This window comes from Bradyrhizobium sp. LB8.2, assembly GCF_040548035.1.
Lineage (GTDB): Bacteria > Pseudomonadota > Alphaproteobacteria > Rhizobiales > Xanthobacteraceae > Bradyrhizobium.
Genome location: NZ_JBEPQV010000008.1, coordinates 113,534 through 169,600 on the forward strand (window position 1 = coordinate 113,534; position 56,067 = coordinate 169,600).

Genomic DNA, 56,067 nt, shown 5'->3' on the forward strand with positions numbered 1-56,067 from the left:
AAGATGGTTCTGATTGCGCATGTCCTTCGTGAAACCAAAGCGCACCCCGTATTAATCCAATCCTCGGCTGGCTCGGTCGACGGGATTGAACTGCGAGTAATTGCGCCGAATCCGATGGCTTAGTCCTACTTGGAGTGCTGGCAGTGGATTCTTCGTTCGGTGCATTGGACGCATTCGCGTTTGTCGTATTCGCTGTTCTGATCTTTGTTGGCGTCCTAATCGTCGTCAATCTAGGCAAACTTCCAGGCCAGCTCGCTCGCAAATGGAATCACCCCCAGGCCAGCGCGATCAATGCCATGAGCTGGGTCGGGATCGCGACTGGTGGGTTGCTGTGGCCGGTAGCTTTCGTATGGGCGTTCACGAAGCCGTTCGGACTGAGGTCTGGAAAGAACACCCCTGAGCTGGGTAACGTCGAAAGTGACGCCGTGGCAGCCTCACGGCAGCACTCGGTGGAGAGGGAGACACGACCGTGATCGCAATCCTGATCATCGTCTACGTTGCACTCGTTCTCGTACTGTTCAAGGTCCTGCGCCTCAAGCCCACGGCCTATCTGATTGCAGGCTTGATCGTCGCAGGTGTGTTCATGATCGGCGGCGTCGTGGTGGTCTGGACGCAGTCGGCGCCGATTACGGACAAGATGGTGACCAGCCAGTACGTGGTGCAGCTCGTCCCTTACGTCAAAGGGCAAGTCAAGGTGATCCACGCCGAGGCAAATCAACGAGTGAAGAAAGGTGACTTGCTGCTGGAAATCGATCCGGCGCCGTACAAGTACACGGTGAACCAGGTCGAGGCGCAGTTGGCTGCATCGAAGGCCAACGTAAGGCAAGCCGAAGCTGCGCTCGCGACCGCAAAGACGGCCATACCGAATGCGCAGGCCAGTCTCTTAAAAGCGAAGGCTGCTGACGAACTTGCAAAGACCCAGGAGCAAATCGCCCTCAACATTCAGCGCGCGGACAAAGCGGCCATTAGTCAGCTTAACGTAGCCAAGGCAACGCAGGAACGTCAGGAGGCGGAAGCCGCCGTTCAACAGGCCGAAGCGGCCCTTGCGCAAGCGGAGGCTTCTGCGCAACAGGCCGAAGCCGTTGTGCAAACGGCTCAAAGCAACGTTCCGGCCGTTGAAGCGCAACTCGATGACGCGCGGTTCAACTTGGCCCAGTGCAAGATGACGGCGCCAGGCGATGGATATGTTACCAATTGGCAGGTGCAGATCGGAACCATGCTTGTGCCGATGCCGCTTGCTGCAGCCGGAACATTCGTCAACGTGTCCGATACGGCCGTAGCCGCCGTGTTTCCGCAGAATTGGCTCTCGAATGTCGAGCCCGGCGATGACGTGGAAATGGTGCTCAACCCGTATCCGGGTCGCCTGTTCCTTGGAAAAGTGGACTACGTGATTCCGGCAACTGGGGGAGGTCAATTCACAACCAGCGGCACAATACCGAACGCAGCGCGGATCGGATCTGACGGGCTTTATGCAGTGCGGATCAATTTCAGCGACGATGCCATAGCCCGCAAGCTGTCGCTTGGGTCAGGCGGATCAGCGGCGATCTATACGCAGAAGGGCAAGGCCACGCACGTCATTTCGAAGGTCACGATCCGAATGAAGAAGTGGCTGCTGTACGTCATGCCCTCTGTGGAAAAGCCGCCGTCCTGACGTGCAATACAACAACAAGAGATACACACGAGTCTGGCCGACGCGTGGGGAGAGAAAATCTTGGTGACTCAGCATCAGGCAACGTTTGGGCGGCCGCACGATGCCGGCGCTATTGCTGGCTGGTCAATTCATGGGTTGCTTGTGGCTGCGCTTCTCCTGCCAACCGTCGCATGTACGATTGGGCCGGATTTTACAGCGCCTGTCGCTCCGCTTGCCGAAAAATTTCGTGGCGCAGGCAATCGCGCGGTTAAATCCGGCCCGCTCGAGTATGAACCCTGGTGGGAAGGCTTTCGCGATCCGACGCTCAATCAGCTAATAAAAATTGCGTATAACCAAAATCTGACGCTGGAGAGCGCGGGGACCAAGGTGCTGCAAGCACGTGCCGTGCTGGGAATAGCCATCGGCATAACCTATCCGCAGGTCCAACAGGGAGTGGGGTCGGTCATTTACAATCGGACCAGTGCCGCGACGCCGCTGGCCGGTCCAAATGCGACGCCACAGTACTTCTGGACCGATGGCCTGGCCGCACAGGCGGCCTGGGAGTTGGACTTCTGGGGCAAGTTTCGCCGTGGAGTCGAATCCGCCGATGCCGTGTACCTGGCGTCGATTGCGACTTATGACGGCGTTCTGGTGTCGCTTCTAGCCGATGTTACCGCAACTTATATCGGTATACGCACAATAGAGCAGTTGATCGGGATTGCACGGGCCAATGTCCGCAGGCAGGAACAGGCGCTTAGTATCGCAAAGGCGAAGTTCTCGGGCGGCGGAACTTCGGAGCTTGATGTTTTCCAGGCGACAAATGTCCTCGAGCAGACCCGTGCGGCAATACCCCAATTGACGATACAATTGCAGCAGGGACAAAACGCGCTCTGCGTCCTGCTCGGCGTTCCGCCGCAGTCGCTCGGCATGATGCTTTCACGCTCGATCGGCCGGATACCATTGCCGCCCGCCTCCGTCGTTGTCGGTATACCCGCGGATCTGTTGCGCCGGAGACCGGACGTCCGAGCAGCAGAGCTTGCCGCCTTGGCACAGAGCGCGCAGATTGGAATCGCCACGACGCAACTCTATCCGGCAATCAGTATTACGGGCACGTTCGGCGGCTCGGCGAGCACCGCCAACGGCCATAATCTAGGTCAGGTCGTCAGTTGGAAGGGCGTGGCGTATGCTGCGGGCCCATCGTTTCAATGGAATCTTCTGAACTACGGACAAATCACCAACAACATCCGTTTGCAGGATGCCAAGCTGCAGCAATTGCTGATCGACTATCAGAACACCGCGTTGAGCGCCCAGCAGGAGGTGGACAACGGTCTTGCGACATATCTACAATCGCGAAACCAGGCCGCGTATCTGCGTCGCAGCGTTGAAGCGGCAAAGGGAGCCCTCAAAATCGCACTTGAACAATACGAGCAGGGCGGGACATCATTTACCACCGTACTGACGGCGGAACAGAATCTCTTTCAGGCACAGAACAGCCTGGCCGGCGCTTCGGCCAACGTTCCGCTTGGCCTGACTGCGGTGTTTCGGGCGCTCGGTGGCGGCTGGCAGATACGGGAAGGTGGCAACTTCGTCACCGCCGCAACCCTTGAACGGATGCGTGCACGGACGGACTGGGGGAATTTGCTCCCGCCGGCAAACGAGCAACAACCGCTGGCGCCGGGTCTGCCTGGTCCTCAGGATATCGGGCCGACGATCCGGCCTCCCGAATGGTGATGGGCGTGAACCGCGCGCCGGCCGTGTCGTGGGGATTGCGTCAGCAGCCAGGGAAGATGGATGCGATTCGAAAACAAACCTGTCCCGCTCCCGCTGGCCTGCCATTTCTGTCCGATGCGTGTCACTCCAGACTTCGCCGTGTTTTTCAACCCAGAAAGGACCCAGAGCCATGACCTCTAGCAATCGAACGTTTGCCGTCGCCTTCGTGCTGCTTGCATTGCTTCTCTCATTAGGTTCGGGAACGCTCTACGCGCGCGACGCCGATCTCGCCTCTTTCACCTTCGCGGCGGCACACACCGCTAAACAGCAATGCCTAAACATCTGTCGTGCGCGATATCGCGACTGCCTGTCCTTGAAGCAAATACCATCCTTCGAGTGTCGCGGCATATACCAGGATTGCAACCGTTTCACTTGTTATGCTGTGCAGGGATGACCGACGTGCCTGTGACCCAGCGAGCCAGCAGCGGGCATCAGCGCTCAGCTCACGATTCCCCCGACCTTGCTGACCGACAATTCGGACGCCGGCCCCGTGCCCGCGGCGCCCACCTTCATGGGGCCGGCATCTGAAAGCCTTCACAAGAGCGGACGCGTCTGCCCCTTGCTCTGTGAACATGGCTTTAGGGCGGACGGCGACCGCTGTACAAAGATTGTGTGTCGCAGCGGTTATGAGGTCGGCGATGACAACACGTGCGGGAAGATTGCAAAAAAGCCAACCGCAAGCCGTGAAGACACTCAGCCCAAACGCATCCGGCCAGAAGGCTCCGCAGCGGCCCCGGAGAAGTTAACGGCTCCAACATCTGGACAAATTGTCTGCAATTCCGCCGGTTGTCGGCCGGTGCAAAAGGGCTGTCATTTAGAAGCTTCTACATCTGCCGCGATGGGATCGATGGGAGCAGCAAGTCGCAACAGAGAAGTCTGCAACTGACCGATCTTGACGGCCGGAAAATGCCGAGCATTCCAGTCAGCATTGTCTCGCTAAGGCTTCGGATGAAAACATCGGTCAATCCATGCGCAATCAGACGGCCGCCAAGCTCGCGAGAGCGCGCGCAAGATCGAGCGCCAGTTCCGGATCGAGTGATTTGAACGCGACCAAACCTTCTTCCGCCCGTAGTGGGCAGATCGACGCAATCAGCAGGGCCGTCGCAACCGACAGGCATCGAACATTCTTGGCAATCTCCGGCGTAGGTGACCAAACGCCTATTTGATCTCACCATATGTCAGATCATCGAACAGGGTCACGCTATCCGCCTTGGTCCACAGGCCGATCATGCCCGCATGCGCAATCGTGGCGTCCTCTACCTCGAACAACGGCTGTCCGTCATAGGTCACCTTGAACCGACTTCCCGCGAAGTCGCAGCGCAGCACGTGCCATTGCCCGGATGACACCGGCGCGCTGACGCCATACCCGCCTCTGCGACCCACGATCTCAAGTGACATTCGAACGCCATTGATCGTCTTGTACAGCACGACATTGTCCTCCAGCGCGTTGGCGCGAACCACATAATAATTATCGGCATCCTTCGCCCGCCAGATGACTCCCGCTGCGCGATCCTCGGACCCGGCGACGGCCTTGAATTTCACCTCAACGAAGCCGTCGCGGATGTTGGTATCGCGCTTGATGGCGAGGGGAAATGTCGCCCGTCCGGATTGCTTGAGAACGTTCGGCTTGCTTGGCGCCGTGGACTCGGCCTCGACGGTCCATTTCGGTTCTCCTTTGCCGGTCATCGTCAAGGTCCACCCGTCGGGCGAAGTTCCGGCTGCAGCATTGTCGAAATTCAGGGTCTCGGCCACCGCGTTCCCTCCCCCTAACAAAGCCAGCATAAATGCCAGTGCAAGCCTTCCCATGCCTCAGCTCTTCGTGCTCGCCGTCTTGTCGAGCGCCGCACGGAGACCTTCAGCAAGCTTGACGGCATCGTCGTTCGCCCAGAAATGCATGAAGAAGAGCCGCGGCTGCTCATCCAGCATGTGGCTGTGCAGTGCCGTCACCTCGATGCCGTGCGTCCGAAGCGCCAGGATGACCGGGTTTACCTCGTCGCTGGTCAGCACGAAGTCGCCGGTGATGGCCGCCTTGCCTTCGCCAGTCGGCTGGAAATTGATACCGATTGCGACGCCCATCGCGGCGACGGGGGTCAACAACATGCCGTCTTCCGTTATCGGGTCGCGCCGCTTCACGTTGAACTGGTAGACGCCGCCATTCGTTTTCCCGTTCACCCCGATGATCCGGTCGAGCTTCGCCGTGTCGAGGTCGACGGCGGGTGGCGGGTTCGCCGGCGCCGCGACCGTCAGCGGGGTCTTGCTTTCGGCGAGCGCATCGCGGATGGCGGAGGCCAGCTTGACGGGATCGCCATGGCCGGCGACGTGCATGTAGAACGTTGCCGGGCTCGCACGCAGCAGATGATTGTGCACGGCGGTGATTTCGAGACCGCTCGCGATCATCTTCGCCATCACGGGATTGATCTCGGTCTCAAGCAGCACTAGGTCGCCCATGACCATTGCGCCGCCATGCGCAGGCTTGAATGCGACCCAGCCGCCCAGCGCCAACGCCGGCTTGATCGTGACGCCGTCCAACGTCACGGAGAGATCGCTGCGGGGAAAGCCGTAACGGCGGACGTCGTCCGAGACGGCAGGCTTGCGGCCCAGGGTCTCGTCCACCTTCTGCCATTCGGCATCTTGGGCGTATGCCCGGATGAAGGGGCCGAAACCAAATGCAAGAAGGCAAACGCCAATGCCGACGATGGCCCAGATCATTCTTTTCATCGTGCTACTCCTCGCCTTCAGTTTCGCTCTTTGATTTGGCCGCTGCTGTCGACGACGAGCGTCACAGCCTTACCGTTCCTCGCCGCCTTTGCGGTGATGCCTTCGGCCGTGGACTTGACGTCGCTCACCTGCGAGTAGCCTGCCGCCTGGATCTTGGCGATCAGTTCCTCCTGGGTCAGGGCGTGGACCGGCGACAGCCCGCCCGCGAGCGCCAACAGCAGGACCGTGTGAAAAATTGTGCACCTTCGCATATTCATTCTCCTGGTTGTGTCCCTGCCCCAGGTGAAGTCTGTTCGCGAGCTTGTCCCTATCTGGCGCCCAAGGGGCGCGGCAGGACGCCGGCATCGACGCGTATGTCGACGAGCGTCGGCGCGGCCAACGTGCCGACAGGTCGAGACAATCTGTGGGATGAAATCCGGATGTATGATGACATGCTGCGCCCTTGGTGATCAGGACGCGATTCTTGGGCATGTCGCCTCGCGAGGAGATCGCACTTCCCCGTCCCGCAAATAGAAAGCCTCGAGCGCGAAGCTGTCAACCGTCATGTGTTCGGGCGTCACGAAGAGTTCACTGTCCGAGCGGAACCGCGCCGACACCGTCTTGAAACTTGCGGATGGCCTCATTAGTGTCGCTCACGTGGGGACGAAGCAGACTCCCCGTGAGGCCTCGGTCCAAGCTCTGCGCAGCACGCCATTCGTGGAGCTTGCGCATGGATACCGAACGACACCCTTCTCACCAACACACCGTCGCCATCCTCTCACGCGGAGACGCTGTCGCGCGGCGGGATGCGACGGCGCAAAACAGCCGCTTCGTCCGGGTCTTCGAAGCACTTGCCGCCGTCGGCATCGAAGCCCGGCCGGTGATCTACGACGAAAGCTTTGCCGAGGAGGTGCGCGATCAATTGCTCGCGACCAGCGGCGTTCTCGTCTGGGTCGATCCGATCCACCAGGGCAAGACGCGTGCTGAACTTGATCCCCTGCTTCGTGATGTTGCGGCGCGGGGATCATGGGTGAGCGCGCATCCGGACGTCATCCTGAAGATGGGCGTCAAGGACGTGCTCTTCCGCACGCGTCACCTCGGCTGGGGCGCCGACACGCATCGCTATGACACCGCGGCATCCTTCCGCGCCGAATTCCCGTCGCGCCTCCTTGCGCACGGCCCGCGCGTGCTGAAGCAAAATCGCGGCAACGGCGGCCAGGGCATCTGGAAGGTCGAGGCTCTCTCGAACGCGGACGCCATGGTTCGGGTGCTCCATGCGCAGCGCGGGAGCCAGCCCGAGGACGTGCCGCTCGACGCCTTCCTGGCCCGGTGCGAGCCGTATTTCGGCTGGGGCGGCTGTATCATCGACCAGGCGTTTCAACCTCGCCTGCCCGATGGAATGATCCGCTGCTACATGAGCGGGTCGAAGGTCGCGGGCTTCGGGCACCAACTGATCAAGGCCTTGATCGCGCCGCCGCCGGAAGGTGCGGATTCGCCCGAGGCCCAGCCGGGACCGCGAGTCATGCACGGACCCGATGCTCCGCAATTCCAGGTGCTGCGAAGGATGATGGAGGACGACTGGACCCCGGGAATGATGAAGACGCTGGACATCGACGATGGCTCGCTCCCGGTCATCTGGGACGCGGACTTCCTGTACGGTCCGAAAGATGCGGCCGGTGCCGACACCTACGGCCTGTGCGAGATCAACGCGAGCTCATGCTTTGCGATCCCCGAGGAGGCCCCGGCGGCGATCGCGCGGACGGCAAAACATCGGCTCTCGCGGACACAAAGGGCTGGTTCGGCCAAATAGAAACGCCGGGGCGAGCAGCGTCATCTCGCGCTGCGGCTCGGGGACGGTCGCGCCCGCGCCCAGAGCAGCGCCAGTGGACCCACCGCAATCCCGGCCGAGAGGACAATGAACGCCAGCAGCCAGCCGTTGGCGCTCTGCGGTCCGCCGGCCATGTCGAGCGCGGCGCCGGTTCCCCAGGCGCCGACAGCCGAGAGGCCGAAGCCAACGGTGGAGTGCAAGGCCAGGGTCGCGCCGCGATGTTCGGACACTGCAGCAGCCGACATGCCGGCGGTCAATGCGCCGGAATCGGCCGGCACCGTCAGGCCATAGATCATCAGCAGCAGCGCGAGCAGCCATGCCGGGGCGGTCGCGTTCAGCCCGATGACCAGCGCAACACAAGCCGATGCAATCATCACAATCGTGATTGCCCGATGACGCCCGAACTTCAGCGCAGCCTCGTTGCCGAGGATGCTTGCGGGCATCGAGATCACCGCGAAGCAGAAGCTCAGCACAACGGGGCTCAACCAGGAAGGCGCGCCTTGATGTGAGATGACGAAGGTCCAGAACCCGACCAGCCAGGTGCGAATGCCGTAGAGCTCGAAGCAATGGGCGCCGTAACCGAATATGTATCCGAGCGCCTCGCGATTGGCGAAGACGGGCGCGAAGTTCAAAAGACGTCCCGTCTTCGGCGCGGGGCGCTGCTCCTGCATCAGAAGGCACGCGACAACCATCGCAATGGGACCAAAGCCAGTCACGAGGAAGGCGGTCCGCCACCCCCATTCGTCAGCGATGATCTGCGCCACCAGGAACGAGAGGCCGACACCAACTGAAAAGCTCGACGTGTACAGAGTGACGGCCCGTGAAGTGTCGCCGGCGGGAAGCCGGTCCGTCAGCGCCTTCAGGCCGGGCATGTAGGCGCCCGCAAATCCAAGTCCTGCAAGGGACCAGATCGCGGTCGCGGACCAAAACCCTTGCGCGAAGATTCCGAACGCCAAGGTCGCCAGCCCGCTGAGGATCGAGCCGCAGAGCAGGACGAGTCGCGCATCGATCCGGTCGGTCAACGTCGTCAGCACCGGTACCGCGAGCATGTAGCCGAACGCATAACCGCTTGCCATCAGCCCGCCTTCGGCGGCGGAAAGCCCCCAAGCCGGCATCAAATGCTGCGCAAGGTTCGCGGATAGCGTCACATGCGGCAGCAGATTGCCGACCTGGCCGATGCACATCACCGCGATCAGCGACCGACCGCTCAAGTTACGAATGCTGTCCTCCCGCCCCCAAGCCGAAACGGCGCACGAACCACGGTGGGAGAATCTCCGGCTTCACCTGCAAGAACCAAATTCATGAACAACCGCACCCCGAAGCGCCGGCCTTCTTCGCCGATTCATCGGCCGCGCAACAGGCCGTTGGTTCCTGCTTCGCCGGCCCACCGCAGCATCCTGATGCCGCTTCAGTGGACTCGACGCCACCGCGCGTGCAGACGCCGGTCTCCGGCAGCACGAGCTCCACCCTTGCGGCGGCTTCCTTGTCGCCGGCGAGATCGGCCGCAATCGAGCGGACCTGCTCATACCCTGTCATCATGAGAAAGGTCGGCGCGCGGCCATACGACTTCATGCCCGCCATGTAGAAGCCCGGCTCATCGTGCGAGAGCTCGCGCGCGCCGTGCGGGCGCACCGTGCCGCAGCTGTGCTCGTTGGGATCGATGAGCGGCGCCAGGGCGACCGGCGCCTCGATGGCGGGATCGAGCCGCAGGCGCAATTCGGACAGGAACGAAAAATCGGGACGAAAGCCCGTCGAGACGATCAGCTCGTCCACGATTACACTTCGCGCGCCGGCGCCGGCCGCGATCTCGAGGCGACTTTCGGATTCCGAGAGATGCGTGACGCCGAATTCGGATTCGACCTTGATCTTCCCGGAGGCAACAAGCGCAGCGAAGGCGCTGCCGAGTTCTCCGCGTGCAGCAAGCTTGTCATTCCGGCCGCCGCCAAAAGCCTTCGCGGGATCGGCGCCGCGCAACAGCCAGATAGCTTGCGTCCCCGGCACCTCGTCGGCGAGTTGCGCGAGATCGATCAGCGTGCCTACCGCGGAATGGCCGGCGCCGAGCACGGCGACGGTCTTCCCGGCATATCTGGCGCGATCGGCGCCCCGCACATCCGGCATGCCGTAGGCGATGTGGCCGGCGCATTCGCGCTCGCCGATCGCCGGCAAGCCGTTGCGGCCCGCTGGATTGGGCGAGAACCATGTGCCTGATGTATCGATCACGGCATCCGCGCGCAGCACTTCCGGACCTTTGCCGTTCTGATAGCGGATTTCGAACGGCTCCTGCTCTCTTCCCCTGGTCTTCGCCTTGTCGAAACCGACGCGGCTGATGGCCGAGACGCGACTGGATGTCCGGATCACCTCGCGCAGTGGCGTTCGCGTCGCAAGCGGCATCAAATATCGATCAAGCAGTTCGCCACCGGTCGGATAGGCGCTTGGGTCCGGCGAATTCCATCCGGTCGGCGTCAGCAGGCGCGCCGCGGCCTTGTCGACATTGTACTCCCACGGCGAGAAGAGCTGGACATGCTGCCATTGACGCACCGCGTGCGCGGCTTCGGGCCCGGCCTCCAATACGACGGGCGACATGCCGCGTTCGAGCACGTGCGCGGCCGCAGCCAGGCCGACGGGCCCTGCCCCGATGACAGCAACCGTTTTTCCACCGCTCATTCCATTTCTCCCATCATTCTAGAAGCATCGAATAACTGAGACCAAAAAATCACGCCGCCGTTTTGGCATTCTTGCATTCGGTTTCGTCGGCACAGCATTCGGACACCAGGAAGTCCACCAAGCCACGCATGCCGTCGTAGTTTGCGTGACAGACCAGGGTCGTGGATTCCCGAACCTGACTGATGAGCCCAACTGCGACCAGAGACTTGATGTGATGGGACAGCGTCGATGCGGGGATCTTCAGCTTGTCCTGCAAGCGACCGACGGGCATGCCCGATCGTCCAGCCCGGACCAGGGCCCGGTAAATCTGAAGCCGTGTCCGGTTGCCCAAGGCTTCCAGGCGTGCTGCTGCGTCGTCAATCTTCATGAGCGCCATCATGCGCCGATCGCCAGTTGCTGTCAACTGTATTTCTAGAATGTTCGAAATACCACTTTCAATACAATCTGTATGGAGCGGCACGGATTTCCGGATTGACTTCCCCCGATATTTCCATAAATCTGGATATATGGAAACCGAAGAAGCCGTTCTTGCGCTCGCAGCCCTCTCGCAATCGACCCGTCTGGAGGCCTTCCGGACGCTCGTCAGGCACGAGCCCGACGGCCTTCCGGCCGGCGATCTCGCCCGCCTGCTGGAAGTCCCGCCGAACACGCTGTCGGCCCATCTGTCGATCCTGACACGCGCGCGCCTTGTCACCTCCGAGCGACACAGCCGCTCGATCGTCTACCGCGCCAACCTTGCCGAATTCCGGGACATTGCGGTCTTCCTGCTGCGGGATTGCTGCGGCGGGCGCCCGGAAGTTTGCGAGCCGGTCGTCGATAGCCTTCAAGCCTGCTGCTCGCCGAAACGAAAGGAGCGAAGCCGTGCCTGACCAGGTGTTCAATGTGCTGTTCCTGTGCACCGCCAATTCGGCGCGCTCGATCCTCGCCGAGTCGATCCTCCGCAAGGACGGTGCCGGCCGGTTTCGGGCGTTCTCCGCCGGCAGCAGGCCGAAAGCCGCGGTGCATCCGCTGGCGCTGCGCGATGTGGCGTAGCCCATGGGACTCTTCGAACGATACCTTACTCTCTGGGTTGCGCTTTGCATCGTGGCCGGCGTAGCGCTGGGACATGTCTTGCCAGGCTTCTTTGCTGCGGTCGCGACCGCTGAGGTTGCCAAGGTCAACCTGCCGGTTGCGGCGCTCATCTGGCTCATGATCGTGCCGATGCTGCTGAAGATTGATTTCGGCTCATTGGGCCAAGTCCGTGAGCATTGGCGCGGCGTGGGCGTTACCCTTTTCATCAACTGGGCCGTAAAGCCATTCTCGATGGCGCTGCTGGGCTCGTTGTTCATCGGCCATGTGTTCGCACCGATGCTGCCGGCGGGCCAGATCTCGTCCTACATCGCGGGCCTGATCCTGCTGGCCGCCGCGCCTTGCACCGCCATGGTGTTCGTATGGTCCAACCTGTGCGAAGGCGAGCCTCACTACACTTTGAGCCAAGTCGCGCTCAACGACGTGATCATGGTTTTCATGTTCGCACCGCTCGTGGGACTGCTGCTCGGGGTGGCCTCCATCAGCGTCCCCTGGGGCACGTTGCTCCTGTCGGTCTTGCTATACATCGTGGTCCCCGTGATCGTCGCGCAAGTGTGGCGAAGGGTGCTGCTGCAAAACGGTGGAGCTGCATTCGCCCGCAGCCTGCGGACGCTGCAGCCTCTTTCGCTCGTTGCGCTTCTGGCGACGCTGGTTCTCCTATTCGGCTTTCAGGGAGAGCAGATCGTCAGGCAGCCGGGCGTGATCGCGATCCTCGCAGTGCCGATCCTCGTCCAGGTTTATTTCAATGCGGGCCTGGCGTATTGGCTCAGCCGGCGGTTTGGCGTGGCCTGGTGCGTCGCCGCTCCAGCAGCGCTGATCGGCGCGAGCAACTTCTTCGAGTTGGCAGTCGCTGCAGCGATCAGCTTGTTCGGTCTGGACTCCGGCGCAGCGCTTGCAACTGTGGTCGGCGTTCTTGTCGAAGTACCGGTGATGCTATCCGTCGTCCGCATCGTGAAGGCGACCAGAGGCTGGTACGAGGCAGGCGCTGGCAAGGCGGCCACTGCGGTTGAGGTTCGGCAATGACGACACTATCTATTCGCTGTGCCGACGTGCGCGAGCCCGCAACTGTCGTGGAGGCCCGATCATGAGCGTCACGATCTACCACAACCCCGCCTGCGGCACCTCGCGCAACACGCTGGCGATGATCCGGCAGAGCGGCGCCGAGCCCGTCGTCATCGAATATCTGAAGACGCCGCCATCCCGCGCAAAGCTGGTCGAGCTGGTCAAGGCCCTGAGCATCTCCGCTCGCGCGCTGCTGCGGGAGAAAGGCACGCACTATCGCGATCTCGGCCTCGACGACCCGAAATGGACGGACGACGAGCTGATCGACCAGATGCTCGCGCACCCCATCCTGATCAACCGCCCGATCGTGGTGACGCCCAGGGGCACACGCTTGTGCCGGCCCTCGGAAGCCGTCATCGATCTCCTGGACAATCCCGTCGGCCGGTTCGTGAAAGAGGATGGCGAGGTGGTCGAGGCCAAGTAGGTTCGCGAGAAATTCTAGCCCTTGGAGACGACCGCGCGGCCGTAGGGCGGCTGGGCCGCGACCGGCGGGTTGGCGGTCTGGGCGGCGAGTTCGCCGATCAGCCGATCGGCATCGGCGGCCATGCCGTCGGGCGCCTGGATCACCAGCCGCTCCAGACCCCAGCGATACGACGAGACGCGCTGCTCGAGGCATTGCTGCACCCACTGGATGATCAGCGAATTCTCCTGCATGCGCTCGACCGCGTCCTCCTTCTCCTTCGGCGAGAGGCTGGAGACGCGCGCCATGCTGGCGTTGCGCTTCTTGTCGAGGTCGATGACGCGGATCGCAGAGCCGAAGAACGGCTCGAAGCGGGTGATGTCGTTGCGCACGTCCTCGATCAGCTGCGCATAGCGCGAGGAATGCGAACGGTGCGGCTCGTCGATCAGCGTGCGTCCGTACATGGTGCGGTCGAACACGATCTTTTGCCGCCAGGGCGAGGGCAGCGCTTTGTAGTCGCCGAACACGCTCTTCCAGGCGGGCCGCGACAGTGGCGGCTCGATCAGGGGATAGGCGAGGTCGCGAAGCTGGCGCTCTTCGTCGGTGAGCTGGAATTGCGACGGCTTCAGGCCGACGCTGGAGGTGACTTCAGCGCCCAGCCAGCGATGCATGTCGTCGCTGCGCATGTCGGCGCGGGTCCGGCCGAAATCACCGCCACTACAGGCGGCGAGCGCAGCGCCCAGCGATACGAGCAGGATGGCCGTTACGACAGGCCGGATCTGGCGGAGGTTTTCCGGCATTGCAAAAGGCCGGATGTTAGCGGCGACGACGACGGCGCCCCGGCGCGGTGCCCTGCTCCGGCCCGTGATCGCCGCTGGGCTCGTCGCTCTCGCGCTCGATGCGGATCACGGGGAGAATCAGAATCGTTCCCATGTCCACGTGCGGAGCCACGTCATCCGACGCGCCCACCCGGCGACCGGCCGGAAATTCGATAATGGTCCCCATAATCCGCTCTCTATCAATTGCCGCGCGACCCGGCGCGCTTATGCAACATGCATTCATTAAGATCAGTTCATGGTTAACGGTGTGTAAACGCGCCGGCCGGACCGTAACCGCACGGGCCGGACCTTCCGTCCCCTTGCGGCACGGGAACGCTTGAAAACGCGCGTTGGGCTTCACGCCTCGTTTTCCTTAACGAGCCTTTAAAGGAGCCCGCGATAGGCTGGCCGCCAGTATCTTTTCCAGGTCGCGTATCTCTCCATGACCAAGTCGCTGTTTCCAGGATTCGACGGGCTGATGTCCCTCTCCCGTCGCGAAGGCGTCGATGTTCGTCCGACGCTGCTGCGCGTGCTGACCGACCTCTATGTTCAGTCGAGCACCCACAGCGACGACGAGCAGCGCCAGTTCGTCGAGCTTGCCATGCGGTTGATCGACCAGGTCGACGACGCGACGCGCGCGGCCATCAAGGCGCGGCTTGCGATCTATCCCTCGACGCCCGCCCCGATCATGCAGAAGCTCGGACTGTCGGCCGCACAGGAGGGCCGCAGGGTTCCGCTTGCGCGCGAAATCCCGGCACCCCCGCCTGCCCCCTCGCCGGTTCGCACGCCAACCGAGGCCGAACAGCGCATGGCCTCGAACATGGCGATGCAGCCAAAGGACGCGGCCGAGATCCACGACATGTTCTTCCGCGCCGGCGCCTCCGAGCGCGCGCTGATCCTGCACAATCTGGCGCAGACCCCGCTGAAGGCCGCGCCGCGGATTCCGACCGTGCGTGCCAAGCGCGCGATCCAGATCCTGGAGATGGCGGCGATCGCGGGCGATGTCGAGAATTTCACCTTCGAGCTCGGCGACAGCCTGATCCTGCCCTCGCGCGTCGCCGCCCAGATCGTCGACGATGCAAGCGGCGAAGCGCTCGCTGTCGCGGCGCGCGCGCTCGACATGCCGAGCCCGGTCTTCCAGCGCATCTTGCTGTTCTTCAAGCCGGAGATCGGCAACTCCGTGACCGACGTGTACCGGCTGTCGCGGCTCTACGATCGCCTCAGCGATCGCTCGGCGCTGGTGTTGCTGGCCGCCTGGCGCGGCTCGACACTCGCCGTCACCCGCGCAAAATACCAGCCGTCGCTGCACGACAGCGATCGTCAGCGCGCGCGTGCGGGCGCAAGCCAGACGCGCCCGGGCGTGCAGCCCGGCTCCGCGCCTGCGGTGCGGACGGGCACCGACGGGTCGTCGGATCGTTAGGCCTTCGCGAGCTCGAGAAAATGCCGGCCGGCGCGGTCTTCGGTCTCGACGATCCAGACGTCCTGATCGAAGCGTATCTCCTTGGTCAGCCGTTCCTCGATGGTGTGCTCAGGCAAGGGCTGCGGCGCAACCGGCACGAAGAAGCGATCGACCGGCCGGCCATCGTCATAGACGGTCTGCGGCGCCGGTGCGTAGAGCATCGCATTGCCGTCGAGCAGCGACACCTTCACGAACACCGCGCCCGCCTCCTCGGCCCCGCGACGGCGCACCGCGCCGAACACGCCCTCGGTCTGGCACCGGCGCAGATAGGCTGAGACCCAGATGTTTGATTTTAATCGCATGGGCGCACGATAGGCCAGGGCTGCAATGAGCACCAGCCTTCGGGCTTCGGACCCTGCGAAGCCTGATGCTTATTCGACGGGGTGGCCGATCGCGGCGCCGAGCTCGCGCAGCAGGCGGTCGGACACCTGACCGGTGACCTGCATCTTGTGCTCGCGCTCGAATTTCTGGATCGCGGACTGGGTCTCGCCGCTCATCGCGCCCGTGACCTTCAAATTCCCGTAGCCGTATTCGGACAGCGCGCGCTGCACACCGGCGATACGCCGCCCAGCCGGGCTCTGCTGCACCGGAATCGGCGCCGGCGGACGCGCGATGGCGACGGACGGCGGCACCGACGCCGTTTGCTTGACCAGATTGGTCATGGGATCGCCCGAGCGCGGCGTCGATGCGGTCGCCTCAACCGGCTTCTCCGGCGCCTTCTCCGCAGGTCTGGGCTCGGCACGAAACTCCGTCGCTCTCGGCTCGAGCGGCGAGGTATCGGCGCCGACGGGACGCGGACGCGGCAAGGGGTTCGACAACGGCAGGGATGACGGCGCAGGAAGATTGATCACGGTGCCGAACATCGGCGCCGGATGCCGGCCGGTCTGCAGGAACAGCGCATTGGCAACAATCGCGCTGATGGCGGCAACAGCGACGAGACCGGCCAGCGTATCCTTCGGGCTGTGCAGCAGCACGCGCACCACGAGATTGCGCTCGGTTTCGACGTCGATCACCGCGGCCTTGGCGCCACGGCGGTGCGGAGCGGCTTCGTCCTTGGCAGACTTCTTAGGCACTTTTCTTCACCAGAGCGGGTTGGTCCTGAACTTGGTCGTGAGATTCCTGACGCGGCACCGGCGTTAGCGTCGCGATCTTGCTCTCGCTCGCCTCAGACGTCTTTTGATCGGAAGACGTCTTTTGATCAGAAGTCTTGGCCTGGGGCGGCGTGTAGACGAGCGGCAGCTTGACGGTGACGGCGGTGCCCTCGCCAAGCCTGCTTTGTACCGTCAATTCGCCGAGATGCAACGCCACGAGGCTCTTCACGATCGAAAGTCCGAGGCCGGTTCCTTCGTGACGGCGCTGATAAGTCTTGCCGGCCTGGAAGAACGGCGCGCCGACGCGCTTGAGATCGTCAGGCGCGATGCCGATTCCGGTGTCGCTGATGCCGAGCGCAAGCTGCGAGCCCGACACCGCGGCTGTTACGGTGACCTGACCGCCGCGCTCGGTGAATTTGATGGCGTTGGCGACGAGGTTGAGCACGATCTGCTTGAAGGCGCGCGGATCGCCGGTCATGAAAGGCAGGTCCTGCGGCGCATCGGTGACAAGATCGACGCCGTTCTCCCGCGCCTTCAGCGCCAGCAGATTGCAGCAATGCATCAGCGATGCACGCGGCGCGAACGGCTCGGAGGCAATCTCGAAATTGCCCGATTCCATCTTGGACATGTCCAGGATGCCGTTGACGACCGAGAGCAGATGCTGGCCGGAATCGTTGATGAGCTGGGCGTATTCCCTGCGCTGGGCCGCGCCCAGCATCAAGGTCTGCTCCTGCGCGATCATCTCGGAGAAGCCGATGATGGCGTTGAGCGGCGTGCGCAGTTCGTGGCTCATGGTGGCGAGGAAGCGCGTCTTGGCGGCGTCGGCCTCCTCGGCGGCGCTGCGCGCCCGATCGAGCGCCTGCTCGGAAAGCTTGCGGTCGGTGACATCGCGCATCACGGCGACGACATCGGCCTCGCGCGTGGCATCACGGCCCGCATCCTGATCGAGCGGGCGACAGCGCAACTCGACCCAGATGAAATCAATTTGGCCACGCTCCGAGCCGACAGGCTCCCGCCGCAACCGGAACTCGACACTGCGCACGTCGCCGCGCGCGGCATCGGACAGCGCCGTCAGATACGCCGGACGATCGGCGACATGGACCCGGTCGAACAGGCCGTGGCCGAGCAGTTGCGCGACGGGCACGCCGAGCATGGCTTCCACCGCCGGCGAGATGAACTGCACCGCGCCGTTGCGCCGATGCCGCGAGATGACGTCGCTCATGTTCCGCGCCAGCAGGCGGTAACGCTCTTCCTCACGCGACAGCAGCGCAAAGCTGGTGCGCGCGAGCGATTCCGCCCCGAACGCGAGGCCTGCGGCATAGAGGGTCGCCGAGGCGACGCCGAACGCCATCAGCACGCCGCGCTCCGCGGCGCTGGTGTCGCCAATCGGCAGCCAGCCGAGCTGGCCGACAAGGATGAGGATGCCGGCGCAGGACAGTGCAAGCAGCGAGGCAAAGGCCGCGACACGGCGCGAGGCCGACAACGCAGCTTCGAGGGGAACCACGACCAGCCAGATCGCGGCGAATGATTCGATGCCGCCGGTCGTAACCGCAACCGCCAAGATCAGGCCCGCGAGCGCCAGCGACGACAGCACATGCGCGCCTTCATAGCGCCCGGTGCGCGACAGGAACCAGGACAACAGGATCGGCGCGATCAGCCAGGCGAAGGCGGCGACCTCGATTGCGCTCGGCGCGCCGCGCATGGCGAGATAGACCGGGAATGCGGCAAAGGCGGCCAGGCTGCCGAGCAGACGCGGCGCCATGAAGGCACGATGGCGTGCTCGCGTCAGCGCGTCGTAACGCGCGGAGGGATGCAGCAGCGCATCGAGACAATCGCGGATGATACTCAAAACTGTCACGGATCTCGCGCTTCGGCTTACTCGTCGAGAAGACGTGCCGGAACGCCTCTCCTTATCGTGAGGTCACCGTGTCAGAGCGACCTTAAACGAACACTAAGGCGATGCGGCGTGCCGCCGGACACCGTGTCATCGCGGGGCTTTTTAGACGATTTGACGACGTCATCGGCAAGGATGGTGAACGCAGGGTTTCACCGTGATCCGCATGGTTTCGAAATGGTGATTGGGCGTGCCGGCAGAATCACGGGCATAGGCGTCAATCGAAAATTTACGAGACCGTCGATTTCGAAGATTTTTGCGTAAATTTTCTGCGAATTAAGCGGAAGGCAATCACTTGCGATTTATCGAGAGTTGCTAGGTCCGACATCCGCGGAGATGCCGCGGCGGGATCTAACATACAGGTCGCAAGATGCGCTTTCTGCTTCGCATCACATTCTGGCTCGGGCTGGTGCTGGTGCTCCTGCCGCGGGACAAGACGCCCGAATCGGACAAGCTGCCGCAGATCGGCGCCGCCGACGCGGTGCAGGCTGCGACCGCGGCCGTCTCCGACATGACCCAGTTCTGCAAGCGCCAGCCCGCGGCCTGCGAGGTCGGCGGACAGGCCGCGACCATCATCGGCCAGCGCGCACAGGACGGCGCGCGCAAGATCTACCAGATCATCAACGACAAGAAAGAGCAGCTCGAGAAGCCCGACAAGAAGGCGCCCGACCACACCGGCTCGATCGCGCTGGCCGGCGAAGGCGACACTGCTACGAGCGAAGCCCCGGGCGACACCCTATCCCAGGACGACCTTACGCTGGAATGGCGCGGCCCGCCGCCTGCGCCAGCGAATTAGCCCCCAAAGCCTATCGATTTCACGGCCTTGCGTCCCTATATTGGCCTGAACGGGAACACGGGCCAGCATGACGACGATCGACGAAATCAGGGACAATTTCGAGATTCTGGACGAGTGGGACGACCGCTACCGGTACGTCATCGAGCTCGGCCGCACCCTGGAACCGATGTCCGAGGCTGAGCATTCGGCCGAGAACAAGGTGAATGGCTGTGTCAGCCAGGTCTGGCTCCAGAAGCTGATCGATCATCGCCATGGCGGCGCGCCGATCCTGAAATATCGCGGCGACAGTGACGCCCACATCGTGCGCGGGCTGGTCGCGATCGTGCTGTCGCTTTACTCCGGCCGCACGCCGCAGGAGATTCTTGCGACTGACGCCATTGCCGTGTTCGACGAGTTCGGCTTTCGCGATCATCTGACGCCACAGCGTTCCAACGGCCTGCGCTCGATGGTCGAGCGTATCAAGACCGACGCGAAAGAAGCGCTCGCGGAAGCGTCCTGAGGACCCTCATGGTGAGGAGCGCGGAACGCGCGTCTCGAACCATGACGGCCCCGCTCTCGCCCGCGGCCGTCCTTCGAGACGCCCGCTTTGCGGGCTCGTCAGGATGAGGGCCGAGTGAGCTGATGTAACAGCGGCTCTACTTCCGCTTCCGCTGCTGCTGCCCCAGTCCCATCTGCTTCGCAAGCTGCGAGCGGGCCACCGCATAGTTCGGCGCGACCATGGGATAGTCGGCAGGCAGGCCCCATTTCTCGCGGTATTGCTCCGGCGTCATGTTGTACTGGGTGCGCAGATGGCGCTTTAGCGACTTGAAGCGCTTGCCGTCTTCCAGACAGACCAGATAATCCGGCGCGATCGACTTCTTCAGCGAGACCGCCGGCTTCGCCGGCTCGAGCGGCGCTGTCTCGGTGCGGCCTGACGACACCCGCACCAGGGCACCGTGCACCTGGCTGATCAGGTTCGGAATCTCAGCCGCAGGCGTCGGATTGTTGCTGAGATAGGCCGACACGATGCTCGCCGTCAGCTCAATGAAATTCTTAGCCCCGGCATCCGACATGGGCCCGACCTTTCTCGACCTTGCGTCTCACGGGATTGACGACGCGGAAGTATTCCGTGTCAACAATACGTTCGGCTGAAATGAGATGACTGACGAGGCTGGACTGATTTACTGGCGGTGCGACAAGAATAGCCACGCTTTACTTGCCTGCAGCAGATCTCAGGACCGCTGGTCGAGATGGGCGCGCAGCTCGTCGATCGAGGCAAAGCGCATCATGCCCTCGGGCATCTGCGCTTCGATCGAGCCGTCGGAATAGAGCGAATAGCCCATGCCATCGACGATGCCGGATTTGAGCACGGTCACGGGCGCCTGCTCGACCGCTGGAGCCGGCTCGGGTGCAGGTGGAGGAGCAGCCTCCGCGAAGGTCGACGGCGAGCGCGGCGGCGGGCGCCGCGAGGCGGCCGGCGGCTCCTGAGGCCTCATACGGTCCGGCTTCGGCCAGGCGTCGTCAAAGCTCGCAGGCGGACCATCCGGTGCGTCAGGCGCCGCCGGCGGCTCCGCATGCGGCAGCGGCGGCACGCCCTCGCCGCCCTTCGCCTCCGCGCGCTCGCGCTCCTTGCGGGAGGTCGAGGCGAACATCAGGTTACGCCGGCGCGGCGGTTCCGCAGCCTCAGGCAGGACCGGAACTTCCGGTTCCGGCGACGGCTCGATGCGCGGACGCTCCCGCGCGGCCGCTTCGTTCTGCCACGGCGGCGGCCCTGAGGCAGGCAATGGCGGCGTCGGCTCGATCTTCGCTGCGCCCACCGGCTCGGGCGCGGGCGTTCCTGGCATCCCGGGGCCCGGCAGGACGGGCCTGACCCGAACATCGGACGGTGCGACTGATCCAGTCAGCCGGCGCGCGATGCCCTTCAGTTCCGCGACGACGACGTAAAGGCCGGCCAGTAACATCCCGGAGCAGACGCCGATCGAGCCGGAGATTATGAGGGTGCTGCCGAGACTGAATTCCCTGACGGTAAAGCCAAACAGGATCGCAAGGAGGCCCGCCAGAACGGCGAAAATCCCCGCGATCAACAATACCAACGCCATCGAACTCACCCCCGGTCGCGCAGCCATACGCGACACCCGTCACGCCACGATATCGTCATACCGTGTTCCACGCCAACGTCGAATTGAAGCCTCTGTTCCTGAAGGGAAGGATATCAGGCACTTATTCACATTCCCTTCAGCTACGGTTCGCTAGTTCTAAGTAGCTCCCAAGTTGGTCGGATTTGCTGCGTCGCATCAGGAATTTAGCCATAATGCCCAATTACTTGGTAATGGAACTGCGCTATAGGGATTCCGGGGAGCAGGCCCGCGCGCACCAGCAGGGCCAAGCGGGGATTCCGGGTCACCAATAGCCATGACATCCATCACGACTTCGGCGATCGATACGCCTCTGCGGCGCTCGGTTGAACGGACTTGCGACGATCTCGCCATGCTGGTGCTGGCTGCGGTCGCCGTCATTGCAGGCTTGACCTTCCGCGACTACGGGCTCGGCTGGGACGACTACACCCACGCTGAATATGCCGACCTGTTGCTCCGCATGTTCGGTTCCGGTTTCAAGGACACCGCGGCACTCTCCTTCGCCAACCTCTATATGTATGGCGGCGGCTTCGACATGGTCGCGGCCCTCCTGCACAAGGTGATTCCGCTCGAGCTGTTCGAGACGCGCCGTTTGGTCGGCGCCGTCGTCGGCGTGATCGGGCTTGCGGTGACGTGGCGGCTCGGCCGCCGCATCGGCGGCCCCCTTGCGGGACTTGCCTCGCTCCTGCTGCTCGCACTCTGCCCGATCTTCTACGGCCACATGTTCATGAATCCGAAGGATGCGCCCTTCGCGGTGGCCATGATCATCCTGATGCTGGGTCTGGTCCGCCTCGCCGAAGAATATCCGCAGCCTTCGCCGCGCACGATCCTGATCGTCGGCCTTGGCGCCGGCCTCTCGCTCGGCACCCGCATCCTTGGCGGCCTTGCGCTGGTCTATGCCGTGATCGGCTTCATGCCGCTGTTCTTGGAGGAACTGCGTAGCGAGGGTCTGCGCGAATCGGTCCGCCGCTTCGCTCATGTCGTCTATTTGTTGCTGCCCGGCCTCGTGCTCGGCTACCTCGTGATGGGGCTGATCTGGCCGTGGTCGATCATGGAGCCCGGCAATCCCTTCGAGGCGCTGACCTACTTCTCGCACTTCTTCGAGAAGCCCTGGAAGGAGATGTTCGACGGCGCGATCGTGTCCGTGCCCGACATGCCCTGGTCCTATCTGCCGACGCTGTTCGCGCTTCAACTGCCCGAAGTGATGCTGGTGCTGATGTTCGGCGCCGTGATCGGCACCTTCGCGATGCTGCCGCGCCGCGAGATTCCAGCACGCCGCAAGACCATCCTCTTGATGCTGACGCTCGCCGCGACCCTGCCACTCGCGATCGCGATGGTGAAGCGACCGGCGCTGTACAACGGCATCCGCCATTTCGTCTTCGTGATCCCGCCGATGGCGGTGCTCGGCGGCGTCGCCTTTGGCTGGGCCATCGAGCGCCTGCGCGCCAATCACCGCACCTGGCAGCCGGTCGTGCTCGCCACGTTCTGCTTTGGCCTTGCGCTCTCGCTCGCCGAGATGATCCGGCTGCATCCGTATCAATACACCCACTTCAACCACATCGCCGGGACCGTGCGCGGCGCCGACGATCGCTTCATGCTGGATTATTGGGGCCTCGCGCTGAAGCAGGCCTCCGACGAATTGCGTGAGCAGCTCGTCGAACGCCAGGAAGTGCCGCCGCGCAACCGCAAATGGAAGGTCGCCGTGTGCGGCCCGCAGCGCCCCGCCCAGGTCGCGCTCGGCCCCGACTTCACCATCGGCTGGGATTCCCATGCCGCCGATTTCGCCATGACGCTCGGTGAGTTCTACTGCAAGGGCCTCACCGCGCCTGTGCTGGTCGAGATCAAACGCGACGACGTGGTGTTCGCCCGCGTCTACGACATCCGCGGCAGCAGCATTTCCAGCCTGCTCTCGATCCCGGCGCCGTAATAATTTTTCTCTATGCGGGCCACGCCTAACTGCCGCGCTTTCAGCGCCTTGCCGCCGGCCATCACCAAGGCTACGCTCCCGCTCCGCAACAACGATGTTCGGAGAGATAGGCCATGTCGCCAGCGGAAGCTCGTCTGAAGGAAGTGCCGTCGAACATGACGGAGGCCGAGTGGCAGCAACGGGTCAATCTCGCCGCCTGCTATCGGCTTGTCTCGCTCTACGGCTGGGACGATCTGGTCGACACGCACATCTCCGCGCGCGTACCCGGCCCGGAGCATCACTTCCTCATCAATCCCTACGGGCTGATGTTCGACGAGATTACGGCGTCGAGCCTCGTCAAGGTCGATCTGCACGGCAGCCAGCTCTCCGAGAGCGAGTACAGCATCAACCCGGCCGGCTTCACCATCCATTCGGCGATCCACGAGGTGCGCGAGGACGCGATCTGCGTGCTGCATCTCCACACCCTGGACGGCACCGCCGTGTCGAGCAGCGCCGAAGGCCTGCTGCCGCTGAACCAGACCGCCCAGCTCGTCACCCACGACCTCGCCTATCACGACTATGAAGGCATCGCGCTCGACCATGACGAGCGGCCGCGGCTCCGGAAAGATCTCGGCGACCACAACCACATGCTGCTGCGCAACCACGGCACGATGACGGTCGGCCGCTCGGTCGCCTCGGCCTTCGAGCGCATGTATCACCTCGAGCGCGCCTGCTCGATGCAGGTGCGTACGCGCGCGCTGGGCACGCCGGTCTATCCGGTCGACGACGTCGCGATCGACAAGAACACCGAGCTGCTCGCCAACCGCGACCGCGCCGAGCTGCGCGCTACCAACCTGGTGTGGCCGCCGCTGCTCCGCAAGCTCGACCGCGAGCTTCCGGGCTACCGGTCTTGAAATTTTCCGGATTTGGTGTAAGGTAGCGGTCAACTAACCTCTACACCTTTTCGAATAAAACGCCGTCCAATTCCGGGCGGCGTTTTTATTTGGTGCGGCCTCCTCTGCTCGTCATTGCGAGGAGCTCTTGCGACGAAGCAATCCAGAGTCGTCCGGTGGAGGGATTTTGGATTGCTTCGCTTCGCCGCTTCGCCCGCAATGACGAGATAGAGTTTTCGCCCTACTTCACCTCCGCGAGCGCGGCGAGGATGCGGGCCCAGGAGCGGATGCCTTTCTGGAAGCTGCGCAGGTCGTACTTCTCGTTCGGCGAGTGGATATTGTCGTCGTCCAGGCCGAAGCCGACGAGCAGCGAGTCGAGGCCCAGCGTGCGCTTGAAATCGGCGACGATCGGGATCGAGGCGCCCGATCCCATCAGCACGGTCTCCTTGCCCCATTCCTCGGTCAGCGCGGTCTTGGCCGCGGCGAGCGGCTTCATGTTCCAGTCGAGCGCAATCGCAGGCCCGGCGGAATGGTCGCCGAATTCAACTCTGCAATCTCCCGGAATCCGCGCCGACACATACTCGCGGAAAGCCTTGCGGATCTTCGCGGGATCCTGGCCTTCGACCAATCGGAACGACACCTTTGCCGATGCGTGTGACGGAATCACCGTTTTGGAGCCCTCGCCGATATAGCCGCCCCAGATGCCGTTGACGTCGCAGGTCGGACGCGTGGAAGCCTGCTCGACCAGGAGCCGGCCCTTCTCGCCGGCCGGTATCGATAGCCCGACTGGCTTGAGGAACGTCTCCGGCGTGAAGTCGAGCTTCTTCCACTGCGCGAGAATGTCCGGCGGTGCATCCTTCACCCCGTCATAGAAGCCGGGGATGGTGATGCGGTTGTCGTCATCGAACAGGCTGCCCAGAATTTTGGTCAGCACCCGGATCGGGTTCATCGCCGTACCGCCGAACACGCCTGAATGCAGGTCGCGATTGGCGGCGGTGATCTTCAGCTCTTCATAGAGCAGGCCGCGCAACGACGTCGTGATAGCCGGCGTGTCGCGATCCCACATGCCGGTGTCGCAGACCAGCACGTAGTCCGCCCCAAACTCGGCCTTGTTGGCTTCGATGAATGGCACGAAATTCTTCGAGCCGACCTCTTCCTCGCCTTCGATCAGGAAAGTGACGTCAATCGGCAGCGAGCCCGTCACCTTCTTCCAGGCGCGGCAGGCCTCGACGAAGGTCATGACCTGGCCCTTGTCGTCTTCGGCGCCGCGCGCGACGATGATCTTGCGGCCGTCGGCATGGTCAGTGACAACAGGCTCGAATGGCGGACGGTGCCAGAGATCGAGCGGATCGACGGGCTGCACGTCGTAGTGACCGTAGAACAGCACATGCGGCCGGCCACCGGCGACACTCTTGCCGACGACCGCGGGATGGCCGGCGGTCGGCCTCACTTCAGTCGCAACGCCGAGGCTCGCGATGTCCTTGGCCAGATGTTCGGCCGCCGCCTTGCAATCCGCCGCGAAGGCGGGATCGGCGGAGATCGACTTGATCCGCAACAGCGAGAACAGACGCTCCAGGCTGTTGTCGAGATCCTTGTCGATGTGGTCGAGCACGGATTGAAGCTGTGCATTGGCCATGGTCGTGTTCCCTGCGTTCAAGATGTCTTGGCTTTTAGCGCTGCCGCGGCCTTGGGACCAGCCGCATCCGGCGGATGGCGGATGTGCCATGCGAGGCTACCTGCGAGGACCGCCGTGGCGACGAGGTTATTGCCCCAGGCTTGAAAGACATTGGGAAACCACGGCAGCGACAGCAGCATGAGCACGCCGGCGGCGCCTAGGGCGAGCCAGGTTCCCAGGCGTACGTTCGCCCGCTCGTCGAAGGCGGCGCGATGCATCAGCACCGTCATCGGGAAGAACAGCCACATGAAGTAGTATTGCCGCGCCAGGGGCGATGCCACCGTCATCAGGCAGAACAGGATGCCGAGCTCTTCGGCGTCCGACCGCGCCGTTCGCCGCCCCTGCCGTGGCATGACCGCGACGAAGGCGAGTCCGAGCAACGCCGACAGCACCAGCACGATCCAGTTCGCCGTCCTGTAATCGACGTCGATGACATTCATCGTGCGCGGCGGCTTGTTGGCATCTTCCTGATTGTAGTTGATCGGCCGGACCAGCCGGTGCGTGACAGCAATGAGGGACTGGTTCACCCACGACCAGTTCTGCTCGTCGCGCTGGCCAAATCCCTTTTCCGAGCTCGACCCGACCATGCCCTGATACCAGGTCTTGAGCTCGGCGGCGTTGCGCTCGAAGCCGCGAATGGGTGCCGGCACGACATAGAGAAGCATGCCGGTGAAGGCAACTGTTGCAACGGCGGCCCCCCACTTCCGTCGCCAGACCAGATAGGGCAGCACCGCAATGGGAAACACCTTGATGGCGGTGGCGAGCGCGAACATGAAGCCTGCAAGCCAGGAGCGCTGATGCTGCAAGCTCCAGAAGCCGTAGAGCATCATCGCCAGCAGGACGAGGTTCGGCTGGCCGAGATCGAACATGTCGAACACGAAAGTCACGGTGACGAAAGCGGGCAGCGCCTCCAGCCAGGGGCCGGGCCTGTGGCCCGAACCGGTCATGGCGTTGGAAAACATTCCCGTGTACCACCACGCCACAATATTCAGGATCGACAGCACGGTGTAGAGCGCGACCTTGCCGAACCAGCTCGGGATCGCCAGCAGGATTGCCGGCAGCGGTGGGTAGATGAACTCGAAGTACTCATGGATGTCGTCGGGATAGAGCGGCCCACCCTGCAAGACCTGCTGCCCGGCCCAGTACCACAGCCCGTAATCCTTGGTCTTGCCATGCCCGAAGATCTCGGGACCGAGGACGTCGGCGGCCAGGATGAAGCAGCAGAGCAGGAAGAGCAGGTCGAGCGGCGCACGCAGCGACAGGGTTCGGAGTGCGCCGGGTTCGGCGAAAGATTCAGGTGAGGTCACGGTGTGGTCCAGTCATGGGCCATAGCACCTAGCAGACCGATGGACGCTTGGAGAGTCCTGTTCACCCGAATTTGTTCCCGTCGCGCATCAGGCAACTTCCCGAAAACGGCCTGATACGGCGAACGGCCTAAAACGGCGACTGCATGCCTAGCGCCGCAGCAGGCCGCCGAGCGCGCCGCGGACCAGCGTGCGGCCGATCGAGCCACCAAGCTGGCCGGCGACCGATTTGCCGATATTGGCCGCCATCCCCCCGATCACCTGGTTGGTCACCGATCGGGTCATGTCGCGCGCGATGACCTGGCCCGTCGACAGGCGGCCGCGCTTGACGTTGGTGCCGAAGATGGTGCCGACGATCGAGCCGATCTGGCCGAGGATGCCGCCGCCTCCACCGCCCGCCGCGCCTGGATCGGCAGGCGCAGCCGTGCCGGCAATGCGCTTCTGGATCATCTCGTAGGCGGACTCATCATCAACGGCGGTGTCGTATTTGCCCTTCACCGGGCTTGCATCCATGATCGCCTTCCGCTCTGCCGGCGTAATCGGTCCGATCCGGGCCGAGGGCGGCCGGATCATCACCCGCTCGACCATCGCGGGCGTGCCGTTGCCTTCGAGAAAGGACACCAGCGCCTCACCCTTGCCGAGCTCCATGATCACCTTGGCGGTGTCGAGCTTCGGGTTGGGCCGAAGAGTCTGGGCTGCGGCGGCGACCGCCTTCTGGTCGCGCAGCGTGAAGGCGCGCAGCGCGTGCTGCACCCGGTTGCCCAATTGCCCGAGCACGCGGTCGGGCACGTCGACCGGGTTTTGCGTCACGAAATAAACGCCGACGCCTTTGGAGCGGATCAGACGCACCACCTGCTCGATCTTGTCCATCAGCGCCTTGGGCGCGTCGTTGAAAAGCAGATGCGCCTCGTCGAAGAAGAATACCAGCTTCGGCTTTGGCAAATCGCCGGCCTCCGGCAGCTCCTCGAACAGTTCTGACAACATCCACAGCAGGAATGTCGCGTAAAGCCGTGGGCTCTGGAGCAGCTTGTCGGCGACGAGGATGTTGACCATGCCGCGACCGTCGCGGTCGGTCTTCATGAAGTCTTTCAGCGTCAGCGCCGGCTCGCCAAAGAATTTGGTGCCGCCCTGGTTCTCCAGCACCAGAAGCTGGCGCTGGATGGTGCCGACGGTCGCCTTGGTGACGTTGCCAAAACCCTGCGCGGCTTTGCGAATCTCGGCGAGCGGATCCGCCGCGGCGTCCGGCCCCTTCTTGCCGCTGTCGGGCACGATGGCATCGAGTAGCGCCCGCAAATCTTTCATGTCGATCAGGACAAGGCCGTTGTCGTCGGCGACGCGGAAGGCGACGTTGAGCACGCCTTCCTGCACGTCGTTCAGGTCGAGCATGCGTGCAAGCAGCAACGGGCCCATTTCCGTGACGGTCGCCCGCACCGGGTGGCCCTGCTCGCCGAATACGTCCCAGAACACCGTCGAGAACTGGTCGGGCTGGAATGTCAGCCCCATCTCGGTGGCGCGCTTGAGGATGAAGTCTTTGGCTTCGCCAACCTCGGAGATGCCGGAGAGGTCACCCTTGATGTCGGAGGCGAAGACCGGAACGCCGGCGCGCGCAAATCCTTCCGCCATGACTTGCAGCGTCACCGTCTTGCCGGTTCCCGTTGCACCCGTGACGAGGCCGTGGCGATTGGCGAGCGCCAGCGTCAGCCACGCCTGCTCGTCTCCCTTTCCGACGAAGATCTTGTCGTCGGTGTCGCCGAGCTTGCTGTCCTGTGCGGTCATTATTCTCTCTGATCTCTCTGCTGTGTTTCGCGTATCGAAACTCGAATGCACCAGTTCCGTACTTTAACGCATGTTGCGCGCCGAATAAAACCATTCAACGCGCTCCAAGCATGCGACATTATCGGAAACATGCGAGCGGCATCCGTCGAAAGTAGGAACGACGCATTCGCACCGCGGCATTTTTTCGCCGATTCCATCTCCGCTCTTGCATCGCTGCAACACTTACCGCGCGTTCGAGAATGAATCGGAACGTTGGTGGCGTTCATCGCTTGTATTTCACATCACACCGGCTCAAGATCATGTTCGAAAACAATACCCGGCATGTGAACCGGCTGAGGGGCAGGCCATATGGACGAGCTGATCGGACGGCTGGCGACAATCGCCAGCATAGATAGTGCTGACGCTGAAAAGACGATCGGCATTATCCTGGGCTTCCTCCGCAACGAGGGGCCTTACGACAGTGTCCAGTCCCTGATCGATCATATCCCCGGTGCGGAGGCCGCAATCGAGGCGTCCAGGAGCGGCGGCGGACTGTCGCGGCTGATGGGCGGCGGCCTGATGGCCGTCGGCACGCGCCTGATGGGCCTGGGACTTGGCATGTCCGAGATTCAGAACGTCGCCCGTGAACTTTTTCGCTTCGGCCGAGACAAAATCGGAGCGGATCAGATGGGCAAGATCATCGCGGGGACACCGGGCCTCAGCCAGTTCGCCTGAAGCTTGCGCATTTCATATCGAGTATCATGACATATCCGATCTCCGAGATTGAGGGCCTGTCGACCTTTGCCGCCAACAAGTTGAAGGCGCAAGGTATCCGCACAACCGACGCGCTGCTCGAAGCGGCCTCAACCGTGAAGGGCCGCAAGGCGCTCTCCGCCAAGACCGGCATCAGCGAGCAGCTGCTGCTGGAATGGGCCAACGTCTCCGACTACATGCGTATCCCCGGCATGGGCAGGGCCAAGGTCGGACTGGTCCGCGCCGCCGGCGTCACCACCGTGCGCGAGCTCTCCTATCGGAATCCGGCAAGGCTCGCCCAGAGCATGCGCGATGCCAACGAAAAGAAAAAGCTCCTCCGCATCCTTCCTTCCGAAAAGTCGGTCGGCGACATCATCGCCAAGGCGAAGAAGCTGCCGCCGAAGATTTCGTATTAGCCAAGGCTCCCTCTCCGTCATCCCCGCGCAACCGCGAAGCGGTTGTCGGTTGAGGTGCGAGGGAGGCACGGGACGCGACGCGTCCCGTGGAGAGCCTCGAAGGATGAACGGCCACCGCTGCCATCACTCGGAGAGCGCCGGGCCGTCGCCCTTCGAGGGCCGCTGAAGAAGCGGCCACCTCAGAATGGTGATAGAGTGGCACGTATTTGCGCTCCCCTCCCTTCTTGACTCCCCCTTCCCGACCGCGCAAAGCGACGTGCATGAATGCCTCGCTTTCCCCATCCGTCCCGGCGGCCGGTTCAGTCGGGCCTGACGTGCTGCGGACGCTTCTCGAGCGGCCGATCCCGGCGGTGATGGGCGTGCTCAACATCACCCCGGATTCCTTCTCCGACGGCGGCGAATTCATCGCGCCCGAGCAGGCAATCGCGCGGGCGCGGGCCATGATCGAGGCAGGCGTCGACATCATCGATATCGGTGCCGAGTCCACCCGACCCTACAAGGGTGCCCGGCCGGTCACGGCAGAACACGAACTGGTACGGCTCAAGCCGGTGCTGGCAGGCGTCGTGTCGCTCGGCGTGCCGGTCTCGATCGACAGCATGAAGGCGGAGGTGGTGGCGTTCGCGCTCGCCCAGGGCGCTGCGATCGCCAACGACGTCTGGGGCCTGCAACGCGACGCCGGCATGGCGCGGCTGGTGGCCGCCAAAGGCGTCCCCGTCATCGTCATGCACAACCGCGACAGCGTCGATCCCGCTATCGACATCATCGCGGACATGACCGTGTTCTTTCAGCGCTCGCTCGACATCGCCGCACAAGCCGGCATCGCCCGCGACAAGATCGTGCTCGATCCCGGCATCGGCTTCGGCAAGACGGCCGAGCAGAGCATGACCGCGCTGGCGCGGTTGCGTGAGTTCGACATGTTCGGCCTGCCGGTCCTGGTCGGCGCGTCGCGCAAGGGCTTCATCGCTTCGGTGTCGCCGTCGGAGCCGAAAGAGCGGCTCGCCGGCTCGATCGCCGCGCATCTGATCGCCGCGCAGCGCGGCGCAAAAATCATCCGGACCCATGATGTCGCCGAGACCTTGCAGGCCCTGCGAGTGGCGCATGCAATCGAGGGCAAGCCATGACCGATACGATCTTCGTAACCGGCCTGTCGATCCATGCCCGTCACGGCGTGATGGAGCACGAGACCGAGGTCGGCCAGCGTTTTGTCATCGACCTCGAGCTTTATACGGACCTGTCGGAGCCTTCGCGCAGCGACCGGCTAGCCGACACCGTGTCCTACGCCGACGTCGTGGCGACCACGACGGCCGCGTTCAAGAACACCAATTACAAGCTGCTGGAGCGCGCGGCCGGCGCGGTGGCCGACGCCATCCTGTCGCACTTTCCGCGCATCCGTGCGGTCAAGATTACCGTGCACAAGCCGCATGCGCCGATCGCCGCGATCTTCGACGACGTCGGCATCATGCTGACGCGCTCGCGGCAGCCCTGACATGGCAAGCGTGCTGATCGCACTCGGCGGCAATGTCGGCAATGTCCGCGCGACGTTCCAAAAGGCGATCGCCCATATCTGCGGCATGGCGCAAGCTGCGATGATCGCGCGCTCGTCGGACTATTCGACGCCGCCTTGGGGCGACGAAGACCAGGATCCCTTCATCAACGCCTGCGTCGAGATCGAGACCGATCTCGATCCGCACGCGCTGCTGTTCGTAATGCAGAAGGTCGAGCAGAAATTCGGCCGCACGCGCGACAAGGAGCGGCGCTGGGGCCCGCGCACGCTTGATCTCGACATGATCGCCTATGACGATGTGTCGTTTCAGAAGCCCGATTTGACGTTGCCGCATCCGCGCCTGTTCGAGCGCGCCTTCGTGCTGGTGCCGCTGGCCGAGATTGCGCCCGACCGCGTGATCGCCGGCATTCGTGTGCGCGACGGGCTAGCCAGCGTCTCGACGCAAGGCATTGAGCGGCTTCCGGATACCGGTTAACCAAAAACAACCGTTTGCAGGGACGGCCGGGCGTGGCAATTTCGCCCGCGCACAACAAGATTTCCGGGAGCCCTTGGCCGTATGACCTCCGTGACTGACGACCTGCCGCTGGCGGCGGATTTTCCCAAGGCGATCGTCGAAGACTGGCGCAAGCTGGTCGATGGCGTGCTGAAGGGCGCGCCGTTCGAAAAGCTGGTCGGCAAGACCTATGACGGTGTCAGGATCGAACCGCTCTATCCGCGCGCCAAAGGCGTTGCGCCCGTGGTGGGGCGGCTGGCGGCGGCGCCCTGGCAGATCATGCAGCGGATCGACCATCCCGATGCAAGTGCGGCGAATGCGCAAGCTTTGACCGATCTCGAAAATGGCGCGACGGGGCTTGCGCTGGTGTTCGCCGGCGGCAATGGCGCCCACGGGTTCGGGCTGGAACCGACCGCAGACGCAATCGCAAAGATCTTGAAGGACGTCCATCTCGATGCCGGCATCGGCTTCGAGCTTGAGATCGGTCCGCAATCGCGGATGGCTGCGATTCATCTCGCGGAATATGTGAAGGGCAACGGCATCGATCCCGGTGCCTGCGACATCCGCTTCGGGCTCGATCCGCTCGCAGCCGGCGCGGTGTGGGGCCACAGCCCTTATAGCTGGGAGGAGATCGTTCCTGCCGTCACCGGCGGCATCAAGGGCCTCGTCGCGCTCGGCTTCAAGGGGCCGTTTGCTTCGGCCGACGGACGCGTGATCCACGATGCCGGCGGCTCCGAGGCGCAGGAGCTCGCCTTTGTGCTCGCCTGCGGTGTCGCCTATTTGCGCGCGATTGAAGGCGCCGGCGTTCCGCTGGAGCAGGCGCAGGGCATGGTCTATGCGCGGCTTGCGGCGGATGCAGACCAGTTCCTCACAATGGCAAAATTCCGCGCGCTGCGGCTGCTCTGGGCGCGCATCGAGACGGCGTGCGGGCTCACGCCAAGGCCATTGTTCGTCGCCGCCGATACCGCCTGGCGCATGCTGACGCAGCGCGATCCCGATGTGAACATACTGCGCGCGACCATGGCGACGTTTGCGGCGGGACTCGCCGGCGCCAACGCGATCACCGTGCTGCCGCACACGCTGGCGCTGGGTCTGCCCGATCCCTTCGCGCGGCGCGTGGCCCGCAACACGCAAGCCGTGCTGCTGGAAGAGAGCAACCTCGCCAAGGTCAGCGATCCCGCGGCGGGCGCAGGCGGCATCGAGACGCTGACGGCGCAGCTCTGCGACGCGGCCTGGGCACTGTTCCAGGAGAGCGAGAAAGCCGGCGGCGCTTTTGCCGCGCTTCAGCAAGGCGTGTTCCAGAGCAAGGTCGCGGCCGCGCGAAAAGCGCGTGAGGCCAGCATCGCAAAGCGCCGCGACGTGTTGACCGGCGCCAGCGAGTTCCCGAACCTGCATGAGCGCGAGACGGCGGTGCTGAACGCGACGCCGGTCGCGCTCGCGCCCTACGGCGAGCAAAAATACAAGTTCGACGCGCTGTCGCCGATCCGGCTGGCGGAACCGTTCGAGGCGCTGCGCGACAAATCGGACGCGGCGTTGAAGGCGCGCGGCGCGCGGCCAAAAGTGTTTTTGGCCAATCTCGGCACGCCCGCCGATTTCACGGCGCGGGCGACCTTTGCCAAAAGCTTGTTCGAGACCGGCGGCATTCAGGCCGTCGACAGCGAGGGCTTTGCCGATCCATCCCAGTTAGCTGCCGCGTTCAAGGCCTCCGGCGCCAAGTTCGCCTGCCTTTGTTCCAGTGACAAGGTTTATGCGGAACATGCCGAGGCAACGGCGAAGGCCCTGCAAACCGCAGGTAGCAGACTTATCTATCTGGCAGGCCGCCCGACGGATACCGAGGCGGCGCTGCGTGCCGCCGGCGTCACGGGCTTCGTCTTCGCCGGTGGCGATGCGCTTGCGACATTGCAGGACACCTATCGGCGGATGGAGCAGCCATGACGGAAGCAGGCAAACCCGTTCTCACCGGCGGCTGCCAATGCGGCGCGGTCCGCTTTGCGTTGACGGAAGCACCCAACAAGGTTTCGATCTGCCACTGCCGGATGTGCCAGAAGGCCAGCGGCGCGCCGTTCGCCTCCTTTGCCGACATCAACAAGACGGACTTTGCCTGGACCAAGGGGAAGCCGTCGTTCTTCCGCTCCTCCTCCATCGCCGACCGCGGCTATTGCGCGGCCTGCGGCACGCCGCTGAGTTTTGGCCGCATCGACGGCGACCGGATCGAGATCATGACCGGCGCCTTCGACCGCCCCGACCAGATCGTGCCGACGCGGCAGTTCGGAACCGAATCGCGCCTAGGCTGGGTGGTCGGCATCTCCAATTTGCCGAGCCAGACCACGCAGCAGAATTACGGACCGGAGAAGATGGCGACCATCGTCAGCCATCAGCATCCGGACCATGATTGAGCGCCTATGATATGGTTGAAACCATGAGCCGCATTCCGAACTTCGCAGACATCGCCTTCGAACGGACCACAAGCGCCGCGCCATCAGGCAGCGCCGAGCCCTGGCTGACGCCCGAGGGCATTCTGGTGAAACCTGCCTATGGCGAGGCCGATCTCGCCGGACTTGATTTCCTCGATACCTATCCGGGCATCGCGCCCTATCTGCGCGGCCCTTACCCGACCATGTATGTCAACCAGCCCTGGACCGTCAGGCAATATGCCGGCTTCTCCACGGCGGAGGATTCCAACGCATTCTACCGCCGCAACCTCGCAGCCGGACAGAAGGGCCTCTCGGTCGCCTTCGACCTCGCCACCCATCGCGGCTACGACAGCGACCATCCGCGCGTCGGCGGCGACGTCGGCATGGCCGGCGTTGCCATCGATTCCATCTACGACATGCGGACGCTGTTCGCGGGGATTCCGCTCGACCAGATGAGCGTGTCCATGACCATGAACGGCGCGGTGCTGCCGATCCTCGCGCTCTATGTTGCCGCCGCGGGCGAACAGGGCGTGGCGCCGGAAAAGCTCTCCGGGACAATTCAGAACGACATTCTGAAAGAGTTCATGGTGCGCAACACCTATATCTATCCGCCCGCGCCTTCGATGCGGATCATCTCGGACATTTTTGCATACACCTCGCAGAAAATGCCGAAATACAATTCGATCTCGATCTCCGGTTATCACATGCAGGAGGCCGGCGCGACGCAGGACCTCGAGCTCGCCTATACGCTGGCCGACGGCGTCGAATATCTTCGCGCCGGCCTGGCGGCGGGCCTCGACGTCGACCGCTTCGCGCCGCGCCTGTCGTTCTTCTGGGCGACCGGCATGAACTTCTTCATGGAAGTCGCCAAGATGCGCGCCGCGCGGCTGCTCTGGGCGAAGCTGCTCAAGCCGTTCAATCCGAAAGACCCGCGTTCGCTCTCGCTGCGCACGCATTGCCAGACATCGGGCTGGTCGCTGACCGCGCAGGACGTCTTCAACAACGTGATGCGCACGACGGTGGAGGCGATGGCGGCGACGCAGGGCCACACCCAGTCGCTGCATACCAACGCGCTCGACGAGGCGCTGGCGCTGCCGACGGACTTTTCGGCACGCATCGCCCGCAACACCCAGTTGTTCCTGCAGCAGGAGAGCGGCACCACCCGCATCATCGACCCCTGGGGCGGCTCGTACTATGTCGAGCGCCTCACGCGTGATCTCGCCGCCAAGGCGTGGGGCCATATCCAGGAGGTCGAGGAGCTCGGCGGCATGGCGAAGGCCATCGAGGCCGGCGTGCCGAAACTGCGCATCGAGGAGGCTTCGGCCAAGACCCAGGCCCGGATCGATGCCGGCAAGCAGGCCGTGATCGGCGTCAACAAGTACAAGCCGACGGACGAAGCCCCGATCGACATTCTCAAGGTCGACAACACCAATGTCCGCCGGCTCCAGATCGACAAGCTGACGCGGCTGAAATCCGAACGCGACCAGAAGGACGTCGACGCCGCCCTCGCAGCACTCACGCGCTCGGCCGGCGAAGGCAACGGCAATCTGCTCGCGCTCGCCATCGACGCCGCGCGCGCGAAGGCGACCGTCGGCGAGATTTCGGACGCGATGGAAAAGGTGTTCGGCCGGCACCGCGCCGAGATCAAGTCGATCACCGGCGTTTACAAGCGGGAGGCGTCCAGCATGGGTAACCGGGTCGAGAAGGTTCAGGCGCTGATCGACGCCTTCGAGGAAGCCGAAGGCCGCCGCCCACGCATCCTGGTCGCAAAAATCGGCCAGGACGGTCACGACCGCGGCCAGAAGGTGATCGCGTCGGCCTTCGCCGACATCGGCTTCGACGTCGACATCGGGCCGCTGTTTGCGACCGCCGACGAAGCCGCACGGCAGGCAGTCGAGAACGACGTGCACATCCTCGGCGTCTCCTCCCTCGCCGCCGCCCACCTCACGGCGGTACCGGAATTGAAGGCCGCGCTGAAGAAGCAGGGCCGCGACGACATCATGATCATCGTCGGCGGCGTGGTGCCGCCACAGGATTACGACGCGCTCTATGCGGCCGGCGCCGAAGCGATCTTCCCGCCGGGCACGGTGATCGCGGACGCGGCCGAGGAGCTGATCCGCAAGCTGAACGCCCGGCTCGGACATAGCGAGGCGGCGGAGTAGCGTCGCCGTCGATCTCAGGCAAGAAGGACATTGCGTGATATTTTCCGCGCCAACGTTCACGCACACACTGGCTGTGATCGCAGCTTGCGGCGCGTTGTTGGGTCCCTCTCTCGCCGCCAACCCCAAGCCTGACGCCGTCATCAAAAACAAGAGCATCGAGGCGCGCGTCTTCCTCGACGACAAGATCAAGGCTGCCCCGACGCTGGCGGCGGATTGTCTCGCTGAGGGCAAAAAGTGGCTCGCCAAGAACGCGGCTGAAGCTGCCGCCTCGCGCAAAGAGGATCCGCAGTTCTTCAAGGACGGCGGCTGGGATTTTGAGCGCAAATATGCGATCCGCTCCGTCGTCGCCGAGCGCTATGTCAGCATTCTCCGCAACGACTACATGGATACCCACGGCGCCCATCCCAATTCGGACGTGAACACGATCCTGTGGGACAAGGCAGAGAACAAGCGCATCTCGATCCGCCCGTTCTTCACCGAGACCGCCGACAACGGCCCAACCATGAAGGCGATGGTGAAGGCCGTGATCGCCTCGCTGAAGTTCGAGAAGAAGAAGCGCGATACCAGCGAGACCGCGACCGATGAATGGTTCAAAAGCGTGGAGCCGAGCCTGCTCAAGATCGGCGCTGTGACGCTCGCGCCTTCGACCGATGCGGGCAAGAGTTCCGGGCTCACCTTCCACTACCCGCCCTATGCAGTCGGACCCTACGCCGAGGGCGAATATGTCGCATTCGCGCCGTGGGAAACGCTGAAGCCTTATCTCACCGCGGAAGGCACCCGCATGTTCGGCGGCGCGCGCCCGAAGGCCGACGCGGAAGAGCCGCAGTGACCATCGTTTGAGCAGCGCCGCATTGCTCACAACGCGCTGGTAGCGCTACCTTGCAGCGGCGCTGCAAAGCCGACTAGAATGCCGCCATTGACAAGAGCGCCCGGTATCACGGGCGCCGCTGGGAGGCATTCATGTCCAGGATTACGCGCCGCACCTTTGCGGCCTCAACTGCCGCGGTCGCGGCATCCGCCGCTTTCGGCCTCACTCCCGCATTTGCGCAAGCCTACCCGGCGCGGCCCGTCACCGTGATCGTGCCCTGGGGCGCGGGAGGCGGCACCGACGCGACTGCGCGGATTGTCGCAGCCATGCTGGAAAAGGATCTCGGCCAACCCTTCAACGTGGTCAATCGCACCGGCGGGTCCGGTGTCGTCGGCCATACCGCGATCGCGACCGCGCAGCCCGATGGCTACACCATCGGCATGCTCACGGTCGAAATCTCGATGATGCACTGGCAGGGGCTGACCGAGCTGGCGCCGAAGAGCTACACCCCGCTGGCGCTGATGAACGAAGACCCGCCGGGTATCCAGGTCTCCTCCTCCTCGCCCTACAAGACGGTGAAGGAGCTCGCCGAGGCGATCAAGGCGGCCCCTCCCGGCAAGTTCAAGGCCTCGGGCACCGGCCAGGGCGGCATCTGGCATCTCGCGCTGGTCGGCTGGATGCAGGCAATGGGCCTGCCCGCCAACCAGGTCGCCTGGGTGCCGTCGAACGGTGCCGCGCCCGCGATGCAGGATCTCGCCGCCGGCGGCCTCGACCTCACCACTTGCTCGGTGCCGGAAGCCCGCGCCATCATCGAGGCCGGCAAGGCCAGGAGCCTTGCCATCATGGCGCCGGCGCGCAATCCGATCTTCAAGGACGTGCCGACGCTGAAGGAGGCGATGGGCATCGACTACGCGACCGGCGCCTGGCGCGGGATCGGCGCGCCAAAGAACCTGCCGCCGGAGATCGCGACGAAGCTCACCGCCGCGCTGAAGAAGGTTTATGATTCCGCCGAGTTCAAGGACTTCATGAGCAATCGCGGCTTCGGCACGGTGTGGGGCGATGCCGGCCAGTTCGGCAGCTTCATGGACAAGGGCGACGCCCAGATGGGCGAGGCGATGAAGGCGGCGGGTCTGAGCAAGGCGTGATCCGGCATCCGGCACCGGGATGATGCCGGGATTGCACGCGCTGATCGCCTCTTCCCGCGCGCGGGAAGAGGGAGAACATCTTTCATAGGACTCCTCCCATGCGTCTTCCCGACTCGGTCACGGGATCGTTTCTCGTCGTGCTCGGCGCAGCCTCTGCCTATGGCGGCTGGCTGCTGCCGCCGGTGCCGGGGCAGCCGGTCGGCCCCAACGTGTTTCCGCTCGTGATCGGCATCGGCCTTGCGCTGTGCGGGCTCGCGATCGTGTTCGGCATCGGTCACACCTTCGAGGAGGAGGAAGAGCTGATCCCGCACGAGGACGGTCAAGCCGCCGCCGCAGCGCCGCCGCAGGGCAAGTTCTACAGCCTGCGCGCGCTGCTGCCGCCGGCGCTGCTGCTGTTCTACGTGGTCGCGGCCGACCGGCTCGGCTTCATCATCACCGCGGCAATCATGGTCTATGTCACCTCGACCGCGTTAGGGGCGAAGTGGAAGCTGGCGCTGCCGCTCGCCGCGCTGTCGCCCTTCGCCATCCATCTCATCTTCGGCAAGCTGCTGCGCGTGCCGCTTCCCGCCGGCCTGCTGCCGACGCCCTGGTGAATTCATGCTGAAAACCCTGATTGAAGCGTTCGCACTGATCTCCACCTGGGAGGTCATCATCGCGATGTTCGCAGCCTCCGTGTACGGGCTCGTGATCGGCTCGCTGCCGGGCCTGTCGGCGACGATGGCAACCGCCCTGCTCGTCCCCGTCACCTTCTATCTCTCGCCGATCGCGGCGATCGCGACCATCGTCGCAGCGTCCTCGATGGCGATCTTCTCCGGCGATATCCCGGGTGCGCTGCTGCGCATCCCCGGCACGCCAGCCTCCGCCGCCTATGCGGACGAGGCTTACGCCATGACCCGCAAGGGGCAGGCCGAGCTGGCGCTCGGGGCCGGCGTGTGGTTCTCGGCAGTCGGCGGCATCGCCGGCGTGCTGTCGCTGATGATCCTGGCGCCGCCGCTGGCCGAGATCGCGCTGTCGTTCTCGACCTTCGAATATTTCTGGCTGGCGCTGCTCGGCCTGATGTGCGCGACGCTGGTGGCGCGCTCCTCGCCGGTCAAGGCGATCGCGGGCATGTTCCTCGGCCTGCTGGTGTCCTGCATCGGCATCGAAAATCCCGGCGGCGTGCCGCGCTTCACTTTCGGCCTCACGGACCTGTTCGGCGGCATCGAGCCGATCCCCGCGCTGGTCGGCGTGTTCGCGGTGGCGCAGGTGATGCGCGCGATGCTGACGCCGGAGCCGCCGCCGCTGCCGCGGCGCAAATTCGGAAGCATCATGGCCGGCCAGTGGAAACTGACCAAGCAATACCATTGGCAGATGACGCGCGGAAACATCGTCGGCATCATCATCGGCGTGCTGCCCGGCGCCGGCGCCGACATGGCCGCCTGGGTCTCCTATGCGATGTCCAAGCGCTTCTCCAAGGAGCCGGAAAAATTCGGCACCGGCCATGTCGAAGGCCTGGTCGAGGCCGGCGCCAGCAACAACGCCAGCATCGCTTCGGGCTGGGTGCCGTCGCTGCTGTTCGGCATCCCCGGTGATACCATCGCCGCGATCGCGATCGGCGTGCTCTACATGAAGGGGCTCAACCCCGGGCCGACGCTTTTCACGGAGAAAGCGTCGAGCATGTACGCGATCTACCTGATGTTCATCATCGCGAACATTTTGATGATCCCGCTGGGCATCGCCATGATCCGGATCGCCGCCTACATCCTGCTGGCACCGCGCTCCGCCATCATGCCGATCATCATGCTGTGCTGCGCGGTCGGCTCGTTCGCGATCGGCAACAACATGTTCGGCGTCGTCACCGTCGCCGCCTTCGGCATCATCGGTTATGTGATGGAGGCCAACGGCTATCCCGTCGCTGCGATGGTGCTCGGCATCGTCATGGGCACCATGGTCGAGCAGGCTTTCGTGACCTCGCTGATCAAGTCCGACGGCAGCATCCTGCCGTTCTTCGAGCGCCCCGTCGCCGCCATCCTCGCCGCCATGGCGATCGGGGCGCTGCTGTGGCCGGTGATGGTCTGGGCGTGGCGCAAGCTGAAACCGGTACGGACGGGAGTGGCGGCGACATCCCGGTGATATCGGGCGAGCAACCCTCGCCTGCCCCGCGCGGGCGTTGTAAAGCAGGGCATGACTGAGAAGAAGGCCTCGCTGGACATCAAAACCCTCGCCCGCGATTTGCGCGTCGGCAGCCGCGCGGCGCTGGCGCGGGCCATCACGCTGGTCGAGAGCCGGCGCAACGACCATCAGGCGCTGGCGCGTGAGCTGGTGCAGATGCTCCTGCCCGACACCGGCAAGGCGGTCCGCGTCGGCATCACCGGCTCGCCCGGGGTCGGCAAGTCCACTACCATCGATGCGCTCGGAACCCATCTGATCGAACAGGGCCACAAGGTCGCGGTGCTCGCTGTCGATCCGTCCTCGGCGCGCAGCGGCGGCTCGATCCTCGGCGACAAAACGCGGATGGCGCAGCTCTCGGCCTCCGACCACGCCTTCATCCGGCCCTCGCCATCCTCGGGTACCCTCGGCGGCGTCGCCGCCAAGACGCGTGAGGCGATGCTGCTGTGCGAGGCAGCCGGCTTCGACGTCGTGCTGGTCGAGACCGTCGGCATCGGCCAATCCGAGACCGCGGTCTGCGACATGACCGATTTCTTCCTCGCTTTGATGCTGCCCGGCGGCGGCGATGAGTTGCAAGGCATCAAGAAAGGCCTGGTCGAGCTCGCCGACATGATCGCGATCAACAAGGCCGACGGCGACAATCTCAAGCGCGCCAACATCACCGCCGCCGATTATCGCGGCGCGCTGCATATCCTGACGCCGCGCTCCGAGCACTGGCATCCGCCGGTCGAAACCTATTCGGCACTGACCGGAGACGGCATTGCAAAACTCTGGCAGAAGGTCCTCGATCACCGCAAGGCGATGAACGCATCCGGCGAGTTCGCCGCGCGACGGCGCGAGCAGCAGGTGAAATGGATGTGGTCGATGCTGGAGCAGCGTATGCTGGCACGGCTGCGCAGCGAAGCGTCGGTGCGGACGAAGGTCCGGAAGATCGAGACCGAGGTGGCCAATGGCCATCTCACGCCGGCGCTCGCCGCCGAGCAGATTTTGGAGTTGCTGCAATGAGCGACAAGCTCCGCATTCTCCTCACCGGCTTCGGCCCCTTCCCCGGCGCGCCCTACAACCCGACGCAGCCGCTGGTCGCCCGGCTGGCGCAATTGCGCCGTCCCGCACTCGACGATGCCGCGATCTCCAGCCACATCTTCCCGGTCACCTATGCCGCGGTGGACCGGCAATTGCCGGAGGTTTTAGCGAAAGAGAAGCCGGATGCGATGCTGATGTTCGGCCTCGCCGCACGTACGCCCTATCTGCGCATCGAGAGCCGTGCGCGCAACGCCGTCACCATGCTCTGGCCCGACGCCGCCAACACCCGATCGAGCAGGCGCGGCATCGCCGCCAATGCGGACGCGATGATTTTCGGTCCACACACGGCAAGGCTGCTGCGCGCCGCGCGCCTCACCGGCATCGACGCCCGCCCCTCGCGCGATGCCGGCGCCTATCTCTGCAACTATCTGAGCTGGCGCGCGATCGAGAACGTCAGGGGCGGCGGGCCGCGGCTGGCAGCATTCGTCCATATTCCCCTGCTGGCGCGCAGTGGCGCCGTGCGCCGCAAGGGCGCGCCGCGGATCACGCTCGAGGAACTGGTCGATGCCGGCGAGGCGATGCTGATGGAGATGGTGCAGTTGGCACGGAAGGGGCGGAACACGACTGCGTAAACATTTAACCCTACCGCGAACAATCCTCACGCCACCAGCCGCCCTGCGCTACCTAACCATCGCGGACTCCCGCGTCCGCCGGAGGACGCGTCATGGACCTCAATCGTCGCCATCTCATCGGAGCTTCGACCGCAGGCATCGCCGGCGCGCTGGCCATGCCGGCCGATGCTGCGCGCGCGGCGCCGGTGACGTCGCTGCTCGGACGCGATGCCACGCAATATGGTGTGCGACCCGGCAGCAGCGAGGATCAGACCCGTGCGCTCCAGCGTGCGATCGATGAGGCCGCGCGGGCTCAGACGCCGCTGGCGCTGCCACCCGGCGTCTACCGCACCGGACTGTTGCGCTTGCCGAATGGCACGCAACTGATCGGCGTGCGCGGCGCGACCAAGCTCGTCTTCACTGGCGGGGCCTCGGCGATCCAGAGCGACCGCTCCGATTCGATCGGCCTCACCGGCATCACCTTCGATGGCGGCGGCATTCCGCTGCCGGCACGACGTGGGCTGATCCACGTGCTCGGGGGGCGCGACGTCCGCATCGCCGATTGCGAGATCACGGGCTCCGGCGGCAGCGGCGTCTGGCTCGAGCAGGTCTCGGGCGACATCTCCGGCAACCTTTTTACCAACATCGCGGTGACGGCGGTGGTGTCGTTCGACGCCAGGGGTCTCAGCGTCTCCCGCAACACCATCACCGGCACCAATGACAACGGCATCGAGATCCTGCGCACGGCCATCGGCGACGACGGCACGCTGGTCACTGATAACCGTATCGAGGATATCAAGGCCGGCCCCGGCGGCTCCGGCCAGTACGGCAACGCCATCAACGCCTTCCGCGCCGGAAACGTCATCGTGCGCGGCAATCGCATCAAAAACTGCGATTACTCCGCGGTGCGCGGCAACTCGGCATCGAACATCCACATCACCGGCAACAGTGTCAGCGACGTGCGCGAGGTCGCGCTCTATTCGGAGTTTGCGTTCGAGGCCGCTGTGATCGCCAACAACATTGTCGACGGCGCCGCCGTCGGCGTCTCCGTCTGCAATTTCAACGAAGGCGGCCGCATCGCCGTGGTCCAGGGCAACATCATCCGCAATCTGATCCCGAAACGCCCAATCGGCACCGCGCCGGACGACGATGCCGGCGTCGGCATCTACATCGAGGCGGATGCGTCGGTTACCGGCAACGTGATCGAGAATGCGCCGTCCTACGGTATCGTCGCCGGCTGGGGCAAATATCTCCGCGACGTCGCGATCACGGGCAACGTGATCCGCAAGGCGCTGGCTGGCGTCGGCGTATCCGTCGTGCCGGGCGCCGGCACCGCGCTCGTCAACAACAACATGATCTCGGAAACCCCGCGCGGCGCCGTGGTCGGCCTCGATCACGCGCGCGCCGTGACGTCCGATCTGTCGGCGGACGGCGCCCAGCGGTTTGCGCAATTGGTGGTCGGCGGGAATGCGGTGCGGCGGTAGGCGCGCAGTCGGCAGACGGGCCGTGCATCCTTCGAGGCTCTCCATGGGCCGCGTTGCGTCCCATGCCTCGCGCCTCAGGATGACGGGGTAAAAACGGAGCGCTGGGTCTTGATGCAATGTTGACAACAAACACGCGGCCGTCATCCTGAGGTGTGAGCCGTGCGGTGCGAAGCGCCGCGCGGGGAGCCTCGAAGGAGGACGTTGTGGGCATCTATGTCTACATGCTGCGATGTGCGGATGGCTCGTTCTACATTGGCAGCGCCACCGGCGACGACCTATCGAGGCGCGTCGACGGGCACAATGCCGGCGCCTATCAGGGGTACACCTACTCGAGACGACCTGTCGTCCTGGTGTGGTCGGAGTATTTCGATCGGATCACTGACGGGATTGCCGCTGAGCGGCAGCTCAAAGGATGGAGCCGCGCCAAGAAGGAAGCGCTTATTCGATCGGATTGGAGATCGGTGAGCCAGCTTGCGCGACGGCGCGCGGGAGCGCCTAGGCCCCCGACGTAAGCGTCGATGCGGTCGGCAGACGGGCCGTGCATCCTTCGAGGCTCTCCATGGGCCGCGTTGCGTCCCATGCCTCGCGCCTCAGGATGACGGGGTTGGAGACATTGCGGCGGCACTCTTGAACGTTCGCTTTAGAACGCGTTCCTCAGCAGCGGATACTTCGCCTCCAGGCCGTCGAGGCTGAAGGTGAACTCAACGAGGCGCTCGGGGGCTGCGACAATTTCGGTGGCGGGCGGAGAGAACTGCGGCAGAAGCGCCGCCATCGCAGCAGGCGCCCTGGGCGCTGCCATCGCGGCCTGTATCTTGGATCCTGTCATCGCGACGGGCGCGGTAGGCGGCGCCATGGCAGCGGGCACTTTGAGCGGTGCCATCGCTGCAGGCGCGGCAAGCGGCACGATCGGGGCTTCGGTGATTTCGGCGAGAACGTCCGGTGTCGGATCGAGCCCAACCGGCACGGCGGTCTCGGGAGCGATGTGCACGGCCTTCGGCTGCATGACCTGCGCCTGTTGCTCGCGCGGGAGCATGCGGGGCATCGTCGCGGGCGACCAGCCGAATGCGGGCGACACGCTGGCGGCCGCCGTGGCGACATCAGCGCCGGTGGCAAGCGCGCGCCAAGTCTGAACGGCGCGCTTGGCCTCCTGGATGTTTTCGAGAAATGCGATCTCGGAGTGATAGCGGCGCCAGCGCCCGGTCTCGAACATTTCGGAGAGATGCACCAGCCGCTGCTCGGCGAGAGTGCACCAGCGTGCCGCAATGTCGCGGCCAATAGCCACGTCGCGAACAGCCTCTTGGCGATGTGTCATAACCCAGCCCGTCAGGAGAAAATACGGACGCGACGCAACGCAGACGAATCAATTTAGACGCGACATGAATATTTTGTGGAAAAGTTCCGACTTGTCCAGCAACGACAGCCTTTTCGTCGTCAAACTCCGTAGTCGTGCGGAGATTCAAGGGGTTTTCGAGTCAAGCTTCGCACAAGCATGGCGCGCCTGCGGAGCGATGCCGATGACCGAGTCGCGATCTCTCAACCAGAAGCTGGTCTCGCGGAGGGCTTCAAGAAATCGGATGCCCCAAAAGAAAAGACCCGTCCGGGGGGACAACCGGACGGGTCGAGCCATATGGGCGCTTGGGGTGGATGGGCGCTCGCGCCTAATATGACTTATGGGGAGGGATGACCGCTCCCACATAATTTGGTCGTGGCAGCGGGCCGAACGTTCAATGCGGCGTTTGATTTTTCGACCTTCGCACCGCGCGCAAAGTTGTCGCAGCCGCTACCGCGTCGCCGGCCTATCCGCCTGAGAAACCGTGGCTTTATCGCCGGTGCTCGACAACGAGGGTTGCTCTATTGCGCGGAGGCCAGGCTCGTCGCGACGCTTCTCGATATCTTCACGTTTTGTTGTACCGGACGCAGCCGCAACCGGCGTCGCGCCGTTGGCGGGAACGGTCATGACCGCGGCAAACGCATCGGTCTCGCCATCGCCGAAAAGATCGTCACGCCCGGGTGCACCGAGGTCGCGCGCTGTCTTCGCCAGCGTCATGCGCAGCGCTTCCGGCTTCAAGGCGTAGTTGCGCTCGAGCAGCAGCGCCGCGACGCCGGAGACATAGGCGGCCGAGAACGAGGTGCCCGACGTCATCTGATATTTGCCGTCAGGCGCCGGCAGGAAGATGTCGACACCGGGTGCCGCGACCGCGATGTAATTGCCACGGTTGGAGGCGGTGAACAGCCGGTCCTGCTGGTCGGTCGCGCTGACTGCGATCACGTTGGGATTGGCCGCCGGATAGAGCGGCGGCGACTTCGCGCCGGCATTGCCGGCAGCCGCGATCAGCACCAGGCCACGCGCGGCGGTCGCCGCGATAGCCCGCTCGATCACCGCGTCTTTGGGACCGGCAAAGCTCATGTTGACGATCTGCGCGCCGTGCTCGGCGGCATAGTTCAGCGAGCGCAGGATGATGTAGGACGAGCTCTCGGCCCCGCCGGTGGTGCCGCCGAAAGCGCGGATGGCGATGATGCGCGCCTCGGGCGCGCTGCCCATCAGCTTGGCATGCGCCACGATGGCGCCGGCAATGCCGGTGCCGTGAACATGCGGGCCCTCGGCGCTGCCGAGCGCATCGAAATTTTCGGCAATGGAATTGGCAAGTTCCGGATGTTGGGCGTCGATGCCCGAATCGATCACGGCAACAGTCACGTTGGCGCCATGCGCCAGCGCATGTGCCTGCGGCAGGCGGAGCTTGGCCAGCGCATATTGCGCGGGATCTCCCTCGCTCGGCACCGACGATTTCTGGTCCTGGAGTACGTAGCGGAAGTTCGGCTGGACCGAGCGCACGCTGCCGTCGGCGGCGAATTCGCGCCGCACGGTCTCGTAAGCGCGGCGGTCGGTGATGCGGAACAGTCCGAAGGTTGCCCCGATCAGCGGAAAATTCTCGGAGGACACGCGTGTCAGGCCATGGCGGCGCGCGAGCTCGTCGGCCTCGGCCAACGACAGCGCCCCATCGATCTCGGCGACGAATTGGTCGGCGAAGGTGCGCAAGTCCACGGCGGCCGGCGTGTTGTTGCCGCGCCCCTTGCCGGCGGTCTTCTTGCCCGATTTGCCCGCGCCGTCGCCGCCTGCGCTCGGTTGCGCCAGGCATTCGCCGCCGGCGTCGCGATAGGGCGCGGTACAGGCGGGATAGAGGTTCGGGGAGTAGCGCGCATAAGGCAGCACCGGCGTCGGTACCATCCGCGCCGAAATCCTCGATGTCACAATCGGGCCGGGGCCGCGGCCGACCGCCACCGCTCTGGCGGCAACACCCGGACCGACGCGCGCGGCGATGCTGGGAGAAATGGTCGGCATGCGCGAGGGGACGCTGATCGTCGGCGTGCGCATGATCGCCTGCGCCTGCGCAACCTCGACGCCGAGACAGGCGGCGAGCAGCAGCGTAGCTCCGACCGACGAAGCGTAGGCCCCGGCGCGTAACCTGCTCTCGGACTTGCGCATCATCGGTTCAGCGGCGCGTCTAGGGTGCCGCGACGGCCAAATTGACGAACTTCTCGCGCTGCATCCTGCCGAGCAGCGAGGTGAGTTCGTCCTGGCTCATCGCCTTGTCGAACTGGAGACGGAACATGCCGCCCTTGGCATCACCGATGATCGAAGCCTGGTAGCTGTCGAGCAATGTCGTGATGTCGGCGACGCGCGCCTCGGGTGTGAAGCGCACCAGCGCGCGCGACGGCGCGGCAGTCGCACCGAGTTCGCGCGTGATCGGCGCGCTGGTCGAGAGCGAAGCAGTCTGGAAGGTCGCAGTCTGGTTCTTCGTCAGCACGGCGCCGATGATTCCGGCTTGCAGCACCAGCGCCATGGCGCCCAAGCTCGCCGACCAGGCCAGCGTGCGCGGCGACAGGCTCGCAAAGAAGGTGGCGATGCGCGCCGACAGCGGCAGCGAACCGGCGGCCCGCACCGGCTCGGCGTCGATGGCGGCGAACAGCTTCTGCATCGCGCGCGCCGACGGAGCACCCAGGCTCTCGTTCAGATGAATGGTCTCTTCGTACTCGCCGCGGATCGCGGCATATTGCCTGGCGAGGTCGGGATCGCTCGCAAGCGCTTCCTCGACGCGGCGGGCGTCGCGCGCGTTCAGCGTGCCGGCGGCGTGCCACGGCAGCAGCATCTCGATCTCACTGGGTTCTCGCTCCAGCATCTTCTTGCTCAATGCCATCATGGCCAGCCTCGCTCAATGCCGGCTGCCTTCAGCAGTTCGGCCAATTTCTTGCGCGCATAGAACAAGCGCGTCTTCACAGTGTTCTCCGGGATGCCAACGATTTCGGCCACCTCTTCCACGGACTTCTCGTGGTAGTAGACGAGATCGACGATTTCCCGATGGTCCGGCGAGAGGCCCGTCAGACACTCCCGCAACGCTTCACTGGTATCCTTCTTCTGCACCACCGTTTCCGGATTGTCGGACGTGTCCTCGATCGCGTTCGCGGCGTCGTCGTCCAACTCAAAATCCTTTCTGCGCCGGAGCGCAGAGAGAGCCTTGAATCGGGTGATTGCCAGCAGCCAGGTGGAAACGGCGGATCGGCCCTCGAACTTGCCGGCTTGACGCCACACGTCGAGAAACACCTCACTGATGAGGTCTTCCGCCGCCTGCTCGTCCCGCACGAGCCGGAGGCCGAAACGATACACCCTGACATGGTGCCGCCCGTACAGCACCTGCATGGCGAGCCGGTCGCCTTGAGCGATCCTGGCGATCAGGACCTCGTCCGAAGCCGCCTGTGTCACGCTCAATGGCCGTCTCGCAAGGTTGGTCGGGTCGATGCGGCAGACGGTTCGACGGGAGGGGCGAAATTCTTCAGTCTACCGCAGTCATACGGGGGGCTGTGTGATCTACCCCACATACGCGAAATTTCCTTTTGCCACCCGCGGCTGCCCGCCTCGCTCAATAACGGTAACATAGTAATGAAGCACTTTCCTGCGCAATGCCGTCCCAACTTGGACAGCCCGACATGCATGGAACCATAGCAGCCTTGCACGACGTATGTCTTCCGAAGCCATGCTTTGGCTCGACCGCATCGCACACGATCCCTAATCGACGACAAATCCTCGGCCGGTCGCGACCGTCCTCCGCTCCCGCGCTGGACAGTGCGGATTCGGTTTCGGAGGATACCAAACCTAAAGGCTTGCCATGTAGATTTTTGGGCTGACAACTACCATTGGCGGGACCATGAGCACGGCCGCGACGTCCTTTCCCGAGAGGAATGCCGCTGAGGTCGCGGATCTCGTCCTCGTGCCCGATGCAGCTGCGCCCCAGGTGCGGGCGCGCCGGGCGCGGCAGCGCCGCCAGATGTATATCGGCCAGGTCGCCAGCTACTCGCTCGGCGCCTTCGTCCTGCTGCTCTACGGCTACGACGGCGCCGTTCCGATGACCGTTCCATCGTTGTTCTGGGTCGGCGGTCTCTCGATCATCGGCATCTTCGTCGTGATGTCGGAAGCGGGCGTGGGCGACAGGCAAACCGACCACTATCTCACCGTGTTCCAGATCTCGGCGCATATGGCGCTGCAATTCGTGTTCCTGTTGTCGGTGCCGGCCATTGGCGTCGCCTTCCTCAGCGTGCTGTTCCTGATTTTCGCCTTCGGCACGCTGCGCATGACCTCGGCCCAGGCGATGCTGACCTGGGCGATCGCGACCGCCGGCCTCGCCGCCGTCTTCCTCGCCTCCGACCTGCCGATCGGCATGCCCGTTGCTACGCGGCTCCAGCGGACCGCCTCGATGCTCTGCTTCGTGCTGGTGATCGGCCAGTGCGCCTTCCTCGGCCTGTTCGGCGCCACGCTCCGCAAGATCCTGTACCGGCGCAGCATCGAGCTGAAGGCCGCCTATCAGCGCATCGAGGAACTGGCCGAGCTCGACGAGCTCACCGGCTCCTACAACCGCCGCTGCATCATGCGGCTTCTCGACGCCGAGATCGAAAAATCGCGGCAGACGTCGACCCCTTGCGCGATCGCACTGATCGATCTCGACTGGTTCAAGCGCATCAACGACGCCCACGGCCATCCCGTCGGCGACGAGGTGCTGCGCACCTTCGCGATCACCATTTTCGCAAATATCCGCCCGGCCGACTGCTTCGGCCGATACGGCGGCGAGGAATTTTTGCTGCTGCTGCCGGGAACGGATGGCGAGGCGGCGTCGCGCATGCTCGATCGGCTGCGCGGCATCGTCGCAGATCTGGACTGGAGCGCATTCTCCCTGGGCATGCGCGTGACCATTTCCGCGGGCGTCGTGACGCTCCGCGACTTTGATACTGCCGACACGTTTCTCGTGCGCGCCGACAGCGCGCTCTATTCCGCCAAGGCACAAGGGCGCAACCGCATCGCAACGAGCTGACCAATCCATTTTTTCCCGGCGCGACAGAAGCAATCGCCGGGCCGAACGCTCCAGGACAGGGCAATGAGATCGAAATCCCCAAAATCATCCGAGAATTTGCTCGAGGAACTGCAAGCTGCGCTCTCGCACGGCACAGTTGCGCGCCGGGTCGAGACGCTGCGCCGCGTCACTGATCTCTTCATCGGTAATGCGGTGGACTATTCAGACGACCACGTCCGCGTGTTCGACGACATATTCCAATGCCTGATCGAGCAGATCGAGACGTCTGCCAGGGCGCTGCTCGCCGACCGCCTCGCACCGATCGCGACTGCGCCGCCGAAGATCATCCGCACGCTCGCGCTCGACGAGGTGATCGAGGTCTCCGGCCCCGTGCTGTCGAAATCGGAACGACTGGACGAAGCGACCCTGATCGAGATCGCGCGCACCAGAGGGCAGGCACATCTCAAGGCGATCTCGCTGCGGCGGGTGCTGTCGGAAGCACTGACCGACGTGCTGGTGACCCGCGGCGACGAGGGCGTGGTGCAATCGACCGTCAGCAATCCGGGCGCGCAGCTCTCCGAGGGAAGTTTCACCGACCTCGTCACGCGCGCCGAACGCGACGATGATCTCGCCACCTGCATCGGCTTGCGGCCCGATTTGCCGCGCCATCACTATCTGAAGCTGATTGCGAAGGCCTCCTTGAGCGTGCGCAGGAAGCTGGAGGCCGCGCATCCGGATCTCGCAGACGAAGTCTACAGCGTGGTCCAGGAAGCAGCCCAGCGGGTCCGCGCTGCCGCCATGACCCGACAGACCGAAATGGCGCGCGCGCTGGTGAAGTCGCTGCACGAGGACGGCCGCCTCACCGAATTCCAGGTCGCCGCCTTCGCAGAGCAAGGCAAGTTCGACGAGACCAATGCGGGGCTCGCGGCGCTTGCGGGCGTCGCGGTCGAGACCGCCGAGACCATGATGATCGAAAGCCGGACCGAGGGCGTGATGATCCTCGCCAAGGTCGCGGCCATGCAATGGTCGAGCGTGCGCGCGATCATCGCCCTACGCGAGAAGCTCTCAGGCGGCTCGCAGACCGACATGCTGACGCTGCGCGACGCTTACGAAGCCCTGCGCGGCTCGACCGCGCAGCAGGTGCTGCGCTTCCACCGCATGCAGCAGGGCCCGACGCCGGCGGCCTGAGGCCGGCGAGCTAATACCGCAGAACCCTCGCCCCCACCAGCGCGCCGATCGCGGTCACCAGCGCGGTCGCGAGCGTGTACCAGGTCGCGACGAAGAGCGGGGAATCGTCGGTGCAGTGCGAGGCGTACAGCGTCGCGGCGAGCCCGGCCGACACCAGGCCGGCGAGCGCACCGGCGAGCGCGGGATGCGACGGCGCGCCGTGGCGCAGGCCGAACAGCGCCCCCGCAAGCAGCGGCAGCGACATCGCTGGGATTGCGAACAGACACACCCTGGAGTTCTTGCCCATCAATCGCATCGTCATCGGCATGGCCGGCGCCATCATCGCCTCACTGCCGATCGCCACCGCAAGCAGCCCGACGGGAAGCAGCAGCAACCAGCCCCAACCACGCAGCAACGCTTCGGGGCGCGACAGATGCAGGCTGACGATGATCGCGGGGATCGCGAGCGACAGCGTGACCGCGAACTTCATGTCGAAGAACGGGTTGTGCATCGCGCTCATCACGTCGTGACGCACGCCGAGAAATGTCGCGAAGATCAGGATCGACAGAGGCGCGGCGACCAGCAGCGCCATGGTCAGCATCGCGCCGACGCGCGGCGCGCGATGGGCGTTATCGGCCGCGAGCGAGCGAATGAGTTGATCGGTATCCATGACTACTGGTCCTGCAGTTTGGCAGTCAGCGCCGCAAGGCCGCGATGCAGCGCGACCCGCACCGCGCCCTCGCTCATCGAATATTTCGCCGCCGTATCCTTGATCGAGGTGCTGTCGACCGCGATCGACTGCAACACGTCGCGCTGGCGTTGCGGCAGCGTGTTGAGCTGGCTGGCGACCTCGCCCGCCGAGGCCGTTTCCTGCGGCGCCTCGCCCGGCAGAGTCTCGGCGAAATCGTCGATGTTGACGAAGATTCGCCTGCCCCGCCGCCGCAGCATGTCGATCAGCTTGTTGCGGCCGATCGCAAACAGCCACGGCGCGAAGGGGGCCCCGCTGTCCCAGGTGTGCCGCTTCAAATGCACCGCCAACAAAATCTCCTGCACGATATCCTCAGCCTGGTCGGGAGGCTGCCCAGCCCGCGCCAGGCCACGCCTCGCGGCAGCGCGCAGTACAGGCGTGACCGCCCTCAACAGGCGATGATACGCCGCGTCATCGCCTGCCATGGCCGACCGCATCAGGCCGGTCCACTCGTCCTCACGTCCGCGCACGCGCGCCCTCACCATGCAATTCGGCCGTTCTTTCAATTTGTTACGGCGGCACCTTCAAGATCACGATCTCGTGATCCGTGCCGGGCCACGCGACCGATACGGCCGTAAAGATCTGGGACGGCTCATAACACCGATCGGTGCTGTCCGCACCCGGCGGCCGGCCGCGAGGGGCCTAGTTTGCCCCGCTTTTGCCCCGTGTAGCCCGAAGATTCCCATTTTTTGCCGCGCTGTCGTCACGCCCCGGGGTCTCTGTTCGCTTCCGGGACGGGCGAAATTGGGGAGATCGTCAACATGAAGAAAGCCAGCGGGCGCGCGGCCCTGATTCTCCTGGCCGGGCTTTTCTTGCTGTTCGGGGGCATTGCGCAGGCGGCACCGAGTTCAGCCGCAAGCAGCAAACCGAACAGCGCAGGCAACCAGGCCGACGCAGTCAAGCCGAGCAAGCAGCGGCGCCAGACGTCGCGCCATCGCGACACCACCAAGACGGCGCAGAAATCCGGCGACAAGGCCGACAAGAAGGACGCCGCGGCAACGGCCGACGATGCGAAGGCCGACAATAGCAAGGTGCCGGCCTCGCGCCAGATGTCGCCGGAAGTCGCCAACGCCAATGCGCAGCTCGCCGCCGCCGATACGCCGACCGCGGCTGCCGCCTCCGCAATGACGGGCCGCGCCAACGACAACGTCCAGGCAGCGGCCGATAATACCGCCGCCCCGAACGCCGAGAGCCAGGTCGTCGCACCCGATCAGCTCAACGACATCGACCGCGCCTTGCAACAGGACAACCCGCCGGCGCAAAAGGCGGTGATTGCCGCAACCGATGCGCAGCCGCGGCCGGCGCCGGTGATGGCAAGCAGCCAGCAGAGCTCGGCCTGGGACCAGAGCTCGCTGATCGGCAAGATCTTCATCGGCGTCGGCACACTGCTGACGCTGGCTTCCGCCGCGCGCATGTTCATGGCTTGAATCCAGCCTGATTGCCGGCCCGCGGGACCTCGTCCGGAACGCGCATCTCGGCGTGTTCCGGCGACTTTTCCGATATCTTTGGCACTTGAAGCCCACCGCGCCAGCGGGCACATTGCCCGCTCAATCAAAAAGCGTGGGTGGAGCATGAGCACGTTCGAACACATCATCGTCGAAAGCAAAGGCGCGGTCGGCATCGTCAAGCTGAACCGGCCGAAGCTGCTCAACGCGCTCTCCTTCGGCGTCTTCCGCGAGATTGCCGCGGCAGTCGACGACCTCGAAACCGATGACGCCATCGGCTGTATCGTCGTGACCGGCAGCGAGAAGGCGTTTGCCGCCGGCGCGGACATCAAGGAGATGCAGCCGAAAGGCTTCATCGACATGTTTTCCGAGGATTTTGCCGCGATCGGCGGCGACCGCCTCGCACGCTGCCGCAAGCCGACGATCGCCGCGGTCGCGGGCTATGCGCTCGGCGGCGGCTGCGAGCTCGCCATGATGTGCGACTTCATCATCGCCGCCGACACCGCGAAATTTGGCCAGCCCGAAATCACGCTCGGCACCATCCCCGGCATCGGCGGAACCCAGCGCCTGACCCGTGCGATCGGCAAGTCCAAGGCGATGGACCTTTGCCTCACCGGCCGCATGATGGATGCAGCCGAAGCCGAGCGCAGCGGCCTCGTCAGCCGCATCGTGCCGGCCGACAAGCTGATGGACGAGGTGATGGCTGCGGCCGAGAAGATCGCCGCGATGTCGCGGCCCGCGGTCGCGATGGCCAAGGAAGCGGTCAACCGCGCCTTCGAGACCACGCTCGCCGAGGGCATGAGCGTGGAGCGCAACCTGTTCCACTCGACCTTCGCGCTGGAGGACCGCTCCGAGGGCATGGCGGCGTTCATCGAGAAGCGCAAGCCGGTGAACAAGAACCGGTAAAACGACTACGTCTTGCGGCTCTGTGCGAGGGCCGCGCTGACGAGCGCGCGATATCCACGCTCGGCCCAGGTCGCGGGGCGATCAAGACCGAGGCGTGCGAGACACGCCTCATCGGCACCGTCGGGCGTTCGTATCAATCCCTGCCACAGCAAGCTCGCCAACGCCTGCGGCGAGCGTTGCGCGCCTTGCAGCATCTCCAACGCCGGGATGAGGCGCTGTTCCACCTCAGTGAAATCGCAGCCGAACGGGAACGACGGCAGCAGCCCGGCATCGCGCGCGGGCTTGAGCGCGCTCGTGATCCGTTCTGGATGGTTTTCGCGGTGGGCCGCCGGTATCTCATAGCTGCGCGGCAATTTGCCGGCGTCCTTCGCGACCCGCACCAACTCGCCCTGGAAGCGCGAATCCGCGATCGCCAGCATCCCCGCGATGACGTCGGCATCCGACTTCCCCCTGAGATCGGCAACGCCGTATTCGGTGACGAAGATATCCCGCAGGTGCCGGGGAATGGTCTCGTGCCCATAGCGCCAGAGAATGTTGGATTTGAGCGAACGGCCCGCCTGGCGCGTCGCCTCGAGCGTCAGGACCGATCGCGCCCCTTCGAGCGCAAAAGCCTGCGCCACAAAATTGTATTGCCCACCGACGCCGCTCACCACCTGCCCGTTGTCGAGGCCGTCGGAGACGGCCGCGCCCAAGAGCGTCGCCATCATCGTGTTGTTGATGAAGCGCGCATCGATCCGCGCCCGGCGCTTCCGTTCCTCCTCGCCGTAGAGTTCGTTGGTGAACGACACGGGCATCATCTGGATGCGCGCGATCTGGTCAGGCGACATCTCGCGCAGCGCACGATAGAAAGATTTCGGTCCGAGGAAGAAGGCGCCATGCAGCACCACCCCGTCAACGGCACGCTTGAGGATGCCGGCATCGATCAAGCCGATGAAGGCTTCGGTCAGCATTTCGCTGACGCCATAAAGCCCTACCTCGAAGGCTCCGGCTTCCTGCGCGGCAGACAGTCGTGCGGGTGACAGCCGAGCCACGATTTTTTGAAAGGCTGCGCTGTCGCGATGGCGCAGGATCAGACCCTGCGCCAGTGCATCGCCGATCTGCCCGATGCCGATCTGAAGCGTGCCACCATCGCGTACCAGCGATGCCGCATTCAGTCCGATCGCGTATTTGACGTTGGAGATCGGCTCCGACGGCGGTGCAAAGAGCGGAAAGTCGGTCGCAGCGCTCTCCAGCACGGCGCTGAATTCATCGGCCGGAAGGTCGCCCGCGCCCGGCATGAACGGCAGTTCGGAATTCACCTGTGCGATCAGCTTGAACGATGCACGCCCGGCGCGGCGTTCACGCAGCACGTCCAGCGTCGTGTCAGCGTTGCAAGACAGGCTGTAGCGCGGCACCCCTTCGACGACGCGCTTGGCCACCAGTTGCGTCACCACATTGAGCCCGCGCGCCAGCAGGTAGCTTGCCGCGTGGGTATAATTGGCCGAGATGTAATTCTGCTGCGCGGCCGGCACGTGCAGCCAGCGTCCCGCCAGAAAGAAGAATTCAACGACTTCGATGTTGGGCGGCAACCGGCTCTCGCGCAGCGCATCGGCATAGGCAAGATCGGGATAGCCGCCGAACAATCGGTCGATCACGGGCGCGATGAACCGGTGCTCGATCAAGCCCTTCGGTCTCGGCT

56 protein-coding genes and 1 pseudogene (2 of these 57 only partly in view) are annotated in these 56,067 nt (G+C 64.2%); 34 read left to right on the plus strand and 23 right to left on the minus strand.

Annotation, left to right across the window (positions count from 1 at the left end):
• The 4 genes from ABIB06_RS12710 to ABIB06_RS12725 form a co-directional block, all read left to right on the plus strand.
• Window positions 1–123: the 3' portion of a hypothetical protein gene (locus ABIB06_RS12710; protein WP_354047153.1), read on the plus strand. Its footprint begins 114 nt before the window's first position; only the last 123 of its 237 coding nucleotides appear in the window; the start codon falls outside the window, past its left edge; its stop codon occupies window positions 121–123.
• A gap of 20 nt (window positions 124–143) precedes the next feature.
• Window positions 144–473, plus strand: a complete 330-nt coding sequence (locus ABIB06_RS12715) for a DUF3302 domain-containing protein (protein WP_354068743.1) — start codon at window positions 144–146, stop codon at window positions 471–473.
• The gene (locus ABIB06_RS12720) at window positions 470–1,651 is read left to right on the plus strand and encodes an HlyD family secretion protein (RefSeq protein WP_247349930.1); all 1,182 of its coding nucleotides are present in this window, start codon (window positions 470–472) and stop codon (window positions 1,649–1,651) included. Before ABIB06_RS12715 ends, ABIB06_RS12720 begins: the two co-directional genes overlap by 4 nt.
• 63 nt (window positions 1,652–1,714) lie before the next feature.
• Window positions 1,715–3,361 carry an efflux transporter outer membrane subunit gene (locus ABIB06_RS12725; protein WP_354068760.1) on the plus strand — a complete coding sequence of 549 codons (1,647 nt, stop codon included), beginning with the start codon at window positions 1,715–1,717 and terminating at the stop codon, window positions 3,359–3,361.
• 1,197 nt (window positions 3,362–4,558) lie between these two features.
• Here the strand turns inward: ABIB06_RS12725 and ABIB06_RS12730 are convergent.
• From ABIB06_RS12730 to ABIB06_RS12740, 3 genes are read right to left on the minus strand one after another with little or no spacing between them, the layout of a single operon-like run.
• Window positions 4,559–5,152 carry a hypothetical protein gene (locus tag ABIB06_RS12730; RefSeq protein WP_354047149.1) on the minus strand — a complete coding sequence of 198 codons (594 nt, stop codon included), beginning with the start codon at window positions 5,150–5,152 and terminating at the stop codon, window positions 4,559–4,561.
• A 57-nt stretch (window positions 5,153–5,209) separates the two neighbouring features.
• Window positions 5,210–6,118: a DUF1259 domain-containing protein gene (locus ABIB06_RS12735; protein WP_354047147.1), complete on the minus strand. Its 909-nt coding sequence runs from the start codon at window positions 6,116–6,118 to the stop codon at window positions 5,210–5,212.
• Window positions 6,119–6,135: 17 nt separating this feature from the next.
• Window positions 6,136–6,369, minus strand: coding sequence for a hypothetical protein (locus ABIB06_RS12740; RefSeq protein ID WP_247349925.1), 234 nt, complete (start codon window positions 6,367–6,369; stop codon window positions 6,136–6,138).
• 458 nt (window positions 6,370–6,827) lie between these two features.
• Between ABIB06_RS12740 and ABIB06_RS12745 the strand changes: the two genes are divergently transcribed.
• Window positions 6,828–7,907, plus strand: a complete 1,080-nt coding sequence (locus tag ABIB06_RS12745; RefSeq protein ID WP_354047145.1) for a Cj0069 family protein — start codon at window positions 6,828–6,830, stop codon at window positions 7,905–7,907.
• Window positions 7,908–7,927: 20 nt separating this feature from the next.
• On the opposite strand, the gene ABIB06_RS12750 is transcribed toward ABIB06_RS12745, so the two are convergent.
• The 3 genes from ABIB06_RS12750 to ABIB06_RS12760 all read right to left on the minus strand — a co-directional run bounded on the left by ABIB06_RS12750 (window position 7,928) and on the right by ABIB06_RS12760 (window position 10,956).
• Window positions 7,928–9,109, minus strand: coding sequence for an MFS transporter (locus tag ABIB06_RS12750; protein ID WP_354047335.1), 1,182 nt, complete (start codon window positions 9,107–9,109; stop codon window positions 7,928–7,930).
• A gap of 115 nt (window positions 9,110–9,224) precedes the next feature.
• On the minus strand, window positions 9,225–10,589 hold the full coding sequence (locus ABIB06_RS12755) for an NAD(P)-binding domain-containing protein (RefSeq protein WP_354047143.1): 1,365 nt from the start codon (window positions 10,587–10,589) through the stop codon (window positions 9,225–9,227).
• Window positions 10,590–10,638: 49 nt separating this feature from the next.
• The gene (locus ABIB06_RS12760; RefSeq protein ID WP_247350255.1) at window positions 10,639–10,956 is read right to left on the minus strand and encodes an ArsR/SmtB family transcription factor; all 318 of its coding nucleotides are present in this window, start codon (window positions 10,954–10,956) and stop codon (window positions 10,639–10,641) included.
• A gap of 139 nt (window positions 10,957–11,095) precedes the next feature.
• Here ABIB06_RS12760 and ABIB06_RS12765 point away from each other — a divergent pair, with 139 nt between their 5' ends.
• From ABIB06_RS12765 to arsC, 4 genes and pseudogenes are all read left to right on the plus strand, one after another.
• Window positions 11,096–11,458, plus strand: coding sequence for an ArsR/SmtB family transcription factor (locus ABIB06_RS12765; protein ID WP_354047141.1), 363 nt, complete (start codon window positions 11,096–11,098; stop codon window positions 11,456–11,458).
• A pseudogene (locus tag ABIB06_RS12770) lies at window positions 11,451–11,618 on the plus strand (arsenate reductase/protein-tyrosine-phosphatase family protein); the annotation flags it as partial. The gene ABIB06_RS12765 and the pseudogene ABIB06_RS12770, both read left to right, overlap by 8 nt.
• A 6-nt stretch (window positions 11,619–11,624) precedes the next feature.
• Window positions 11,625–12,680 (plus strand): ACR3 family arsenite efflux transporter, encoded by a 1,056-nt coding sequence (gene arsB, locus ABIB06_RS12775; protein WP_354047139.1) that lies wholly within the window; start codon window positions 11,625–11,627, stop codon window positions 12,678–12,680.
• A gap of 61 nt (window positions 12,681–12,741) precedes the next feature.
• A complete protein-coding gene (arsC, locus tag ABIB06_RS12780) occupies window positions 12,742–13,143 on the plus strand; it encodes an arsenate reductase (glutaredoxin) (RefSeq protein ID WP_354047137.1) in 402 nt (133 codons plus the stop codon).
• A gap of 14 nt (window positions 13,144–13,157) precedes the next feature.
• Here the strand turns inward: arsC and ABIB06_RS12785 are convergent, their stop codons facing one another.
• The gene (locus ABIB06_RS12785; protein WP_247447757.1) at window positions 13,158–13,919 is read right to left on the minus strand and encodes a hypothetical protein; all 762 of its coding nucleotides are present in this window, start codon (window positions 13,917–13,919) and stop codon (window positions 13,158–13,160) included.
• 16 nt (window positions 13,920–13,935) lie between these two features.
• Window positions 13,936–14,124, minus strand: coding sequence for a hypothetical protein (locus ABIB06_RS12790; protein ID WP_247447758.1), 189 nt, complete (start codon window positions 14,122–14,124; stop codon window positions 13,936–13,938).
• A gap of 255 nt (window positions 14,125–14,379) precedes the next feature.
• On the opposite strand from ABIB06_RS12790, the gene ABIB06_RS12795 reads away from it, so the two are divergent.
• Entirely contained in the window at window positions 14,380–15,357 is a 978-nt protein-coding gene (locus ABIB06_RS12795; protein WP_354068745.1) for a DUF2336 domain-containing protein, read from the plus strand.
• Here ABIB06_RS12795 and ABIB06_RS12800 read toward each other — a convergent pair.
• The 3 genes from ABIB06_RS12800 to ABIB06_RS12810 all read right to left on the minus strand — a co-directional run bounded on the left by ABIB06_RS12800 (window position 15,354) and on the right by ABIB06_RS12810 (window position 18,345).
• Window positions 15,354–15,698, minus strand: coding sequence for a DUF1491 family protein (locus ABIB06_RS12800; RefSeq protein WP_247447761.1), 345 nt, complete (start codon window positions 15,696–15,698; stop codon window positions 15,354–15,356). The genes ABIB06_RS12795 and ABIB06_RS12800 overlap by 4 nt on opposite strands.
• Before the next feature lie 69 nt (window positions 15,699–15,767).
• On the minus strand, window positions 15,768–16,469 hold the full coding sequence (locus tag ABIB06_RS12805) for a peptidoglycan-binding domain-containing protein (RefSeq protein WP_354047133.1): 702 nt from the start codon (window positions 16,467–16,469) through the stop codon (window positions 15,768–15,770).
• Complete coding sequence (locus ABIB06_RS12810) at window positions 16,462–18,345, minus strand: PAS domain-containing sensor histidine kinase (protein ID WP_354068747.1); 1,884 nt, start codon at window positions 18,343–18,345, stop codon at window positions 16,462–16,464. Before ABIB06_RS12810 ends, ABIB06_RS12805 begins: the two co-directional genes overlap by 8 nt.
• Window positions 18,346–18,751: 406 nt before the next feature.
• On the opposite strand from ABIB06_RS12810, the gene ABIB06_RS12815 reads away from it, so the two are divergent.
• Together ABIB06_RS12815 and ABIB06_RS12820 are read left to right on the plus strand one after the other, a co-directional pair.
• Complete coding sequence (locus tag ABIB06_RS12815) at window positions 18,752–19,177, plus strand: DUF5330 domain-containing protein (protein ID WP_354047129.1); 426 nt, start codon at window positions 18,752–18,754, stop codon at window positions 19,175–19,177.
• A gap of 67 nt (window positions 19,178–19,244) precedes the next feature.
• Window positions 19,245–19,676, plus strand: coding sequence for a SufE family protein (locus tag ABIB06_RS12820; RefSeq protein ID WP_247349912.1), 432 nt, complete (start codon window positions 19,245–19,247; stop codon window positions 19,674–19,676).
• Between the two features lie 136 nt (window positions 19,677–19,812).
• On the opposite strand, the gene ABIB06_RS12825 is transcribed toward ABIB06_RS12820, so the two are convergent.
• Window positions 19,813–20,229, minus strand: a complete 417-nt coding sequence (locus ABIB06_RS12825) for a Ros/MucR family transcriptional regulator (protein WP_036005917.1) — start codon at window positions 20,227–20,229, stop codon at window positions 19,813–19,815.
• A 159-nt stretch (window positions 20,230–20,388) separates the two neighbouring features.
• On the minus strand, window positions 20,389–21,255 hold the full coding sequence (locus ABIB06_RS12830; RefSeq protein ID WP_247349911.1) for a DUF308 domain-containing protein: 867 nt from the start codon (window positions 21,253–21,255) through the stop codon (window positions 20,389–20,391).
• Window positions 21,256–21,568: 313 nt separating this feature from the next.
• Here ABIB06_RS12830 and ABIB06_RS12835 point away from each other — a divergent pair, with 313 nt between their 5' ends.
• Window positions 21,569–23,218, plus strand: a complete 1,650-nt coding sequence (locus ABIB06_RS12835) for an ArnT family glycosyltransferase (RefSeq protein WP_247349910.1) — start codon at window positions 21,569–21,571, stop codon at window positions 23,216–23,218.
• Between the two features lie 113 nt (window positions 23,219–23,331).
• Complete coding sequence (locus ABIB06_RS12840; RefSeq protein ID WP_354047125.1) at window positions 23,332–24,111, plus strand: class II aldolase/adducin family protein; 780 nt, start codon at window positions 23,332–23,334, stop codon at window positions 24,109–24,111.
• A 220-nt stretch (window positions 24,112–24,331) separates the two neighbouring features.
• Here ABIB06_RS12840 and ABIB06_RS12845 read toward each other — a convergent pair whose 3' ends face one another.
• From ABIB06_RS12845 to ABIB06_RS12855, 3 genes are all read right to left on the minus strand, one after another.
• The gene (locus ABIB06_RS12845; RefSeq protein ID WP_354047123.1) at window positions 24,332–25,726 is read right to left on the minus strand and encodes a M20/M25/M40 family metallo-hydrolase; all 1,395 of its coding nucleotides are present in this window, start codon (window positions 25,724–25,726) and stop codon (window positions 24,332–24,334) included.
• Window positions 25,727–25,743: 17 nt separating this feature from the next.
• Window positions 25,744–27,072 carry a glycosyltransferase family 87 protein gene (locus ABIB06_RS12850; RefSeq protein WP_354068749.1) on the minus strand — a complete coding sequence of 443 codons (1,329 nt, stop codon included), beginning with the start codon at window positions 27,070–27,072 and terminating at the stop codon, window positions 25,744–25,746.
• 147 nt (window positions 27,073–27,219) lie between these two features.
• Entirely contained in the window at window positions 27,220–28,845 is a 1,626-nt protein-coding gene (locus tag ABIB06_RS12855) for a helicase HerA-like domain-containing protein (protein ID WP_354047120.1), read from the minus strand.
• Between the two features lie 348 nt (window positions 28,846–29,193).
• Between ABIB06_RS12855 and ABIB06_RS12860 the strand changes: the two genes are divergently transcribed.
• From ABIB06_RS12860 to ABIB06_RS12935, 16 genes are all read left to right on the plus strand, one after another.
• Complete coding sequence (locus ABIB06_RS12860) at window positions 29,194–29,559, plus strand: DUF2267 domain-containing protein (protein ID WP_354047118.1); 366 nt, start codon at window positions 29,194–29,196, stop codon at window positions 29,557–29,559.
• A gap of 26 nt (window positions 29,560–29,585) precedes the next feature.
• Window positions 29,586–29,993, plus strand: coding sequence for a DUF4332 domain-containing protein (locus ABIB06_RS12865; RefSeq protein WP_211394090.1), 408 nt, complete (start codon window positions 29,586–29,588; stop codon window positions 29,991–29,993).
• Window positions 29,994–30,253: 260 nt separating this feature from the next.
• A complete protein-coding gene (folP, locus tag ABIB06_RS12870; protein WP_354047116.1) occupies window positions 30,254–31,114 on the plus strand; it encodes a dihydropteroate synthase in 861 nt (286 codons plus the stop codon).
• Complete coding sequence (gene folB, locus ABIB06_RS12875; RefSeq protein WP_247349902.1) at window positions 31,111–31,479, plus strand: dihydroneopterin aldolase; 369 nt, start codon at window positions 31,111–31,113, stop codon at window positions 31,477–31,479. Before folP ends, folB begins: the two co-directional genes overlap by 4 nt.
• Window position 31,480: 1 nt before the next feature.
• Entirely contained in the window at window positions 31,481–31,972 is a 492-nt protein-coding gene (gene folK / locus ABIB06_RS12880) for a 2-amino-4-hydroxy-6-hydroxymethyldihydropteridine diphosphokinase (RefSeq protein ID WP_247447776.1), read from the plus strand.
• 81 nt (window positions 31,973–32,053) lie between these two features.
• A complete protein-coding gene (locus ABIB06_RS12885; protein ID WP_354047114.1) occupies window positions 32,054–33,925 on the plus strand; it encodes a methylmalonyl-CoA mutase family protein in 1,872 nt (623 codons plus the stop codon).
• The gene (locus tag ABIB06_RS12890; RefSeq protein WP_354047113.1) at window positions 33,922–34,386 is read left to right on the plus strand and encodes a GFA family protein; all 465 of its coding nucleotides are present in this window, start codon (window positions 33,922–33,924) and stop codon (window positions 34,384–34,386) included. Before ABIB06_RS12885 ends, ABIB06_RS12890 begins: the two co-directional genes overlap by 4 nt.
• Window positions 34,387–34,409: 23 nt before the next feature.
• Window positions 34,410–36,566 carry a methylmalonyl-CoA mutase gene (gene scpA / locus ABIB06_RS12895; protein ID WP_354047332.1) on the plus strand — a complete coding sequence of 719 codons (2,157 nt, stop codon included), beginning with the start codon at window positions 34,410–34,412 and terminating at the stop codon, window positions 36,564–36,566.
• Between the two features lie 34 nt (window positions 36,567–36,600).
• Complete coding sequence (locus ABIB06_RS12900) at window positions 36,601–37,395, plus strand: RsiV family protein (RefSeq protein WP_354047111.1); 795 nt, start codon at window positions 36,601–36,603, stop codon at window positions 37,393–37,395.
• A 131-nt stretch (window positions 37,396–37,526) separates the two neighbouring features.
• Complete coding sequence (locus ABIB06_RS12905; protein WP_354047109.1) at window positions 37,527–38,519, plus strand: tripartite tricarboxylate transporter substrate binding protein; 993 nt, start codon at window positions 37,527–37,529, stop codon at window positions 38,517–38,519.
• Window positions 38,520–38,617: 98 nt separating this feature from the next.
• Window positions 38,618–39,112, plus strand: a complete 495-nt coding sequence (locus ABIB06_RS12910) for a tripartite tricarboxylate transporter TctB family protein (RefSeq protein WP_354047107.1) — start codon at window positions 38,618–38,620, stop codon at window positions 39,110–39,112.
• A gap of 4 nt (window positions 39,113–39,116) precedes the next feature.
• Window positions 39,117–40,631 carry a tripartite tricarboxylate transporter permease gene (locus ABIB06_RS12915; RefSeq protein ID WP_247349895.1) on the plus strand — a complete coding sequence of 505 codons (1,515 nt, stop codon included), beginning with the start codon at window positions 39,117–39,119 and terminating at the stop codon, window positions 40,629–40,631.
• Between the two features lie 51 nt (window positions 40,632–40,682).
• Window positions 40,683–41,672 carry a methylmalonyl Co-A mutase-associated GTPase MeaB gene (gene meaB, locus ABIB06_RS12920; RefSeq protein ID WP_247349894.1) on the plus strand — a complete coding sequence of 330 codons (990 nt, stop codon included), beginning with the start codon at window positions 40,683–40,685 and terminating at the stop codon, window positions 41,670–41,672.
• Window positions 41,669–42,322: a pyroglutamyl-peptidase I gene (locus tag ABIB06_RS12925; protein WP_354047105.1), complete on the plus strand. Its 654-nt coding sequence runs from the start codon at window positions 41,669–41,671 to the stop codon at window positions 42,320–42,322. The genes meaB and ABIB06_RS12925 overlap by 4 nt, the downstream gene beginning before the upstream one ends.
• Before the next feature lie 92 nt (window positions 42,323–42,414).
• Entirely contained in the window at window positions 42,415–43,785 is a 1,371-nt protein-coding gene (locus ABIB06_RS12930; protein WP_354047103.1) for a TIGR03808 family TAT-translocated repetitive protein, read from the plus strand.
• A gap of 203 nt (window positions 43,786–43,988) precedes the next feature.
• Window positions 43,989–44,297, plus strand: coding sequence for a GIY-YIG nuclease family protein (locus ABIB06_RS12935; protein WP_247349891.1), 309 nt, complete (start codon window positions 43,989–43,991; stop codon window positions 44,295–44,297).
• A gap of 128 nt (window positions 44,298–44,425) precedes the next feature.
• Here ABIB06_RS12935 and ABIB06_RS12940 read toward each other — a convergent pair whose 3' ends face one another.
• From ABIB06_RS12940 to ABIB06_RS12955, 4 genes are all read right to left on the minus strand, one after another.
• Window positions 44,426–45,097, minus strand: coding sequence for a TIGR03809 family protein (locus tag ABIB06_RS12940; RefSeq protein WP_502916530.1), 672 nt, complete (start codon window positions 45,095–45,097; stop codon window positions 44,426–44,428).
• 468 nt (window positions 45,098–45,565) lie between these two features.
• The gene (locus ABIB06_RS12945) at window positions 45,566–47,272 is read right to left on the minus strand and encodes a S8 family serine peptidase (protein WP_354047101.1); all 1,707 of its coding nucleotides are present in this window, start codon (window positions 47,270–47,272) and stop codon (window positions 45,566–45,568) included.
• A 16-nt stretch (window positions 47,273–47,288) separates the two neighbouring features.
• Window positions 47,289–47,984 carry a hypothetical protein gene (locus ABIB06_RS12950; protein WP_354047099.1) on the minus strand — a complete coding sequence of 232 codons (696 nt, stop codon included), beginning with the start codon at window positions 47,982–47,984 and terminating at the stop codon, window positions 47,289–47,291.
• A complete protein-coding gene (locus ABIB06_RS12955) occupies window positions 47,981–48,550 on the minus strand; it encodes a sigma-70 family RNA polymerase sigma factor (protein WP_247349887.1) in 570 nt (189 codons plus the stop codon). Before ABIB06_RS12955 ends, ABIB06_RS12950 begins: the two co-directional genes overlap by 4 nt.
• Before the next feature lie 436 nt (window positions 48,551–48,986).
• Here ABIB06_RS12955 and ABIB06_RS12960 point away from each other — a divergent pair, with 436 nt between their 5' ends.
• Window positions 48,987–50,144: a GGDEF domain-containing protein gene (locus ABIB06_RS12960; protein ID WP_354047097.1), complete on the plus strand. Its 1,158-nt coding sequence runs from the start codon at window positions 48,987–48,989 to the stop codon at window positions 50,142–50,144.
• Between the two features lie 63 nt (window positions 50,145–50,207).
• Window positions 50,208–51,311: a DUF2336 domain-containing protein gene (locus ABIB06_RS12965; RefSeq protein ID WP_354047095.1), complete on the plus strand. Its 1,104-nt coding sequence runs from the start codon at window positions 50,208–50,210 to the stop codon at window positions 51,309–51,311.
• A gap of 10 nt (window positions 51,312–51,321) precedes the next feature.
• Here the strand turns inward: ABIB06_RS12965 and ABIB06_RS12970 are convergent, their stop codons facing one another.
• Both ABIB06_RS12970 and ABIB06_RS12975 read right to left on the minus strand, forming a co-directional pair.
• Window positions 51,322–51,960, minus strand: coding sequence for an NrsF family protein (locus ABIB06_RS12970; protein ID WP_247349884.1), 639 nt, complete (start codon window positions 51,958–51,960; stop codon window positions 51,322–51,324).
• 2 nt (window positions 51,961–51,962) lie between these two features.
• Window positions 51,963–52,508, minus strand: coding sequence for a sigma-70 family RNA polymerase sigma factor (locus ABIB06_RS12975; protein WP_354047093.1), 546 nt, complete (start codon window positions 52,506–52,508; stop codon window positions 51,963–51,965).
• 291 nt (window positions 52,509–52,799) lie between these two features.
• Between ABIB06_RS12975 and ABIB06_RS12980 the strand changes: the two genes are divergently transcribed.
• On the plus strand, window positions 52,800–53,465 hold the full coding sequence (locus ABIB06_RS12980; protein ID WP_354047091.1) for a hypothetical protein: 666 nt from the start codon (window positions 52,800–52,802) through the stop codon (window positions 53,463–53,465).
• A 144-nt stretch (window positions 53,466–53,609) separates the two neighbouring features.
• Window positions 53,610–54,389 carry an enoyl-CoA hydratase gene (locus ABIB06_RS12985; RefSeq protein WP_354047089.1) on the plus strand — a complete coding sequence of 260 codons (780 nt, stop codon included), beginning with the start codon at window positions 53,610–53,612 and terminating at the stop codon, window positions 54,387–54,389.
• Between the two features lie 5 nt (window positions 54,390–54,394).
• Here the strand turns inward: ABIB06_RS12985 and ABIB06_RS12990 are convergent, their stop codons facing one another.
• Window positions 54,395–56,067 carry the 3' portion of an acetyl-CoA hydrolase/transferase C-terminal domain-containing protein gene (locus tag ABIB06_RS12990; protein ID WP_354047328.1) on the minus strand. 187 nt of this gene lie beyond the right edge of the window, so the window shows 1,673 of its 1,860 coding nt (coding positions 188–1,860); the start codon falls outside the window, past its right edge; its stop codon occupies window positions 54,395–54,397.

Bases quoted from the DNA above. Each gene is read 5' to 3' on its own strand.
- ABIB06_RS12735 (WP_354047147.1), bottom strand. From the start codon at position 6,118: ATGAAAAGAATGATCTGGGCCATCGTCGGCATTGGCGTTTGCCTTCTT.
- ABIB06_RS12740 (WP_247349925.1), bottom strand. From the start codon at position 6,369: ATGCGAAGGTGCACAATTTTTCACACGGTCCTGCTGTTGGCGCTCGCG.
- ABIB06_RS12745 (WP_354047145.1), top strand. From the start codon at position 6,828: ATGGATACCGAACGACACCCTTCTCACCAACACACCGTCGCCATCCTC.
- ABIB06_RS12750 (WP_354047335.1), bottom strand. From the start codon at position 9,109: ATGTGCATCGGCCAGGTCGGCAATCTGCTGCCGCATGTGACGCTATCC.
- ABIB06_RS12755 (WP_354047143.1), bottom strand. From the start codon at position 10,589: ATGAGCGGTGGAAAAACGGTTGCTGTCATCGGGGCAGGGCCCGTCGGC.
- ABIB06_RS12760 (WP_247350255.1), bottom strand. From the start codon at position 10,956: ATGAAGATTGACGACGCAGCAGCACGCCTGGAAGCCTTGGGCAACCGG.
- ABIB06_RS12765 (WP_354047141.1), top strand. From the start codon at position 11,096: ATGGAAACCGAAGAAGCCGTTCTTGCGCTCGCAGCCCTCTCGCAATCG.
- arsB (WP_354047139.1), top strand. From the start codon at position 11,625: ATGGGACTCTTCGAACGATACCTTACTCTCTGGGTTGCGCTTTGCATC.
- arsC (WP_354047137.1), top strand. From the start codon at position 12,742: ATGAGCGTCACGATCTACCACAACCCCGCCTGCGGCACCTCGCGCAAC.
- ABIB06_RS12785 (WP_247447757.1), bottom strand. From the start codon at position 13,919: ATGCCGGAAAACCTCCGCCAGATCCGGCCTGTCGTAACGGCCATCCTG.
- ABIB06_RS12790 (WP_247447758.1), bottom strand. From the start codon at position 14,124: ATGGGGACCATTATCGAATTTCCGGCCGGTCGCCGGGTGGGCGCGTCG.
- ABIB06_RS12795 (WP_354068745.1), top strand. From the start codon at position 14,380: ATGACCAAGTCGCTGTTTCCAGGATTCGACGGGCTGATGTCCCTCTCC.
- ABIB06_RS12800 (WP_247447761.1), bottom strand. From the start codon at position 15,698: ATGCGATTAAAATCAAACATCTGGGTCTCAGCCTATCTGCGCCGGTGC.
- ABIB06_RS12815 (WP_354047129.1), top strand. From the start codon at position 18,752: ATGCGCTTTCTGCTTCGCATCACATTCTGGCTCGGGCTGGTGCTGGTG.
- ABIB06_RS12820 (WP_247349912.1), top strand. From the start codon at position 19,245: ATGACGACGATCGACGAAATCAGGGACAATTTCGAGATTCTGGACGAG.
- ABIB06_RS12825 (WP_036005917.1), bottom strand. From the start codon at position 20,229: ATGTCGGATGCCGGGGCTAAGAATTTCATTGAGCTGACGGCGAGCATC.
- ABIB06_RS12830 (WP_247349911.1), bottom strand. From the start codon at position 21,255: ATGGCGTTGGTATTGTTGATCGCGGGGATTTTCGCCGTTCTGGCGGGC.
- ABIB06_RS12835 (WP_247349910.1), top strand. From the start codon at position 21,569: ATGACATCCATCACGACTTCGGCGATCGATACGCCTCTGCGGCGCTCG.
- ABIB06_RS12840 (WP_354047125.1), top strand. From the start codon at position 23,332: ATGTCGCCAGCGGAAGCTCGTCTGAAGGAAGTGCCGTCGAACATGACG.
- ABIB06_RS12845 (WP_354047123.1), bottom strand. From the start codon at position 25,726: ATGGCCAATGCACAGCTTCAATCCGTGCTCGACCACATCGACAAGGAT.
- ABIB06_RS12855 (WP_354047120.1), bottom strand. From the start codon at position 28,845: ATGACCGCACAGGACAGCAAGCTCGGCGACACCGACGACAAGATCTTC.
- ABIB06_RS12860 (WP_354047118.1), top strand. From the start codon at position 29,194: ATGGACGAGCTGATCGGACGGCTGGCGACAATCGCCAGCATAGATAGT.
- ABIB06_RS12865 (WP_211394090.1), top strand. From the start codon at position 29,586: ATGACATATCCGATCTCCGAGATTGAGGGCCTGTCGACCTTTGCCGCC.
- folP (WP_354047116.1), top strand. From the start codon at position 30,254: ATGAATGCCTCGCTTTCCCCATCCGTCCCGGCGGCCGGTTCAGTCGGG.
- folB (WP_247349902.1), top strand. From the start codon at position 31,111: ATGACCGATACGATCTTCGTAACCGGCCTGTCGATCCATGCCCGTCAC.
- folK (WP_247447776.1), top strand. From the start codon at position 31,481: ATGGCAAGCGTGCTGATCGCACTCGGCGGCAATGTCGGCAATGTCCGC.
- ABIB06_RS12885 (WP_354047114.1), top strand. From the start codon at position 32,054: ATGACCTCCGTGACTGACGACCTGCCGCTGGCGGCGGATTTTCCCAAG.
- ABIB06_RS12890 (WP_354047113.1), top strand. From the start codon at position 33,922: ATGACGGAAGCAGGCAAACCCGTTCTCACCGGCGGCTGCCAATGCGGC.
- scpA (WP_354047332.1), top strand. From the start codon at position 34,410: ATGAGCCGCATTCCGAACTTCGCAGACATCGCCTTCGAACGGACCACA.
- ABIB06_RS12905 (WP_354047109.1), top strand. From the start codon at position 37,527: ATGTCCAGGATTACGCGCCGCACCTTTGCGGCCTCAACTGCCGCGGTC.
- ABIB06_RS12910 (WP_354047107.1), top strand. From the start codon at position 38,618: ATGCGTCTTCCCGACTCGGTCACGGGATCGTTTCTCGTCGTGCTCGGC.
- ABIB06_RS12915 (WP_247349895.1), top strand. From the start codon at position 39,117: ATGCTGAAAACCCTGATTGAAGCGTTCGCACTGATCTCCACCTGGGAG.
- meaB (WP_247349894.1), top strand. From the start codon at position 40,683: ATGACTGAGAAGAAGGCCTCGCTGGACATCAAAACCCTCGCCCGCGAT.
- ABIB06_RS12925 (WP_354047105.1), top strand. From the start codon at position 41,669: ATGAGCGACAAGCTCCGCATTCTCCTCACCGGCTTCGGCCCCTTCCCC.
- ABIB06_RS12930 (WP_354047103.1), top strand. From the start codon at position 42,415: ATGGACCTCAATCGTCGCCATCTCATCGGAGCTTCGACCGCAGGCATC.
- ABIB06_RS12940 (WP_502916530.1), bottom strand. From the start codon at position 45,097: ATGACACATCGCCAAGAGGCTGTTCGCGACGTGGCTATTGGCCGCGAC.
- ABIB06_RS12945 (WP_354047101.1), bottom strand. From the start codon at position 47,272: ATGATGCGCAAGTCCGAGAGCAGGTTACGCGCCGGGGCCTACGCTTCG.
- ABIB06_RS12950 (WP_354047099.1), bottom strand. From the start codon at position 47,984: ATGATGGCATTGAGCAAGAAGATGCTGGAGCGAGAACCCAGTGAGATC.
- ABIB06_RS12960 (WP_354047097.1), top strand. From the start codon at position 48,987: ATGAGCACGGCCGCGACGTCCTTTCCCGAGAGGAATGCCGCTGAGGTC.
- ABIB06_RS12965 (WP_354047095.1), top strand. From the start codon at position 50,208: ATGAGATCGAAATCCCCAAAATCATCCGAGAATTTGCTCGAGGAACTG.
- ABIB06_RS12970 (WP_247349884.1), bottom strand. From the start codon at position 51,960: ATGGATACCGATCAACTCATTCGCTCGCTCGCGGCCGATAACGCCCAT.
- ABIB06_RS12980 (WP_354047091.1), top strand. From the start codon at position 52,800: ATGAAGAAAGCCAGCGGGCGCGCGGCCCTGATTCTCCTGGCCGGGCTT.
- ABIB06_RS12985 (WP_354047089.1), top strand. From the start codon at position 53,610: ATGAGCACGTTCGAACACATCATCGTCGAAAGCAAAGGCGCGGTCGGC.